Annotated in this window: 59 protein-coding genes (1 of these 59 only partly in view); 43 read left to right on the top strand and 16 right to left on the bottom strand. The window is 57.3% G+C overall.

Annotated features, from left to right (window positions below; genetic code table 11):
• Positions 1–28: 28 nt before the first annotated feature.
• Complete coding sequence (locus EL26_RS09060; RefSeq protein WP_038087174.1) at positions 29–244, bottom strand: hypothetical protein; 216 nt, start codon at positions 242–244, stop codon at positions 29–31.
• A 326-nt stretch (positions 245–570) separates the two neighbouring features.
• On the opposite strand from EL26_RS09060, the gene EL26_RS09065 reads away from it, so the two are divergent.
• The 3 genes from EL26_RS09065 to EL26_RS09075 all read left to right on the top strand — a co-directional run bounded on the left by EL26_RS09065 (position 571) and on the right by EL26_RS09075 (position 3,320).
• Positions 571–759 (top strand): hypothetical protein, encoded by a 189-nt coding sequence (locus tag EL26_RS09065; RefSeq protein ID WP_038087177.1) that lies wholly within the window; start codon positions 571–573, stop codon positions 757–759.
• Between the two features lie 73 nt (positions 760–832).
• The gene (locus tag EL26_RS09070; RefSeq protein ID WP_052036172.1) at positions 833–2,137 is read left to right on the top strand and encodes a stalk domain-containing protein; all 1,305 of its coding nucleotides are present in this window, start codon (positions 833–835) and stop codon (positions 2,135–2,137) included.
• A gap of 145 nt (positions 2,138–2,282) precedes the next feature.
• Entirely contained in the window at positions 2,283–3,320 is a 1,038-nt protein-coding gene (locus EL26_RS09075) for a stalk domain-containing protein (protein ID WP_152559220.1), read from the top strand.
• A 95-nt stretch (positions 3,321–3,415) separates the two neighbouring features.
• Here EL26_RS09075 and EL26_RS09080 read toward each other — a convergent pair whose 3' ends face one another.
• Entirely contained in the window at positions 3,416–5,071 is a 1,656-nt protein-coding gene (locus tag EL26_RS09080; protein ID WP_038087182.1) for a peptide ABC transporter substrate-binding protein, read from the bottom strand.
• 311 nt (positions 5,072–5,382) lie between these two features.
• Here EL26_RS09080 and EL26_RS09085 point away from each other — a divergent pair, with 311 nt between their 5' ends.
• Positions 5,383–7,611, top strand: a complete 2,229-nt coding sequence (locus EL26_RS09085; RefSeq protein WP_038087186.1) for an ATP-binding protein — start codon at positions 5,383–5,385, stop codon at positions 7,609–7,611.
• Between the two features lie 46 nt (positions 7,612–7,657).
• Here EL26_RS09085 and EL26_RS09090 read toward each other — a convergent pair whose 3' ends face one another.
• Entirely contained in the window at positions 7,658–8,158 is a 501-nt protein-coding gene (locus EL26_RS09090; protein WP_038087188.1) for an NUDIX hydrolase, read from the bottom strand.
• A 79-nt stretch (positions 8,159–8,237) separates the two neighbouring features.
• Between EL26_RS09090 and EL26_RS09095 the strand changes: the two genes are divergently transcribed.
• Positions 8,238–9,161 (top strand): ATP-dependent DNA ligase, encoded by a 924-nt coding sequence (locus EL26_RS09095; protein ID WP_238546084.1) that lies wholly within the window; start codon positions 8,238–8,240, stop codon positions 9,159–9,161.
• Between the two features lie 86 nt (positions 9,162–9,247).
• Here EL26_RS09095 and EL26_RS25425 read toward each other — a convergent pair whose 3' ends face one another.
• Positions 9,248–9,385, bottom strand: a complete 138-nt coding sequence (locus tag EL26_RS25425) for a hypothetical protein (protein WP_161780690.1) — start codon at positions 9,383–9,385, stop codon at positions 9,248–9,250.
• Between the two features lie 158 nt (positions 9,386–9,543).
• Between EL26_RS25425 and EL26_RS09100 the strand changes: the two genes are divergently transcribed.
• On the top strand, positions 9,544–9,882 hold the full coding sequence (locus tag EL26_RS09100; protein WP_052036173.1) for an Mpo1-like protein: 339 nt from the start codon (positions 9,544–9,546) through the stop codon (positions 9,880–9,882).
• Between the two features lie 76 nt (positions 9,883–9,958).
• Here EL26_RS09100 and EL26_RS09105 read toward each other — a convergent pair whose 3' ends face one another.
• Positions 9,959–10,741: a TatD family hydrolase gene (locus tag EL26_RS09105; protein ID WP_038087191.1), complete on the bottom strand. Its 783-nt coding sequence runs from the start codon at positions 10,739–10,741 to the stop codon at positions 9,959–9,961.
• Between the two features lie 235 nt (positions 10,742–10,976).
• Between EL26_RS09105 and EL26_RS25430 the strand changes: the two genes are divergently transcribed.
• The 18 genes from EL26_RS25430 (at position 10,977) to nagA (ending at position 31,502) form a co-directional block, all read left to right on the top strand.
• Entirely contained in the window at positions 10,977–11,123 is a 147-nt protein-coding gene (locus tag EL26_RS25430) for a hypothetical protein (protein WP_161780691.1), read from the top strand.
• A gap of 90 nt (positions 11,124–11,213) precedes the next feature.
• A complete protein-coding gene (hflX, locus tag EL26_RS09110; protein ID WP_202962851.1) occupies positions 11,214–12,593 on the top strand; it encodes a GTPase HflX in 1,380 nt (459 codons plus the stop codon).
• Positions 12,594–12,644: 51 nt separating this feature from the next.
• The gene (locus EL26_RS09115) at positions 12,645–13,493 is read left to right on the top strand and encodes a DUF817 domain-containing protein (protein WP_081857085.1); all 849 of its coding nucleotides are present in this window, start codon (positions 12,645–12,647) and stop codon (positions 13,491–13,493) included.
• Positions 13,494–13,557: 64 nt separating this feature from the next.
• Entirely contained in the window at positions 13,558–14,817 is a 1,260-nt protein-coding gene (locus tag EL26_RS09120; protein WP_052036194.1) for a methionine gamma-lyase family protein, read from the top strand.
• A 161-nt stretch (positions 14,818–14,978) separates the two neighbouring features.
• Positions 14,979–15,407 carry a MerR family transcriptional regulator gene (locus EL26_RS09125; protein WP_038087195.1) on the top strand — a complete coding sequence of 143 codons (429 nt, stop codon included), beginning with the start codon at positions 14,979–14,981 and terminating at the stop codon, positions 15,405–15,407.
• A 72-nt stretch (positions 15,408–15,479) separates the two neighbouring features.
• Entirely contained in the window at positions 15,480–16,820 is a 1,341-nt protein-coding gene (glnA, locus tag EL26_RS09130; protein WP_038087197.1) for a type I glutamate--ammonia ligase, read from the top strand.
• Positions 16,821–16,997: 177 nt separating this feature from the next.
• Positions 16,998–18,953, top strand: coding sequence for a SpoIID/LytB domain-containing protein (locus tag EL26_RS09135; RefSeq protein ID WP_052036174.1), 1,956 nt, complete (start codon positions 16,998–17,000; stop codon positions 18,951–18,953).
• A 143-nt stretch (positions 18,954–19,096) separates the two neighbouring features.
• Positions 19,097–20,623, top strand: coding sequence for a protein O-GlcNAcase (locus EL26_RS09140; RefSeq protein ID WP_052036175.1), 1,527 nt, complete (start codon positions 19,097–19,099; stop codon positions 20,621–20,623).
• Between the two features lie 74 nt (positions 20,624–20,697).
• Positions 20,698–21,429 (top strand): GntR family transcriptional regulator, encoded by a 732-nt coding sequence (locus EL26_RS09145; RefSeq protein WP_038087200.1) that lies wholly within the window; start codon positions 20,698–20,700, stop codon positions 21,427–21,429.
• Positions 21,430–21,441: 12 nt separating this feature from the next.
• Complete coding sequence (locus tag EL26_RS09150) at positions 21,442–22,356, top strand: N-acetylglucosamine kinase (protein WP_052036176.1); 915 nt, start codon at positions 21,442–21,444, stop codon at positions 22,354–22,356.
• Positions 22,357–22,378: 22 nt separating this feature from the next.
• Positions 22,379–23,293 (top strand): N-acetylmuramic acid 6-phosphate etherase, encoded by a 915-nt coding sequence (gene murQ, locus EL26_RS09155; RefSeq protein ID WP_038087202.1) that lies wholly within the window; start codon positions 22,379–22,381, stop codon positions 23,291–23,293.
• Positions 23,283–24,914 (top strand): beta-N-acetylhexosaminidase, encoded by a 1,632-nt coding sequence (nagZ, locus tag EL26_RS09160; protein WP_038087204.1) that lies wholly within the window; start codon positions 23,283–23,285, stop codon positions 24,912–24,914. Before murQ ends, nagZ begins: the two co-directional genes overlap by 11 nt.
• Positions 24,911–26,071: an anhydro-N-acetylmuramic acid kinase gene (locus EL26_RS09165; RefSeq protein WP_038087207.1), complete on the top strand. Its 1,161-nt coding sequence runs from the start codon at positions 24,911–24,913 to the stop codon at positions 26,069–26,071. The genes nagZ and EL26_RS09165 overlap by 4 nt, the downstream gene beginning before the upstream one ends.
• Before the next feature lie 32 nt (positions 26,072–26,103).
• Positions 26,104–27,432, top strand: a complete 1,329-nt coding sequence (locus EL26_RS09170) for a sugar ABC transporter substrate-binding protein (protein ID WP_038087210.1) — start codon at positions 26,104–26,106, stop codon at positions 27,430–27,432.
• A gap of 12 nt (positions 27,433–27,444) precedes the next feature.
• On the top strand, positions 27,445–28,404 hold the full coding sequence (locus EL26_RS09175; RefSeq protein ID WP_238546085.1) for a carbohydrate ABC transporter permease: 960 nt from the start codon (positions 27,445–27,447) through the stop codon (positions 28,402–28,404).
• Between the two features lie 13 nt (positions 28,405–28,417).
• Entirely contained in the window at positions 28,418–29,293 is an 876-nt protein-coding gene (locus EL26_RS09180; RefSeq protein ID WP_038087212.1) for a carbohydrate ABC transporter permease, read from the top strand.
• The gene (locus tag EL26_RS09185; protein WP_081857087.1) at positions 29,290–30,360 is read left to right on the top strand and encodes a serine hydrolase domain-containing protein; all 1,071 of its coding nucleotides are present in this window, start codon (positions 29,290–29,292) and stop codon (positions 30,358–30,360) included. Before EL26_RS09180 ends, EL26_RS09185 begins: the two co-directional genes overlap by 4 nt.
• Positions 30,360–31,502: an N-acetylglucosamine-6-phosphate deacetylase gene (nagA, locus tag EL26_RS09190; protein ID WP_038087215.1), complete on the top strand. Its 1,143-nt coding sequence runs from the start codon at positions 30,360–30,362 to the stop codon at positions 31,500–31,502. Before EL26_RS09185 ends, nagA begins: the two co-directional genes overlap by 1 nt.
• Positions 31,503–31,612: 110 nt before the next feature.
• On the opposite strand, the gene lexA is transcribed toward nagA, so the two are convergent.
• Positions 31,613–32,239 (bottom strand): transcriptional repressor LexA, encoded by a 627-nt coding sequence (gene lexA / locus EL26_RS09195; RefSeq protein WP_038087217.1) that lies wholly within the window; start codon positions 32,237–32,239, stop codon positions 31,613–31,615.
• Positions 32,240–32,541: 302 nt separating this feature from the next.
• Here lexA and EL26_RS24520 point away from each other — a divergent pair, with 302 nt between their 5' ends.
• Both EL26_RS24520 and EL26_RS09200 read left to right on the top strand, forming a co-directional pair.
• Positions 32,542–32,757, top strand: coding sequence for a hypothetical protein (locus tag EL26_RS24520; protein ID WP_161780692.1), 216 nt, complete (start codon positions 32,542–32,544; stop codon positions 32,755–32,757).
• Positions 32,758–32,792: 35 nt separating this feature from the next.
• A complete protein-coding gene (locus tag EL26_RS09200; protein WP_038087220.1) occupies positions 32,793–34,046 on the top strand; it encodes a LysM peptidoglycan-binding domain-containing protein in 1,254 nt (417 codons plus the stop codon).
• Between the two features lie 127 nt (positions 34,047–34,173).
• Here the strand turns inward: EL26_RS09200 and EL26_RS09205 are convergent, their stop codons facing one another.
• The 5 genes from EL26_RS09205 to EL26_RS09225 all read right to left on the bottom strand — a co-directional run bounded on the left by EL26_RS09205 (position 34,174) and on the right by EL26_RS09225 (position 39,351).
• Positions 34,174–35,058: a tyrosine-type recombinase/integrase gene (locus EL26_RS09205; RefSeq protein ID WP_038087223.1), complete on the bottom strand. Its 885-nt coding sequence runs from the start codon at positions 35,056–35,058 to the stop codon at positions 34,174–34,176.
• A gap of 493 nt (positions 35,059–35,551) precedes the next feature.
• Positions 35,552–36,922, bottom strand: coding sequence for a UDP-N-acetylmuramate--L-alanine ligase (gene murC, locus EL26_RS09210; protein WP_038087227.1), 1,371 nt, complete (start codon positions 36,920–36,922; stop codon positions 35,552–35,554).
• 62 nt (positions 36,923–36,984) lie between these two features.
• Entirely contained in the window at positions 36,985–37,242 is a 258-nt protein-coding gene (locus EL26_RS09215) for a hypothetical protein (RefSeq protein ID WP_038087230.1), read from the bottom strand.
• Positions 37,243–37,310: 68 nt separating this feature from the next.
• On the bottom strand, positions 37,311–37,814 hold the full coding sequence (locus EL26_RS09220) for a DUF456 domain-containing protein (protein WP_038087233.1): 504 nt from the start codon (positions 37,812–37,814) through the stop codon (positions 37,311–37,313).
• A 184-nt stretch (positions 37,815–37,998) separates the two neighbouring features.
• A complete protein-coding gene (locus EL26_RS09225) occupies positions 37,999–39,351 on the bottom strand; it encodes an Nramp family divalent metal transporter (RefSeq protein WP_052036178.1) in 1,353 nt (450 codons plus the stop codon).
• Positions 39,352–39,658: 307 nt separating this feature from the next.
• Here EL26_RS09225 and EL26_RS09230 point away from each other — a divergent pair, with 307 nt between their 5' ends.
• The 4 genes from EL26_RS09230 (at position 39,659) to EL26_RS09245 (ending at position 43,489) form a co-directional block, all read left to right on the top strand.
• The gene (locus EL26_RS09230; protein WP_052036179.1) at positions 39,659–40,192 is read left to right on the top strand and encodes a hypothetical protein; all 534 of its coding nucleotides are present in this window, start codon (positions 39,659–39,661) and stop codon (positions 40,190–40,192) included.
• A gap of 38 nt (positions 40,193–40,230) precedes the next feature.
• Positions 40,231–41,007, top strand: coding sequence for an SDR family NAD(P)-dependent oxidoreductase (locus EL26_RS09235; RefSeq protein WP_038087235.1), 777 nt, complete (start codon positions 40,231–40,233; stop codon positions 41,005–41,007).
• 158 nt (positions 41,008–41,165) lie between these two features.
• Positions 41,166–42,173, top strand: a complete 1,008-nt coding sequence (locus EL26_RS09240; protein ID WP_038087238.1) for a sugar phosphate nucleotidyltransferase — start codon at positions 41,166–41,168, stop codon at positions 42,171–42,173.
• Positions 42,170–43,489 (top strand): UDP-glucose dehydrogenase family protein, encoded by a 1,320-nt coding sequence (locus tag EL26_RS09245; protein ID WP_038087241.1) that lies wholly within the window; start codon positions 42,170–42,172, stop codon positions 43,487–43,489. The genes EL26_RS09240 and EL26_RS09245 overlap by 4 nt, the downstream gene beginning before the upstream one ends.
• Before the next feature lie 63 nt (positions 43,490–43,552).
• Here EL26_RS09245 and EL26_RS09250 read toward each other — a convergent pair whose 3' ends face one another.
• From EL26_RS09250 to EL26_RS09270, 5 genes are all read right to left on the bottom strand, one after another.
• On the bottom strand, positions 43,553–44,503 hold the full coding sequence (locus EL26_RS09250) for an NAD-dependent epimerase/dehydratase family protein (RefSeq protein ID WP_038087243.1): 951 nt from the start codon (positions 44,501–44,503) through the stop codon (positions 43,553–43,555).
• Positions 44,500–45,627, bottom strand: coding sequence for a glycosyltransferase family 4 protein (locus tag EL26_RS09255; protein ID WP_038087246.1), 1,128 nt, complete (start codon positions 45,625–45,627; stop codon positions 44,500–44,502). The genes EL26_RS09250 and EL26_RS09255 overlap by 4 nt, the downstream gene beginning before the upstream one ends.
• Position 45,628: 1 nt before the next feature.
• Entirely contained in the window at positions 45,629–47,335 is a 1,707-nt protein-coding gene (locus tag EL26_RS24525; RefSeq protein WP_081857091.1) for a CotS family spore coat protein, read from the bottom strand.
• Between the two features lie 166 nt (positions 47,336–47,501).
• Complete coding sequence (locus EL26_RS23630; RefSeq protein WP_152559221.1) at positions 47,502–48,269, bottom strand: YjgB family protein; 768 nt, start codon at positions 48,267–48,269, stop codon at positions 47,502–47,504.
• Positions 48,270–48,274: 5 nt separating this feature from the next.
• Positions 48,275–48,769, bottom strand: a complete 495-nt coding sequence (locus EL26_RS09270) for an RNA polymerase sigma factor (protein ID WP_052036181.1) — start codon at positions 48,767–48,769, stop codon at positions 48,275–48,277.
• 270 nt (positions 48,770–49,039) lie between these two features.
• Here EL26_RS09270 and EL26_RS25915 point away from each other — a divergent pair, with 270 nt between their 5' ends.
• The 13 genes from EL26_RS25915 to EL26_RS09285 all read left to right on the top strand — a co-directional run.
• Positions 49,040–49,150, top strand: coding sequence for an FDLD family class I lanthipeptide (locus tag EL26_RS25915; protein WP_193789828.1), 111 nt, complete (start codon positions 49,040–49,042; stop codon positions 49,148–49,150).
• A gap of 393 nt (positions 49,151–49,543) precedes the next feature.
• Entirely contained in the window at positions 49,544–49,687 is a 144-nt protein-coding gene (locus EL26_RS25435; RefSeq protein ID WP_161780693.1) for an FDLD family class I lanthipeptide, read from the top strand.
• 39 nt (positions 49,688–49,726) lie between these two features.
• Complete coding sequence (locus EL26_RS25920; protein WP_193789829.1) at positions 49,727–49,861, top strand: FDLD family class I lanthipeptide; 135 nt, start codon at positions 49,727–49,729, stop codon at positions 49,859–49,861.
• Between the two features lie 40 nt (positions 49,862–49,901).
• Entirely contained in the window at positions 49,902–50,045 is a 144-nt protein-coding gene (locus EL26_RS25440) for an FDLD family class I lanthipeptide (RefSeq protein WP_161780694.1), read from the top strand.
• Positions 50,046–50,264: 219 nt separating this feature from the next.
• A complete protein-coding gene (locus EL26_RS25445; protein ID WP_161780695.1) occupies positions 50,265–50,411 on the top strand; it encodes an FDLD family class I lanthipeptide in 147 nt (48 codons plus the stop codon).
• Positions 50,412–50,456: 45 nt separating this feature from the next.
• Positions 50,457–50,582 carry an FDLD family class I lanthipeptide gene (locus EL26_RS26680; RefSeq protein WP_420802060.1) on the top strand — a complete coding sequence of 42 codons (126 nt, stop codon included), beginning with the start codon at positions 50,457–50,459 and terminating at the stop codon, positions 50,580–50,582.
• 49 nt (positions 50,583–50,631) lie between these two features.
• A complete protein-coding gene (locus EL26_RS25450; RefSeq protein WP_161780696.1) occupies positions 50,632–50,778 on the top strand; it encodes an FDLD family class I lanthipeptide in 147 nt (48 codons plus the stop codon).
• Positions 50,779–50,958: 180 nt separating this feature from the next.
• A complete protein-coding gene (locus EL26_RS25930) occupies positions 50,959–51,093 on the top strand; it encodes an FDLD family class I lanthipeptide (RefSeq protein ID WP_193789831.1) in 135 nt (44 codons plus the stop codon).
• 52 nt (positions 51,094–51,145) lie between these two features.
• Positions 51,146–51,247, top strand: a complete 102-nt coding sequence (locus EL26_RS25935; RefSeq protein WP_193789832.1) for an FDLD family class I lanthipeptide — start codon at positions 51,146–51,148, stop codon at positions 51,245–51,247.
• A gap of 182 nt (positions 51,248–51,429) precedes the next feature.
• Positions 51,430–51,564 carry an FDLD family class I lanthipeptide gene (locus EL26_RS25940; protein ID WP_193789833.1) on the top strand — a complete coding sequence of 45 codons (135 nt, stop codon included), beginning with the start codon at positions 51,430–51,432 and terminating at the stop codon, positions 51,562–51,564.
• Between the two features lie 77 nt (positions 51,565–51,641).
• Positions 51,642–54,773, top strand: a complete 3,132-nt coding sequence (locus EL26_RS09275) for a lantibiotic dehydratase (protein ID WP_038087248.1) — start codon at positions 51,642–51,644, stop codon at positions 54,771–54,773.
• A 5-nt stretch (positions 54,774–54,778) separates the two neighbouring features.
• Positions 54,779–56,617: an ABC transporter ATP-binding protein gene (locus EL26_RS09280; protein WP_038087353.1), complete on the top strand. Its 1,839-nt coding sequence runs from the start codon at positions 54,779–54,781 to the stop codon at positions 56,615–56,617.
• Positions 56,614–56,826, top strand: partial view of a lanthionine synthetase C family protein gene (locus EL26_RS09285; RefSeq protein ID WP_038087251.1) — the beginning only. The gene runs 1,134 nt beyond the window's last position; the window shows 213 of its 1,347 coding nt (coding positions 1–213); the start codon lies at positions 56,614–56,616; its stop codon lies off the right edge, out of view. The genes EL26_RS09280 and EL26_RS09285 overlap by 4 nt, the downstream gene beginning before the upstream one ends.

Consider the following 56,826-nt stretch of genomic DNA (forward strand, 5'->3'; position numbering starts at 1 on the left):
CGCCATCCATCGGCGGTTCGGGCTTTTTTTATTGCCGGGCGTACTCTTGCGCGTGCGTTTCCGGTGCCGGTCGGGCAGTTTGCTTGCCGGTGAACACCCAGACCGTCTTGCGCAAGATGAAGCGGCCGCTGCGGAACGTGTAGCGCGCGATCTTCAAGACCGGGCGGAAGATCCGAAACGACGCGATCACCGTCACCCGTCTGGAAGCCGGGCGTTTGAGGTCTTCCATCAGAACGAGAGACATAGATGAGACCACCTCCTGAAGCCTTGGATGCTCTACTTTACGCACCGCCGGCTTGCCCGATACCCAAATTTCGACAGCTGCGACAGGAAATTGTGAAGCGTCGTCGAATAGGTTCAATTGGGTTTATTTTCCGGATTGTCGGGCGGCATTTGTTGTCTCGCACTGTCGAAAACCTAGTGAAAAAAGCGAAAGATTCCGGGCTTGGTTACCAACATACCCCCGAGTTTCTCCGCGTACTCTCTAAACGTCAACGTTCACCGTGCATATACAAAATTTTCAAGCTGTTGGGGCCAATTCCCGTTATAATACAAGAGGAGGGATTCAACATGAAACGTCAGTCGGCAGAGCTTCTGAATCTGGATAAGGCTTGGAAAGTCAGCATGCCGCTTCCGAAGTTGACCCAAGCGAAGCAATACAAACGCATCCTCTGTGCCCTCGGCCATGAAAGCGCGGAGCCGGAAGAAGTGCAAGACGGTTGGATCGTGCGCTGGCGTCCGCAGAAACGGCGTGCCTAGCGCGTCTACATAGCTTCGTGCGGAGATGGGATACTATCCCACAACCAAAACCGGAGAGGAGAGCGGGAAAGAAATGAAAAAAATCACGTTGGCGACGGTGCTGACGGGCGCGTTCTTGGCATTTGCGCCCGATCTGCAGCCTGCTCATGCCGAACTGCCTTTACAGGTCGTGCTCAACGGGCAGCATGTGCAATTCGACGCACAGCCGGAGATCGTCAATAACCGCACGATGGTGCCGATTCGCGCCATCGCCGAATCGATGGGCGCCAAGGTGTCGCTCTCGGGCTCGAACTTTTTTACCGTGGAAAAAGGGGACAAGCGCATCCGCCTCACGTTCGATTCCACGGAGGCGTACGTCAACGGCAGCCGCGTGACGCTGCCCGTGCCCGCGTATGTCAAAAACAACCGCACCTACGTACCCGTGCGCTTCATCGGCGAGACGTTCCAAGCGTCTGTCGGGTTCGTGCCGCCGACGAACACGGTGGAAATCCGCACGTCTGCAGACGACCGGACGCTGCGTTTTCCCGTGGTCAGCGACATACACGTGCAAGCCTCGGACCCCGTCTCGCAAAGCAAGTTTCGCGCCGCGCTCCAAGACCTCTACAACGTCGACCCGGCGGCTGACGTCATGGTGCTAAACGGGGACTTGGGCAACGGAAAGCCGGCCGACTACGACACGCTGCGGTCGCTGGTGGCGAACAACCCGCATCCGGTGACGATGCTCTACAACATCGGCAACCATGAATTCTACAACGCGTGGTTCAATGCGAAGGGCGTCTATGCGCCGAACACGTTCCCCAACGGCGAGAGCGAGTCGATGGCGATCAACCGCTATCTGAAGCTGTCAGGGGAATCGAAAGTCTACTACGACAAGTGGATCAAGGGCTATCATTTTATCTTCCTCGGCGCGGAGAAATCCCGTCAATCCGATCGGAGCATCGGCGACGATGCGTGGCTTTCCCAAGAGCAGCTGAACTGGTTGAAGGTCAAGCTTTCCGAAAACCACAAGGCCGGACAGCCGGTGTTTGTTTTTTTGCATCAGCCGTTGCCAAAGACTGTCACGGGCTCGTTCTGGCAAAGCGCAGACCGAGGCGTCGTGCAGAGCGAGCAACTCAAAGCGATCCTCTCGCAAAACCCGGACGTGCTGTATTTCAGCGGGCATACGCACGGGGCGCTGAACTCGCCGCGCACGATGGTGCAAGACGGGTTCACGATGTTCAACTCCTCGGCGGAGGTCGGACCCGACGACAGCGCTCCGAGCGCCTCAGAGGGACTGTACGTGGAAGTGCACCCGGACAAAGTCATCGTGCGCGGACGCGATTTTGCTCACGGGGTCTGGGTGCCGCAAGCGCAGTTCACCTTGCCTCTGAAGAAGTAGGAACCTCCTCTATTTGAACTATTCTAATCTCCCTGAAAATCAGGGAGATTTCTTTTTTGTGACAAGGCAGGAAAATTGTCAAAGAGAGGCGAATTTTGTCTACTGTGCTCATTATGAGAGAGAACTGGATGCGGAGGAGACAGCAGTGAAAAAACTCGCAACAGGTGTTTTCGCACTTTTCGCTCTACTAGGAGTGAGCGCAGATGCGTACGCGTCAGCACCGATTCAAGTCCTTATCGACGGACAAGTACAGCAGTATGACCGACCGCCTCTGATGTACATGAACCGCACGCTCGTGCCGATGCGCGGAATTTTTGAAACGTTGGGCGCCAAGGTCTTGTGGGACGGAGCCACCGATACGGTCACCGCCATTCGCGGCACATCCACCGTGTCTTTGAAACTCAACTCCACGACCGCTTACCGCAACGGACAACCTTACACGTTGGACGCGGAGCCCCGCTTGGTTGACGATCGGACGATGGTGCCGATCCGTTTTGTTGCGGAATCGCTCGGGGTGGATGTGGCATGGGACGAAGAGAAACAGCAAGTCCTCATCAACACCAAGCAGCAGGGAAGCGACCCCGATCCGACGACGCCAACGTCGCCGACAACCCCGACCCCGCAGCCTGCCACACCGCCGGGCACGTTGATTCCGTTCCCGTACCCGATCAACTCGTCGGTGATCACCAATCCGGCGAACCGTTCGTTTGTGAAGCGGCAAGAGACGCGCTACGTCGTCATCCACGAAACGGTCTCGCAGACCACGGCGCGCGGGCAATTAAACTACTTCAACACCCAGAACGCCTACGCGAACGCGCACGTCTTCATCGACTGGAACGAAGTGCTGCTGACCTTGCCGCCCGATGAAGTGGCGTGGAGCGTCGGCAAGCCCGGCAACTCGTTTACGTTCAACATCGAACTCTGCCATGTCAAAACGGCAGCCGACTTTGCCAAGGAGTGGGAGATTGCCACCAGCTACGCTGCGAAGTGGTGCCTCGATTCGAACCGCGACCCGATGACGACGATCGTCTCGCACCACGACATTTCCACCAGGATCGGCGGCACCGACCACACCGATCCGGACGAATACTTCAAGGAATACCACAAGACGATGGATGACTTCCGCCAAGATGTCGCTTCGAAAATCAACACGATGAAAGCCCAAGGCAAGCGCTGGCAATAGCGCTGTCCTTGGGTTTTTTATTAGGAAGAAACGCGACGACAAAAAAAGACCCGGTCCCGAGGGCCAGGTCTTTTTGGTAGATGGCGTTCGAAAGCTTACTTGTTCTTGCCTTCGATGTACACGCCCTTGAGGTCGTAGTCCGGAGCGGACACGTTGTTTTGCCAGCCTTTGATGTACTGACGGGAAACGCCGGAGGATGCGCGGAAGAAGATCGGGCCAACCGGCATGTCTTGCATGAGGATCTTCTCTGCGTCGTACAGGTAGGACATACGCTTCTTCGCGTCCGGCTCGGTTTGAGCGGATTTGATCAGCGCGTCGTATTTCGGGTTGGAGTAGCCGTTTTCGTTGAAGTCGCCGCCGGTGATCCACATGTCGAGGAAGGTCATCGGGTCGTTGTAGTCAGCGCCCCACAGGGAAACGACCATATCGTAGTCGCGAGCGGTGGTGCGTTGCAGGCGGAGCTTGAACGGAACGTTCTCGATCTCGACGTCTACGCCGAGGTTTTGACGCCATTGTTCTTTGATGAACTCAGATGCTTTCTTGGAGACGTCGCCGTCGTCGGAGAGCAGCTTGAGGTGCGGGAGTTCGGTCAGGCCGAGCTCTTTGAGACCTTGAGCGAGGAATTCCTTCGCTTTCGGTCCGTTTTCTTTGCGGTTGATCAGGTCGCCGTTGTCTTTGCGGAAGTCGCCGCCGTTGCCGTTGGAGGTGCCGGTCGGAACGAAGCCGGTAGCGCCGGAGGTACCGTTGTGGTACACGATGTCCGCGTATTGGTCGCCGTCAACTGCGTAGGTGAACGCTTTGCGGATGTTTGCGTTGGTGAAGACTTTGTTCTTCTCGTTGAACTGGAAGTAGCCGTTGGTCAGTTCCGGGATGACCACGTATTCCGGCTTGTCTTTGTAACGGTCTACTTGGTCGCGTACGAGGCCGATGCGGTCGAGTTGACCGGATTCGTAGAGGTTTTCGAGCGCGCCGGAGTCTTTAACCACTTGGTAGTTAACTTTCTCCAGTTTCACGTTCGCTTTGTCCCAGTAGTTGTCGCTCTTCACGAGGGTAGCGGATTGCTCATGCGTCCAGTCGGTGAGCTTGAACGGACCGTTGGAGATGACTTTGTCCGCATCGGCGCCGTTTTTGTCGCCTTGCTTTTCTACGAAGTCCTTCTTCTGCGGGAAGAAGAGCGGGAAGGCCATTTGTTCTGCAAAGAACGGAACCGGGTGGTCGAGGGTGACGACGAGGGTGTGGTCATCCTTCGCTTTTACGCCGACTTCGTCAGCAGTGCCTTTGCCTTGGTTGTATGCGTCGCCGCCTTTGACCCAAGCGACCATGAACGCGTATTGCGATGCGGTCTTCGGATCGAGGGTGCGCTTCCAGGAATATTCGAAGTCACCTGCGGTGACCGGGGTGCCGTCAGACCATTTCGCGTCGTCGCGGAGGTTGAAGGTGTAGGTCAGGCCGTCAGAGGAAACTTGCCAGTCTTTCGCAACGCCCGGCTGTGCTTTGCCGTTTTTGTCAACGCGGGTCAGACCTTCGTCGATTTGGCCGAGGACACGGAATGCGATGTTGTCGGTCGCTTTCGACACGTCGAGGGACGGGATTTCGTCACCGAGTGCGAGGTTGATGACTTGTTCGTCTTTGCTGCCGCCGGAGGAAGAGCTGTCGCCGGAGCTGGAGTCGTTGTTGCCGCAACCTACGAGTGCCACGCTGGAGAGCATGGTCACGGCAAGGCCGATGGAGAACCATTTTTTAGCTTGCATCTAAGTATACCCCCTAAGTAAATTGCTACATCAGTTTATCTTTCTGTTCTCAACGAGTTGTAGCATACCATAAGACACTCAAAATTGAGAAGGGTTACACTTTTCGGGATTCTTTTTTCTATTGCAAGTTGTCTCGCTTTTTCGAAGACAAACTCTTTTTTTCTACTCCATATGAATGCATTCTTTCTTCGAATTGAAATGATCCTAAATTTGGAGAATTGGGAACCTTTTCGAATCGGTTTTGAGAAAGAGGAGAGCGATTCCAGTTTGTCGAATGAAGTCGAAGTTGATTGTGGAAGGGAGGCATGGGATTGTCGATCAAACGCAAACTGGCGATTTTCTTCACCATTGTGGTCTCGTCGATACTGATCCTCAACAACGCGCTTTTTTATTACAACACGCGCGGCGTGTTGATCAATGAACAGCGCGAACAGATGGAGGGGATCGCCCGCGAGATTGGAATTGCGATGGAGCAGTCGGAGCAAGGCTCTCAATATGTAGAAGAACTTCTTGGTGAACGTCTGCGTTCAGCCGCCATCGCAGCCCAAGCCTCGCTCGATCCCGACATTGACAAGGTGACCAATGAACAGTTGGTGGAGCTCAGCCGCCAATTGGGAATCTCGCATATCACGCTTTTCAAGAAAACAGCAGACGACATCGTCGGTCTGAAGTCGTCCGATCCCAAAGAGATCAACTTGAGCACGAAGGAATGGGGCGTCTTCCGCGAGGCGATGGAGCAACTGTTGCGCGGTGAGGACGTTCACGTTTCCGAGGGGCAGGCGCTTCCGCATTATTGGGCCGGCCCGATCGACGTCGCGTCCGCCGACCCCACGCAAGTTGACAAGTGGGGCTATTACTACGACGGCACGACGAACTACATCATCGATCCGTACGTCAACGACACGTACATTCGGCAGTACGAGAAGTTGACCGGCGCGCAGGCGATCGTCGACCGGACGCTGACGAACAACACGGAGATGCTGGAGATCACCGGCTTCAACCCGAAATCGTTCGGCAAAGCGCCGATCGTCACCAACATCAACAACGCGCAGTACATTCAGTTGCAGAACCGGCCGATCTTCTTTGGGAACTACACCTACCAAGACCCGCAAGACGCCGCCAAAATCGCAGAAGCGTCCTCCAAGGGGCAGATCGTCACGTGGAAGACCACCGTTAACGGCAAGGCGGTGATCAAAAACTACATTCCCGTCCAAACCAGCAAGAATCCGTACGTCCTCGGCCTCGTCACCGATTATGCGGCAATCCAAACCGTTTTGAACCAACAACTGTTGCGCAACACGGTGATTTCCTTGATCATGCTGGCGGCGGTGTTCGTGTTGGGATATGTGATCGCGCGAATCGTCGTGCGTCCCGTGCAGCAGATCTTGCGCAAAGTCAACGACATGGCGCGGGGCAACTTCGAAGCCCGCATCGACTTGCGCACCAAGGACGAGTTGGGAGAGTTGGCCGACCGGGTCAATTCCATGTCGCGAAACTTGCAAGCGTATACGGAAGAACTGCGCTCGCTGTACGAACACAACCCGTCCGCGTTGATTTCGCTGAACCTCGCGGGCGAGATCCTTTCCATCAATCCGGAGGCGGAGCGCATCTTCGGCTATTCCTCCGTGGAAGTGAAGGGCCGCCCGTTCGCCGAACTCGTCATTCCCGATGAGCGGAAAAAAGTCAACTTCCACGTGGCGGCTTCGGTCGATGGACACTACCAAAGCTTCGAAATGAACGTCCTGCGCAAAGACGGCGAGCAGTTTGAGCTCGGCGTCCGCCATTTCCCGATCATGGTCGGCGGCGAGACGGTCGGGATCTACTCCATCGGCAAGGACATCACGGAAAGCCGCCGCACCGAAGAGTTGCTGCGCAAGTCGGACAAGCTCTCGGTCGTCGGCCAACTCGCCGCCGGGGTTGCGCATGAAATTCGCAACCCGTTGACCGCCATCAAGGGCTTTGTGCAATTGATCCGCGACACCAAGGGCGCCAAGGACGAATACTTCACGATCATGCTCTCCGAACTGGACCGCATCGAGCTGATCATCAACGAATTCCTCGTCCTCGCCAAGCCGCAAGCGGTGCATTTCCAAGAAAAAAACATCGTGACCCTCTTGCAGAGCATCATCGCGCTGGTCGAGACGCAAGCGATCTTGAACAACATCCAGATCGAACTCACCGCCGCGCAGGACATCCCGCTGATCCAATGCGAAGAGAATCAATTGAAGCAAGTGTTTATCAACATCCTCAAAAACTCCATCGAAGCGATGCCAAACGGCGGCGTGATTCGCCTCGGCGTCGAGTATCTGGCGTCGTCCGAACGGTTGCGCGTGCGCGTCGTCGACGAGGGGCAAGGGATCCCGGAAGAGCGCATCCCCAAACTCGGCGAGCCGTTTTACACCACGAAGGAAAAAGGCACCGGCCTCGGTTTGATGATCTCCTATAAGATTATCTCCGAACATCACGGCAAGATGGTCGTCCGGAGCACGTTGAACGTCGGAACGACGGTGGACGTCTACCTGCCGACCCAAACGCCATAAAAACAGACAAAACCGCACCCCGCCGCATGAACGTGGTGCGGTTTTTTTAATAAGCGTCCCACTCCTCAAAGCGTTCCATCTCCGATGAGAGGACATCTTCCTGAACAAAACGCAGCGCCAGGCGCACGAGGGGTGAGGTGTTGGCGTCTGTGAACTCGTCAAGCGCAACCCAAGTCAATCCGGCGGAATCGTTGGCTTCTGTGCCGTTTGGTTTGTTGAGCCATTGGGAGACAGGGGCGCTTGCCGCCTGTTCCTCCGGTGTCACTTCGTAGAATACCGCGATGTGATGCGTGTGTGTCGTCTCACGGAACGGAAAGCGCACGAGCACATCCGCCGTGCCGATTGTCTTCCGTACTTGGACATGTAGTCCGGTCTCTTCTCGAAACTCGCGTGTGATCGCTTCCAACAGCGACTCTTGCGGATCGAGACTGCCGCCGGGCAAGTCGTACCGGCCGCGATAGGGACCGGCCGCTTTGCGGATGACGAGCAAGCGCTCGCTCTGTTCGTCCAAGCAAATTCCGTACACCCCGAAATGACGATGCCACATAAAAATCACCTCCCTGATCATCATACAGGGAGGCGGTACACTTTGGAAGACAAAACGCAGAGGGGTCGTGACCGCGCACTTGGAAAATCACTGGTTACAGCCGATTTCGCCGATGTTGGCGAGTTTTGGAGAGCAACCGTTCGACGATGAGAACTATTGGTTTGACGTGAAGTGGGGGCGGCATCTGCTCCTGCATAAGCAAGGGGGCCGCGTGGAGGCGTATACGAGATTCGGACGCCGCGTGACGGAGCAGCTTCCGGAAACACGAGACGCGGCGGAAGAAGTGCGGGACGAGACGGTGGTGCTGGCGTGCGAGGGCATCGTGTTGCAAAACGGCCGTCCGGTGTTCGACGCCTACTTGCACCGTTTGCGCCTCACCAACTCGGTTTCGATCCAAAAAGCGCTCGTCAGCCATCCGGTCACGTTCGTCGCGCTGGACGTGCTGATAAGCAATGGGAGGGAGCAGTTTCAGACACGACTCCAAGAGCGTAAAGTACGCTTGCGGGAGATGTGCACCGGAACTTCCGGTGTCCTGATGGTGCCGCCGTATCTGCGCGGCGAGGGCAAGCGTCTCTACGCCGAAGCGAAAGCCCGCGGGTTGGAAGGCATCGTCGCCAAGCGCGTGGGTTCGCTCTACACCCCGAACTTGCGCTCCAAGGATTGGATCAAGATCAAAGTCCCGCACGAGATCGACTGCTTGATCTTGGGCTATCGTCCCGACCCGCCGTTTGCGCTGGTGCTGGGACTGCACTTTCCGACGGTTCCCGCCAAGCCGGTGGGCACCGTCGAGCAGGGGATCACCCCGGAAGAAGCGGCCGCTTTCACTGAAATTGCCGCCCGCATCCACATCCGCCGCAACGGGGCGGTGCAAGAGATCCAGCCCCGGCTCTGTTGCCGCGTTCAATACCGCGACATCACCGAAATGCACCAACTGCGCCAAACGGCCTTCCACGGGTTCCTCGTTGACAAAAATCCGGAGGACTGCTGCTGGCACGGAGGCTAGTCAACTTCGGCCTGACAAAAAAAGGACCCCAGCACCGGCTGCGGTCCCTGTTCTATTTTGGTAAGGTTTTGGTAAGATTGAAAAAACTACGCCATCATCACACCGCGGGCCTGCATTACTTGCATCGCTTGATCATACCACGTGTTGACCTCGGTTTCCGTTTCAGAGGCGATCAATTTGTCGACAAGATGCAAGAGTTTTTGAACATCATCATACGTAAGCATCTTCTAGTTCCTCCCGTCGTGGAATGTGGCGTTGCCTTTATCAGAATAATATAAAAATAATAGAGGAAAGGCAAGAGGGAATCGACCCTTTCCGACAAATATTTTATTTAGGTGCAAGGTTTGGTATTCTGGGAACAAAACGAAGAGGAGGCGTGCCGATGTATCGCTCTTATGAAGAGTTTTGGGTCTATTACGTCAGCGAACACATGAAACGCTCCACCCGAATTTGGCATGCTGTCGGCACGTTCGGCGTGGTGGTGCTTCTGGTTTGGATTCTCTGGCAACAGGCATGGTGGTGGTTGCTGTTGGTTCCGGTGCTCGGCTACGGCCCGGCTTGGTTCAGCCATTTCTTCCTTGAGAAAAACCGCCCCGCCACGTTCACGTACCCGCTATGGTCGTTGCGCGCCGACTTCCGCATGTTCAGACTCCTGCTCCTCGGGCAGATGGGCGTGGAAATCAAAAGAGCGGAAACCTGGTTGGCGAACCAGAAGTTGTGAACGTAGATACCCTGTAAGCCAAAACGTCAACCCAAAAAGAACCATCTCCGTCACCGAGGCGCGGGATGGTTCTTTTTTACAAACGGGGTTCAAAGCGGTAGCAGGCGGCGGTGTTCCCTCGCACGCGGCGCACCAACTCTTCGGGCATGAGGTGTTTCAATCGCGCCACCGGTCCAACCATCTCCTGGAGAAATAGCGGCGTCGTCCTGCGCCCGCCGAACACCGGCCCCTCATGCGGCCACGGCCCGTCCGTTTCCAGCAAGAGTTGGGGGAGCGGGACCAGGCTCGCCAAGCGTTGATCCCGCTCGCGGTGGCACACGTCCGGCGTCACCGACACGTAGTACCCGGCGTCCAGAATCTGCTGCAAGTCGTCCGGAGCGGCTTTCAGCCAATGAAAGTGCGCACGCGTTACGCCGTGGCGCTGAAGCGCTTGAAACGCGAGCGGGGCTTTGTTATGCACGGCGTGCAACACGAGCGGCAGGTCGTGCTCCCGAGCGGTTTCGGCAAACGTCCCCAAGAGCTCCGTCCACGCTTCCAACGCGCCGGCTCCAAGCTTCTCCACTTCATAATGAGGCAACCCGACTTCGCCGACGGCGACCAGTCGATGCCGTTCTTGCCGGATCAACGCGAGCAGTTCGGTCACGTCGCGCTCCGGCGGCACGGGGTATTCCGGGTGCATCCCGACCGCCGCCCGCACGAAGTCCGGGTACCGCACTTGCAACTCCAGCGTCCGATACGACGACCGCAACCCCGTGGACACCGCCACCACGCTCTCGATTCCGCCCTCGCGCCACGTCTCGATCAACGACTCCAACTCTTCATCCGGATACATCTCCACATGCAAGTGCGCATCGATCATCCCGCGCCGCCTCCTTCTCTCTACATAAGTATACAAAAAAAGAGCAGAGACAAGTTCCGTCTCTGCCAACATAAATAGGTGTAGGGTAAAAAAAGGTCGTACCTCTATACTAGCGAAACCCACCTCTGTGAGCACCTGCCCAAAAGTACAGTTTTATTCGGAAGCCGAATCAATTGCATGAAACGGAGGTTTCTGGAAAAACTACCTTCACAATCCGAAATGGAGGTGGCGGACAATGGGGATCATCATCGGTCTGCTGGTGGCTGTCGTGTTGTGGAAGTTGCTCAAACTTTCGGTGGTGGCATTGGTTTGGATCGCGATCATCGGAGCGATCGTCGGCGCGATTCCGACGTTCATGCGCCGTCGTCGTGCAGGGAGATAAACAGGTGAAAACGGGAAAGGGCGGCGCAGGAAGCCGTCCTTTTTTCATGATGAAAGAGATGTGGTAGAATGGGGAGGAAAGTTGAGGGTGATGCACATGCATGAACTGTATGACAATCAAGGGCGCACCGAGCGCGCCGTTTTGGTCGGGTTGAAACTCGCCCGCCATGACGACGAAATTTGGCAGATGGCGTTCACGGAACTCAAAGGGCTGGTGGAAACCGCCGGCGCCGAAGTCGTGACCGAACTGATTCAAAACCGCGACTTGCCGGACCCGGCCACCTACATCGGCAAGGGCAAACTGGCGGAATTGAACGCCGTGATCGGCGAATTGAACATCGACGTCGTCGTGTTCGACTCGGAACTGTCGCCCAAGCACGTTCGCAATTTGGAAAACGCTCTGTCGTGCCGCGTCCTCGACCGCACGCAGGTGATCTTGGATATCTTCGCCATGCGGGCGAAAACCCGCGAAGGCAAGCTGCAAGTGGAACTCGCGCAATTGCATTACCTCATGCCGCGCTTAACCGGTCAAGGGGCGGCGATGTCGCGTCTTGGCGGCGGCATCGGGACGCGGGGACCGGGGGAGACGAAACTGGAGACCGACCGCCGGCACATCCGCGGGCGCATCCTCGAACTCTCCCGCCAGCTCGACGAAGTGCGCAAACACCGTGACTTGCACAAAAAACGCCGCAAAAAGCAAGAGATTCCCGTCATCGCGTTTGTCGGCTACACCAACGCCGGCAAATCCACGCTGATGAAAGCGATCGTCGAGCGCTACGGCAACGGCAACCGGGAAGTAGCCGAAGGGCGCAACCGACTGTTCGACACGCTGGACACGACGACGCGGCAAGTGCAGTTGCCCGACGGCAAGACGGCGATTTTTTCCGATACGGTCGGGTTTATTCAGCAGTTGCCGCACTCGTTGATCCGCGCGTTTCGTTCGACGCTGGAAGAGACCGCCGAGGCGGATTTGATCGTGCATGTCGTCGACGCTTCCCATCCGGGTTTTGACGTGCAGATGGCGACTGTGTACGACGTGCTCCAAGAGCTGAAAGTCCTCGACCGTCCGATCCTCACCGTGTTCAACAAAATCGACCTCGTGCCCGGCGCGTGGATCGGCAACGACCCGAACTCCACGGAGACGGTGCGCGTGTCGGCGACGCTTGGCGACGGGCTGGACACCCTGATGGAAAAAGCGAACGACCTCGCGGGCGTTCGCCATCTGCTCGTGACGGTGGAAGTTCCTTATAAGGAAGCGGCGCTGACGGCGCAAGTGCACCGCGAGGGGCGGATTTTTGAAGAAGAGCACCGCGAGTCGGGCACTTATCTGAAAGCGGAAGTTCCGCAACGCCTGGCGGATGAGCTGAGCGTCTACTTCCTCCAAGAAGCGGAAGAAGTCGTGCCGCCCAAGGAAGTCAAGAAGTTGTACTTCGACTTCACGACGCCGGAGTCGGACGATGTGTTGCACTAGAAGCGGCGCTTCTGTCGACGTCGGCAACGGAAGGAATCGTAGGAGGGCATCATGAGCGCGTCGAAGGCATCCCATTCGCCGTCCTCCCCGTCTCGCTTGCGGAACGGGGTGCTGGACTTGGCGTTTTTTACGTATCACGAAGCGATGTCTTGTCTGTTTGCCGTCTGCATTTTCGGTTTGCTGGCGGTGTCGCACGTTGTGCACATTCCGGGGCTTGGGCGTTATGATTTCCTGCTGCTCGGCTGCCTGATCATGCAAGTCATCCTGTACAAGACCGGGCTTGAAACGAAGGACGAGGTCAAAGTCATCGGCGTGTTTCACTTGTTGGGACTGGCTCTTGAACTGTACAAAGTCCACATGGGCTCTTGGGCGTATCCGGAGCCCGCGCTGACGAAAATCGCGGGTGTGCCGCTGTACAGCGGCTTTATGTATGCGAGCGTCGCGAGCTACGTCTGCCAAGCGTGGCGGCGGCTCGACATGAACCTCGCGTATTACCCGAAGTGGTGGCTGGCGTTGCCGGTCGCGGCGGCGGGGTATCTGAACTTTTTCACGCATCCGTACATCGGAGACTACCGCTGGTGGATCCTGCTTGCGGTGCTGGCGGTGTTCTGGCGCACGCAGATTCTCTTCACCGTGCGCGGACGCGTGCGCAAGATGCCGCTGGTGCTCGGATTTTTCCTCGTGGGGCTGTTTGTCTATTTCGCGGAGAACATCGCGACGTTCTACGGCGCGTGGCAGTATCCCGACCAAGCCCGCGGTTGGCACTTCGTCCACCCGGAGAAGATTTCGTCGTGGTTTATGCTGATCATCGTCGAGGGCATCCTCGTCGCGCAGCTCAAGCGTGTCAAAGCGAATTTGACTCACGAAGAAGCGTCTCGGGGAAAGGGGATCTCCTCGTAACCGAGCGCGCAACTACTGATACAGACTAGACAACCGGGATAGGAGAGACTTTATTTTGTCGTTCATGAATCTGTTGAAAGACCCGGCTTGGATGCAGCTCGCGTCCAAGATTGAAGCGGGCATCGCCGACCAATTCCGCCATATCGAAGACGTGGCGCTCTACAACCAAGCCAAAGTTCTGCAAGCGTTCCAAGAGGAGAAAGTGGCGGATTTCCACTTTGCTTCGTCGACGGGGTACGGACACAACGACGCCGGCCGTGAAACGCTGGAAGTGGTGTATGCAAAAGCGTTCGGGGCCCAATCCGCGCTGTTGCGGCCGCACATCGTCTCCGGCACGCATGCGATCTCGCTTGCGCTCTATGGGGTACTGCGCCCCGGCGACGAACTGCTCTACATCACCGGCAAACCGTACGACACGCTGGAGGAAGTGATCGGCGTGCGCGGCGAAGAGGGCGAAGGCTCGCTGCGGGAATTCGGCGTGGGCTTTGACTTTGTGCCGCTGACCGAGGCGGGCAAAGTCAACTACGAGGAAGTCGCCCGCAAGATCAAGCCGAACACCAAGATGATCGGCATCCAGCGCTCGGCCGGCTATTCGTGGCGCTCGTCGTTCCCGGTTGCCGAAATCGGCGAGATGATCAAGTTCGTCAAAGAGATCAAGCCGGATGTCGTGGTGTTCGTCGACAACTGCTACGGCGAATTCACGGAAAAAACGGAACCGACCGAAGTCGGAGCCGATCTCGTCGTCGGCTCGCTGATCAAAAATCCCGGCGGCGGTCTCGCGCCGTCCGGCGGCTATGTCGTCGGGCGCGCCGATCTCGTGCACCGCGCGTCTTGCCGGTTGACGTCGCCCGGCATCGGAGCGGAGCAAGGGGCGATGCTCGGTACGAACCGTGCGCTGTTCCAAGGCTTTTTCTTGGCGCCGCACATCGTGGGAGAAGCGCTCAAAGGGGCGGTTTTTGCCGCGGCGCTTTTTGAAGAGCTGGGGATGGTGACGCATCCGTCCGCGCAGGCGCGCCGCACCGACATCATTCAAGCGGTGCGCCTCGGCACCCGCGAGCGCTTGATCGGATTCTGCCAATCGATCCAATCGGCCGCACCCGTCGATTCACACGTCAACTTGGAGCCGTGGGCGATGCCGGGCTATGCCGACGAAGTGATCATGGCGGCGGGGGCGTTTATCCAAGGCTCTTCGATTGAGCTTTCGGCGGACGGCCCGATTCGCGAACCGTTCATCGGCTTCATGCAGGGCGGTTTGACGTATCAGCATACCAAGATCGCCGTGTTGAGCGCCGTCGCCAACTTGAAGGCAGCGGGACACCTCTAGGCGCTTCTTGCATAGAGTGGAAGGACACAGGGAAAAAGACCAAGGGGGAGAGGCGCCTTGGTCTTTTTTACAAAAATCCATGTCAACTTATCTAACATGCGTTGACAGATATGCCTGACACGCATATAATGGGGGTATCTTAGAGAGAGGCGCTGGTGAACATGAACGATGAAATTCGCCGCAACCTCGCCCTGTTTCCTATAGGCATCGTCCAGAAGCTGACCGACCTTTCGGCCCGCCAGATTCGGTACTATGAGCAGCACATGCTCGTGTGCCCGGCCCGGACGGAAGGAAACCAACGATTGTTCTCTTTCAACGATGTGGAGCGGCTGCTGGAGATCAAGAAACTTATCGAGCAGGGTTTGAACATCGCGGGGATCAAGACGGTCCTGGGGACTGCGAAGACGACGTCCGAATTGCTGCCTGTCAGTGAGAAGGAGCAGGCTAAGATGGTCAAGGAGGTCAAGAAGGACCTTTCGGACCGCGAACTTCGCGATCTGTTGAAAAAGGAAATTCTGCACAGACCCGGCCGCAACGGTGTGCACAGCAACACGTTCAACGCCGGCGACCTGTCGCGGTTTTTCCACTAACAAACATAGAACCACCGTCCGTCTGGAGGTTTGACTCCCGGAGAGGACGGGGTCGAGGAGGAGCAGAAGACCATGAAGCGCAATTTCACCGCTGAAGACATCAAACGCTTGGCCAAGGAAGAAAACGTCCGTTATATCCGCCTGCAGTTCACCGACCTGCTCGGCGTTATCAAAAACGTTGAAATTCCGGTTTCCCAGCTTGACAAAGCTCTGGAAAACAAAATGATGTTCGACGGCTCCTCCATCGATGGTTTCGTTCGCATCGAGGAATCCGATATGTACCTCTACCCGGACCTCTCCACCTGGCTCGTGTTCCCGTGGGAAACCGAAAACGGCTGGAAAGTGGCCCGCCTGATCTGCGACATCTACATGCCGGACGGCTCTCCGTTCCCGGGCGACCCGCGCGGCATCTTGAAGAAAGCGATGAACGACGCTCGCGCAATGGGCTTCACCGATTTCAACGTAGGTCCGGAGCCGGAGTTCTTCCTGTTCAAGCTCGATGAGAAGGGCAACCCGACCACCGAAGTGAACGACCAAGGCGGCTACTTCGACTTGGCACCGGTTGACCTCGGCGAAAACTGCCGCCGTGAAATCGTGCTCACCCTCGAAGAAATGGGCTTTGAAATCGAAGCTTCTCACCACGAAGTTGCAGTCGGTCAACATGAGATCGACTTCAAATACGAAGACGCAGTCAGCTCTGCGGACAGCATCATGACTTTCAAACTGGTCGTCAAAACCATCGCTCGCAAGCACGGCCTGCACGCGACCTTCATGCCGAAACCGATCTTCGGCATCAACGGCTCCGGCATGCATTGCCACCAATCCCTGTTCAAAAACGGTGAGAACGCGTTCTACGACGAATCCGACGAACTCGGCCTGTCGCAAACCGCGAAACACTACTTGGCAGGCATCCTCTCGCACGCTCGCGGCTTTGCAGCGATCACCAACCCGACCGTCAACTCTTACAAGCGTCTGGTTCCGGGCTACGAAGCACCGTGCTACATCGCTTGGTCTGCGAAGAACCGTTCGCCGCTCGTCCGCATCCCGGCGTCCCGCGGCATGGGCACCCGCATCGAAGTCCGCAACCCGGACCCGGCTTGCAACCCGTACCTCGCACTGGCTGCGATGCTCCAAGCAGGTCTGGACGGCATCCGTCGTGAACTGCCGCTCCAAGACGCAGTCAACCGCAACATCTACGTCATGAACGAAGAAGAACGCCTTGAGAACGGCATCCTCTCGCTGCCGGCAAACCTCAAGGAAGCGATCGACGAGCTGATCGCAGACGAACTGCTCGTCGCAGCTCTCGGCGAACACGTCGTGACCCACTTCGTTGAAATGAAACAAATCGAATGGGATATGTTCCGCACCACCGTTCACGAGTGGGAGCGCAACCAATACCTGACCACTTACTAAGAATCGCTTTGCAAGCCCTATAACCGTAAGCAAAACTCTCGGAACCTCGTCCAACTGCGGACGGGGTTCTTTTTTAATTCCTTCAGCAGGAATTTTCAGAAAGATTGGAGAAGAGTGGAAGAGGTGGTATAGACCACCACCAAATCATCACCAAATGAAAAAAGGGAGGGGTAGTCCATGGCGAGAGGAACGGGGATCTTGGCTGTATCCGCGTTGACGTTTTCACTTGTGTTTCCGAGTGGCAGTTGGGCGGCTGACAACAATCCTGTGATGGACAGCGTCGAGCATGCACTGGTCGTTACGGTGGACCGCAACGGGTCCGACTACACGTACAACGTGATTGCAAACGGCAAGGCGGAACAATTCTACACGAACAACAAATCGTTCGTGGCCGAACCGGGGGAGTTCGTGTCTTTCAAAGCGAAAGGCTCTCGGATCGTAGACTTCCGCGGGAATGTGGAGGTCGCACCGTACTACCATGAGAAGATCATGGCGAAAAACACCTCGGCGCGCACGCTGGATTTGGAATTGCACGGCAATCTGCAACTTTCCAATTCGTACTCGGTATTTCGCGTAGAGAACGGGACGCTTGCGCCGCAATCGTTCCAAGACATTTCGGTCGGCGCAGAGAATGTAAGCGTATACTATGACGGCGCGGGACAAGGGAACATCGTGCTGCTGGAAGGCAAGACGCCGGTGAACACGATGCGCGTCGGGATCAACAACAACGGCTTTGCGTCGCTGGATCACACGCGTTTGGACTTCGCCTCGGCGGGCGGTCTGAAAGTCGTGGACAAAAAAGGCAACTGGAGCACCGACATCGCAGCCGGAATGAACGTGGCGCTGGTGCCGGGCGCGGACGGCACGCATGTCTCGGCAAACGGACAAGACCTGTATGCGACCAACAACCGACTCTATGTGTACCCGGCTTCGAGCAGCGTACCGGTGCAGATCCTGACATTTAAGCGCGCCTACGGGTATCCCGCCTACCGCGGGGATTTTGAAATCACTCCGTCCGCGACGGCGGGCAAACTGCAACTGATCAACGAAGTGCAATTGGAAGACTACCTGCGCCAAGTGGTGCCGTCTGAAATGCCGGCTTCGTTTGGCCTGGAAGCGCTGAAAGCGCAAAGCGTGGCGGCGCGCACCTACGCGCTCGGCGATTACGAAAGCAGCCGGTATGCGGCAAAGGGATTCCATGTCGACGACTCGACACTCAGCCAAGTGTACAACAACAGCGCGGAGAACGACCTGACTTCGCAAGCGGTGGAAGAAACCAAAGGCTTGATCATGAAGAGCGGAGACGCGCTGGTGGACGCCCGCTACTACTCGACGTCCGGCGGCTACGGCGCGGCGAAGCATGAAGTCTGGGCGGACGGCGACGGCGCGTTCCCGGGCACGCCGCTTCCGTACTTGAACGCGAAAAGCTACGTGTACGACCCGGCGCAACCGGGCCAACTGCTCAACCTCAACACGCAGGATGAAGCGGCGCTGGGCGCGTTCTACAAAGACTTGTCCTTGACGGGCTATGATTCCGAATCGTACTACTTCCGCTGGAAAGTCGGGTTCTCGGCAACGGAGTTGCAGAACACGATCGACAGCAACCTCTCGGATCGCTACAAAGCCGACCCGACGGCGATCTTGACGCTGGATGCGAACGGCAACTTCGTCTCCAAGCCGATTCCGGCGGGCGGGGTTGGCCAAGTGAGCAATTTGTACGTCTCGAAGCGTGGCAGCGGCGGCAACATGATGGAACTGGTGATCGTCGGCAGCACGGGCACGTACAAGATCGAGAAGGAATACAACATCCGCTTCACGATTCGCCCGAACAAAGCGTACACCGGCGGTGCAGACGTGTCGTTGCAACGCGCAAAGGGCGGCTCCACGGCGTATGACCCGGCGTATGTTTTGAAAAACTACACGATCCTCCCGTCGGCGTTTGCGACGTTTGACATCAACCGCGACGCGAACGGCAACTTGATCTCCGTCACGTTCTACGGCGGCGGCAACGGTCACGGCGTCGGCATGAGTCAGTACGGGGCTTCGAGCCTCGGCGCGCAAGGCTGGTCGTATGATCAGATTTTGAACGCGTACTACGCGGGGATGTCGTTGGTGAACGCGTACCAGATGTAACTCCCGCAGGTTGCGTGCAACGTCGAATGCGATTTTGAAAAGTCGGCTCCTCGCGAGTCGGCTTTTTCTCGTTTTTTGCGGAGAGGAATTTCAATGCTTCCGTTGAAAAAAGGAAATGGGCACCACAAGAGGAGGGGAATGGAATGAAATCGGCAAGGGGACTTGGGGCGGGAGTTCTTGCGTTGGCGGGGTTGGCGGGACTGGTTGTTTTGGCTGGAAGCACAGGTTGCTCCGACGGAGCGCAAACGCCGTTGGCAGTTGCTCCATCCACAACGCCGTCCGCAACCGAGGCGTCAAAAATTTCGCCCTCGTTCGCCGTGCGCGGCGTGATCGAGGGCTTTTACGGAAAGCCGTGGACGCAAGAACAGCGCCTGGACATGCTCTCGTTCCTCGGCAAGCACCGCTACAACACCTACGTCTACGCCCCCAAGGACGATCCTTACCAACGCCTGCGTTGGGGTGATCTCTATCCGGAGGCGGAAGCGTCTCGGATGCAAACGCTTGTGAGCCAAGCCAAGGCGGACGGAGTGACGTTCGTCTATTCCGTCTCGCCGGGGCTGCCGGCACCCTTGCCGGGGGAGCAGACCACGCCGGAGATGGTAAAAGCCGCGATCACCTGCTCGTCGCAAGCAGACCGTGACAAATTGGCGGCAAAAGTCGAGCAGTTGCGCGCGATGGGCGTGCATACGGTCTTGCTCTCGTTTGACGATGTGCAAGACCAACTGCAAGCGGCAGATCAGAGCGCATACGGCGGCGACTTGGCGAAGGCGCACGCGGAACTCGCCAATTGGTTGCTGCAGACGGAACAATCACGCGACCCCGAGTTCAAGCTGTGGTTTGCGCCGACGACGTACTGCGGTTTGAAAGACAACCCGTACTGGCAGACGCTGCGCACCGCCCTCCACGAGCAAGTGCAAGTGATCTGGACGGGGGAGAAAATTCTCTCGCCGCGCATCACCTCGTCGCAAGCCGACGAAGCCGCCCGCCTGTTGGGACGCAAACCGCTGGTCTGGGACAACTTTCCCGTGAACGATTTCACCTACTCGATTCAGAAAAAACCGCAACTCTTCCTCGGGCCGCTCGAAGGCCGCGACGCCGACCTCAACTCTCACACCGCAGGATGGCTCGCCAACCCGATGCTGCAGCCGGAAGCGTCCAAGATCGCCCTCGCCACCATTGGCGACTACCTCGATCACCCGGCGTCCTACAACCCGGAGGCCGCTTGGCAGCAGGCGATCCAAGCTCTGCCCGGCGTTTCCGATCCGCAACCGCTTCGGACGTTCGCCGCCTACGCCCGCAAGAGCCCGGTACACAGCGAGAGCAACCCCGACTTTGGAAAAAAAGTCGAGGCTTATCGAGCGAACGGCACCGATTCCGCCGCCGTTTCTGCTTTGCGTACAGAACTGGAAACCCTGCGCGATCTTCCGAAAAACGTGCACGCCACCGTCAACAACCCGGAGTTGCTGGCGGAGATCGACCCGTGGCTGAACAAGCTTTCCGCAGAAGGAGAGGCGGCACTGCTCGCGCTCGACCTCGCGCAAACCGCGCCGAACGATCCCAATCGGGCGGGACTGCGCCAACAAGTGTCCGCAAAACTGAGCGCACTGGAATCTGATCCGCTCACCATCGCGCCGGACGTGCAAGACTTCGCGAAAACTCTCGAAAAATAAACTTGCACAGGAGGATATAGAGTGGAAAGTCAGAATATATAGTGGTATAGACCTCTATAACTTAGGTGAAGCAGATGCTGAACAAAAACATCCCGATACCGCTCTACTACCAATTGAAGGAAAAATTATCAAACGCCATTCTGCAAGGCGAATTGCAACCGGGCGCTTTGTTGCCGTCTGAGCGTGAACTTTCCGACCACTATGCCATTTCCCGCATGACCGTGCGCCAAGCGCTGGGGGAGATGGTCAAGGAAGGGTTGCTCGTCCGCGAGCAGGGCAAGGGTACGTTTGTCGCGGAGCCGAAATTCAACCAAGGGCTGCTCAAGCTGACGTCGTTCAGCGAAGACATGCGCAACCGCGGCTTGAAGCCGGATTCTCGCATCCTCTCGGTCACGGTGCAGGAAGCGACTCCTGCCGTCGCGGCGGAGCTGCGAATCGGCGCGGAGATGAATCGGCAATTGATTGTTTTCGAGCGCGTTCGTCTCGCAGACAACAAACCGATGGCGTACGAAACTTCGCATCTGCCTTTGCATCGCTTCCCGGAGTTGGAGAATGAAACTTTGCACTCCACATCCCTCTACAAGCTGTTGGAAGAGAAGTACGGCCTCGTCATTCGGTATGCGCGGCAGGCGATTGAAGTCGGGCTGTCCCGACCGACGGAATCGGACATCCTCGGCATTCCGTCCGGATCGGCCGTATTGCTGATCGAGCGAACCACGTTCGACGCAGACGACGAGCCGATCGAATACGTCAAGTCGGTGTACCGAGGCGACCGTTACAAGCTCTACGCCGAGCTGTACCGCTAGGAGGTGGGCCGAATGCGCATCTTGATCGGCATTGACGGCGGCGGGACGAAGACCCGAACGCTCGCCGTCACCCAAGACGGCACGATTCTTGCCGACCTGACCACGGCCGGTTCGAACATCAACCATCACGGCTGGGCCGGGGTGGAGGAGTCGCTTTTTGCCCTGTTTGAGCAAGTGCGAACACATGTTCCGTCTTACGCGAATGTCGCATCGCTTTGTCTCGGATTCGCCGGGATCGACCGCGAACCGGATCGCGTGCGCATGGAGCAATGGACGGCGGCGCAATGGCCCGGCGCTCAGGTGTCGGTCGTCCATGACGCCCGTATCGCGCTGGAAGCCGGGTTGCCTCCGGATGCCCAGAATCGCGCCGGCATCGTGCTGATCGCCGGAACGGGCTCTGTCGCGTACGGCCGCAACGCAGCAGGACTTGAAGCCCGCGTTGGAGGTTGGGGGTATCTGTTGGGAGACGAAGGCAGCGGATACGATCTCGGACGCCGGGCGATCACCGCCGTTTTGCGGGCGTATGACGGGCGCGACCCGCAGACGCTGCTGTCTACACTCGTCCTGAGCGCGTACGGCGTGCAGGAGCCGACGGAGCTGTTGCCGATCGTCTACGGGGAATCGACCTCTCGCGGACAAGTGGCGAAATTGGCGCGCTTGGTGATCGAAGCGGCGGCTGCCGGAGATTCGGTGGCGCAAGGCTTGCTCGACTCCGGAGCCGGGGAACTTGCGGCGCTCGTCGTCGCACTTTTGAAAAAAATGAACTTTACCGCCCGGCACGTGCCCGTCGTGTTGGCAGGGGGACTTTTTTCAACGGGCAGTCCGTTGATCGAACTGCTTGCGTCCCGCTTGCCGGATTCGGTGGAACTGCGGCCGGGGCAGCCTCCCGTGTTCGGCGCTTTGCGCTTGGCGCGGGAGGGTCGATAGAAGGAAAGGAGTGTCTTGCAGCGTGGAATCGATCGCAAAATTAGCTACAGAACAAACCAACGCGCAGTCGGACACCTTGGATCAAATGAATGCGCTGGAAATTGTCATGTTGATGAACCGCGAAGACCGTACGGTTGCGGAGTCGGTCGAAGCTGCTCTCCCGCGCATCGCCGAGGCGGTCGATCGAATCGTGGAACGGCTTCGTCGCGGAGGGCGCTTGCTCTACATAGGGGCCGGCACCAGCGGGCGTCTCGGCGTGCTGGACGCTTCGGAGTGCCCGCCGACATTCGGCATTGAATCGGACGTGGTCGTCGGCTTGGTGGCGGGCGGCATGGACGCGGTGGTCGAAGCGCGCGAGGGCGCGGAGGACGACGCCGACGCCGGGGCGTATGACCTGCGAAAGCAGGGCTTGAGCGCGGACGACATCGTGGTCGGACTCAGTGCCAGCGGGCGTACCCCGTATGTGGCGGGAGCTCTGACTTGCGCGAAAGACGCAGGGGCGGGCACGATTGCGTTGTCGTGCAACTCCGACGCGGAGATCTCCAAGCTCGCCGACGTGGCGATTGAAGTGCCGACCGGCCCGGAAGTGTTGATGGGCTCCACCCGTCTGAAAGCGGGCACCGCGCAGAAGATGATCTTGAACATGCTGAGCACCGCCGTGATGGTGCGGCTGGGCAAAGCGTACGGCAACTTGATGATCGACGTGAAGCCGACGAACGTGAAGTTGGTCGACCGCGCCTGCCGGATGTTGATGAACGCAACCGGAGTGGATCATGAGACCGCCGAAACTGCTTTGCAAGCGGCGGGACGCCGCGCCAAGGTCGCGCTGGTGATGCTGAAGACGGAAAGCACTGTCGAGGAAGCGGAGCGCCGCTTGGAAGCGGCCAACGGATTCGCCCGCCTCGCCATCGAAGGGGGAGAGCCTCATGGCGCTTGAGCTTGCAACGCTTCGTCTGGAGCAACAGATCGGCCAGACGATGATGTTCGGCTTTCACGGAACCGAGCCGTCGCCGGAGATTGAGCGGCTGATTCGCGAACACCACATCGGCGGCGTGATCCTTTTCGCCCGCAACGTAGGCAACCCGCAAGATGTGCTGGAACTCAATACCCGGTTGCAAAAAATCGCGTACGACGCAGGGCACGCACATCCGCTCTTGATCTCCGTGGACCAAGAGAACGGCATCGTGCGCCGCCTCGGGGCGGGCACGACGCTGTTTCCCGGCAACATGGCGCTGGGAGCGGCGAGCCGTCCGGAGTGGGTGCGCGACGTGGCGGAAGCGACAGGACGGGAACTGCGGGCGCTCGGCTTCAACTTCAACCTCGCTCCCGTGCTCGACGTCAACAACAACCCGCGCAATCCGGTGATCGGGGTGCGCGCCTACGGGGAAGACCCGGAGCGCGTCGGCGAATACGGAGTGGAAGCGATTCGAGGGTTGCAAGCGGCCGGACTGGCAGCTTGCGGGAAACACTTCCCCGGCCACGGCGATACGTCGCTGGATTCGCACCTCACCCTGCCGCTGATCCCGCATGATCGGGCAAGGCTTGTAGCCGTCGAGTTGCCTCCGTTCGTGAAAGCGATTACAGCCGGCGTTGATGCGATCATGATCGCGCATGTGGTGTTTCCGGAAATCGAGCCGGACGGCACGCCGGCGACGCTGTCGCATCGCGTGATCACCGGACTGCTGCGCGAGGAGTTGGGCTTTGACGGCGTGATCACGACCGATTGCATGGAGATGCACGCCATCGCGCATACGATCGGCACGGTGGAAGGCACGTACCGCGCCTTTCTTGCAGGCGTCGACCTCTCGTTTATCTCGCACACGCACGATTGGCAAGAGGGGGCGGTCGCCCGGTTTCTGCGCGGCGTCGAAGAAGGCGAGTTGACGACGGAGCGTCTGGAAGCGTCTGTGCGCCGGGTGCTCGCGTTGAAGGAGAAGTACACCAACTGGGCGGACTGGTTGCCCCGTTTCGAGCTCTTGGAGCGGGGCGAGTTGACGGTCGATCCGGTTGTCGGCTCCGTTGAACACCGCCAACTGGCTCGCACCGTGTACGAGTCGGCGGTCACGCTGACCTCTCTTCGCCCCGGTGCTTTGCCGCTCGCGTTGAACGCGGAAGACCGCGTCGCCGTCGTGTACTTGCGCAACGTCTCGCTCTCGCCGGTCGAAGATGAGCGCTACCTCCTCAACCCGCTCGCCGCCGCCGTCGAGCGCCAGCACCCGAACGTGGTGCGCTTGGAGCTCTCCAACCCGCCGACGGCGGAAGAGATCGCCGAAGCGGTCAAAGCCGCGGCAGACTGTCAGGCAGTCGTGATTGGGACGCTGAACGCCCATCTCGCCGAAGGGCAGATGGAACTCTTGCGCCACATGCGGAGCTTGCCGATCCCGCGCTTGGTCGTCTCGATGCGCACGCCGTATGACATGACGGTTTGCGAGGGCTTTGACGCTCACGTGGCGGTGTATGAATTTACGCCGGAGGGCATCGACGTGGCGGCGGAGGCGCTTTTTGGCAAACGCAAACTGGTCGGTCGACTGCCGATCACGCTGGAGGTCGCGCGATGATCAGATGCATGGGGCTGATGTCCGGCACGTCTGTTGACGGCGTGGATGTGGCGATTACGACGATCTCCGGAGAACCGCCGCACGTGTCTGTGCGTCTCGACCATTTCGAGACGGTGCCGTTTTCCGACGAAGTGCGTACCCGCATCTTCCGCTTGTTTAAGCCCGACGTGACGGCAGCGGAAGTGTCGCAGATGAATTTCTTGCTGGGGCACGTGTTTGCCGATGCTGCGTTGCAAGCCGCGAAGTCGGCGGGAGTAGACATAACAAACATTATGTTCATCGCATCACACGGACAGACCGTTTATCACCATCCGGTTCCGGAGGAGATCGCGGGATATTCCGTGACCTCGACTCTCCAAATCGGTGAGGCCTCCGTGATCGCGGAAAAAACCGGCCGACCCGTCGCGGCGGATTTCCGCGTGCGCGACATGGCGGCTGGCGGGCAGGGAGCACCGCTCGTGCCGTTTGTCGACGCGCTGCTGTTCGCTCATCCCGATCGCGGGCGCATCCTCGCGAACATCGGCGGCATCGCCAACTTGACCGTCTTGCCGCGGGGAGCATCGTCCGAACAGTCTGTCGCTTTCGACACCGGGCCCGGCAACATGATCGTGGACGGGTTGGTCAGCCGCTTTACGGAAGGCCGCCTGCGCTATGACCGAGACGGCCGGATGGCGCGTCAGGGTCAAGTGCTGGAAAACTACTTGGCTTCGTGGCTTCAGATGCCGTACTTCAGCCTGCAGCCTCCGAAGTCGACTGGACGAGAACTGTTCGGCGAGCAGATGGTCGAACGCTGGTGGCAAGATGCCCTGGCTCTCGGGTCTCGCGCCGAAGACGTGATCGCCACGGCGACCGAGTTCACGGTGCGCACGTTTGCGGGTGCCATCCGCGATTTCATCTTGCCGCACCACGCGATCGACGAGCTGATCGTGGGCGGCGGCGGTTCCTACAACCCGGCGATGCTCGACGGCCTGCGCCGCGAGTTGCCGCAACTCACGATCTTGACGCAAATGGAAGCCACCGGCATCCCCAGCGACGCCAAGGAAGCGGTCGCGTTTGCCGTGCTTGGTTATGAGACGTACCATCGCAGACCCGGAAATCTGCCGTCTGCCACCGGAGCGAAACGCCCGGTCGTGCTCGGCAAGATCACGTGGGACTGAAACCATACCGACTCCAAGGAGGAAGTTCAAACATGATCTACAAAAAATACACGAAAGTATTCGCCGTGCTTGCAACCGCCGCTATGCTCTCCGTCACCCTCGCAGGTTGCTCCAAAGACTCCGCCAGCTCCAGCAAACAAGAGACGGCGAACTGGACCGGCAAGATCACGATCTGGGACGGCCCGCGCTGGGAAGAGAATGGCAACAAGTACGCATGGATCGAATCGCAGAAGAAAGCGTTCGAAAGCTCGCACCCGGGCGTAACCGTTGAAATCGTGCAAGTGCCGTGGGCGGACATGAACGACAAACTCGGCGTCTCCATCGCCGGCAAAGCATGGCCGGACGTCGCGCCGGTCGACATCTCCGGCAACGGCGTCAACGCTGCGTTTCTCAAGCAAAAAGTCCTGGAACCGCTCGACGATTACGTCACCGCCGATGACAAAAAAGACTTTCTGCCGAACGCCTTGGACGCCTACTCCCAAGACGGCAAACTTTACGGCCTGCCGGGCGGGATGACCGTACACGGCATGTTGTTGAACCTCGACCTCTTCCAAGAGCGCAACGTCGAGCCGCCGAAAGACGGCAAATGGACGTGGAATGAGTTCGTCGACGACATGAAAAAACTCACCTACGACAAAGACGGCGACGGCAAAATCGACGTCTACGGCCTGTCCACCTACATCAAGAACGGGTACTACGAGTCCTGGCCGTTCCTCTACATGGACGGCGGCCGCCCGCTTTCCGACGACCTGACGAAGTTCACCTTCGATTCGAAGGAAGCAGAGGGCGCGATGAAAAAGCTCGCCGATCTGAAAAACATCCCGGTCGCCCCGAAGGAGATGGGCTCCGGCGACGTCGGCGGCACCTGGAAGGCGTTCTCCGCGCAGAAGAACGTCGCGGTGGAACCGTGGGCAACGTGGGCGATCCAAGCGGCTCAAAAAGCCAACATGAAAAACTTCATGGTCGCAGCGTACCCGTCCGGCTCCGGCAAACCGGTCACGATCGGCGGCGTCGGCGGTTGGATGATGTTCCATCAAGACGATGCAGGCAAGAAAAAAGTCGTCGCCGACCTGATGAAGCAACTGACTTCGACCGAACAGCAAGTCGTCACGGCGAAAAACTACAGCGTCTTCCCGTCCCGCAAATCGGCGGTTGACCAAAACCCGTTTGCGGACAACCCGCAAATGCAACAAGCACAAAAGCTGACCGAAACTGCTGTGATGATCCCGAAACAAGTGAACTGGAAGAAGATTGACGAAGCGATTCAATCCCAGCTGCAACTCGTGCTCAACGGTGAGAAGTCGCCGGAAGACGCGATGGGGGAAGCGAAAAAGACCGTTGACGATCTGCTCACGAAATAGGGAGGTACAGCTGTGAGTTCTTCGCAAGCAACACAACTCCCTGAGCAATCCCAGCTCGACGCCAAAGCGCTTCCTCCGGCCCTGCGCCGGAGGCCGTCGCTATTGCGCGAGATGTGGAAACAACGAGCCGCGTATCTGTTCCTGTTGCCGAAGTTGATTCTGTTCACTGCCTTTGTTCTCATCCCGGTCATCTGGGCGTTTGTGCTTGCGTTCCAAGAGTATGGCGTGTTTGGCAGCGAGTGGGTCGGTTTCAAAAACTTCACCTCCGTCGCCGACAGCGAAGCGTTCCGCACGGCGCTGTGGAACACGTTGAAGTACACGGTGGTCACCGTGCCGTTGCAAGTGATCCTTGCCTTGGTGCTTGCGACGTTGATTCATCCGCTGGGCCGCCGGGCACAGAGCTTTTTCCGAGGCGCGTTCTACTTGCCGACCGTCACGTCGATGGTCATCATCGCGATGGTGTGGCGCTGGGTGTACAACTATCGCTACGGCTTGTTCAACTACATGCTCGGATTCCTCGGTATTCCGGCTCAAGACTGGCTGAACCAGTCGAACACGGCGCTTTGGGCGCTGATCATCATGAGCGTGCTGATCCCGCCGGGTGTTGGCATCATCATGTACTTGGCGGCGATGGACGCCATCCCGGATCAGTTGTACGAAGCGGCGAAGATCGACGGCGCCAGCGGCCTGCAGCGCTGGCGCAAAATCACCGTGCCATTGCTCAAACCGACGACGCTCTACCTGACCATGCTTTCGCTGATCGGCTCCTTCCAAGTGTTCACGCAGATCTTGCTCATGACGGGCGGCGGCCCCGGCCACGCCACGGAGACGCTGGTCACCTTGATCTACAAAACCGCGTTCCGCGATTTGGAGTTCGGGCTGGCTTCGGCGCAGGCGATCGTGCTGTTCGTGATCACGCTGATCTTCGGCATCGCCCAATACTGGCTGATGTACCGCAAAGCGGAAGAGTAGGAGGGGGAGCGACATGCAAAGCAAACATTCACCGACCAAATGGCTGACCTACTTCGTGCTCCTCGTCTGGGCGATCATCTCTTTGCTGCCGCTGTATTGGGTGTTCTCCACCGCGTTGCAGCTGCCCGACTATGTGGAATCCGACCCGCCGAAGATGATTCCGATGGGGATCGTGGAGTACTTCACGCATCCGGAAAACCGCAGCCAGATCGTGCACGACACGTTCTCCGGGTTCCAGCAGTTGTTCAACAGCACCAACATCTGGCGCTGGTTCTTCAACTCCGCGTACATCTCCATCGTGGTGACGGCGGGCATTCTCGTGCTCGACACGATGGCGGGTTATGCGCTGGCGAAGAAGCAGTTCCCCGGCCGCAAACTGTTCTTCTGGCTGATCATCGCGACGATGATGATTCCGGGGCAGATCACCTTGGTTCCGCTGTTCATCATGGTGCAAAACCTCGGGCTGATGAACACGCACTGGGCGCTGATCCTGCCTGACCTCAGCATGGTGTTCGGCGTGTTCCTCATGCGTCAATACATGCTCTCGCTGCCAAACGACCTGTTGGAATCGGCGAAAATCGACGGGGCTTCGGAATGGAAGACCTTCTGGAAAATCGTCGTGCCGCTTTCCAAACCGGCGCTCGCGACGCTTGGCATCTTCACCTTCATGAACGTCTGGAACTCGTTCCTCTGGCCGATCATCGTACTCAACGATGCGGACCTGTACACGCTGCCGGTCGGATTGAAGACGTTGCAAGACCAGAACTTGGCGATCTTCAAGCTGCTGATGAGCGGCGCGGCTGTGGCGGCCGTTCCGATGATCGTCGTGTTCATGTCGTTCCAACGCTACTTCATCAAGGGCTTGACATTGGGCGGCGTCAAAGAATGAGGACGCAGGTTCGTGAGTTGGTGGAGCAAGGCCTTGCAGACGGTCTGTTTGCCGGAGCAGCGGTGCGCGTCATCCGCTGGCAGGGCGGCGGCAGAGTCGAAACTTTGGCGGAAGCGACTTCCGGAAACGCCGAGATCACGCCGCAGCCGAGAGGTCTGACGGACGATGCGGTTTTTGATGTCGCGTCGTTGACCAAAGTGATGGCGACGCTTCCGGCTGTGCTGCGTTCCGTGCAAGCCGGGCGGTTGAAACTGGATCGCCAGGTATTGCCGGACAAGGGAATCACCGTCCAACATTTGCTCACTCACACCTCGGGGCTTCCAGCATGGAAGCCCTTCTATTTATGGGGGCAGGGGAGGGACTACTATCAAAAACGGATCGAGACGGAGCCCTTGGTGTACAAGCCGGGCACGAAAGCGATCTACTCCGACCTCGGGATGATCTTGCTCGGGTTCGTGCTGGAGGACATCTGGCAGATACCGCTGGAGGAGATTGCGCGGGAACAAGTGTTCGCGCCTCTGGGAATGACCCAAACCCACTACCTTTGTTCGGAAAAAAACGCCGTGGCAACCGAAGTTGGCAACCACATCGAGCGGAAGATGTGCCAAGACGTTGCGTCTGAAGACATCATCGAGCAGTTCCCATGGCGAACGGACACGATCTGCGGTGCTGTGAACGACGGCAACTGTCATTACGGCTTGAGCGGAGTCAGCGGACACGCCGGGCTGTTCTCCACGGCGGGAGACGTCCTGCGTTATCTGCAGATGTGGCTGGAGGGCGGACGAGACTTCCTCGCTTCGGAACTCGTGCGGCTGGCGACGAGAAATCACACGCCGGGGCTTGGCTTGTCGCGCGGTCTTGGGTGGGAGATGGGAGTCTGGGCGGGCGAGACGTTCCGATCCGATGTGTTCGGGCATACGGGATTCACGGGGACGGCGGTCTGGGTGCAACCGGCATCCGGCACAGCGGTCGTTTCGTTGACCAATCGCTTGCATCCGGTTCCTTCCGATCTCGCAACGTGGCGGAGGAAACTGCATGGAGTGGTTTTTGCAGAGGAGGCTAATTAATGAAGAAACGCATCTGGCAAGGACGGGCGCTGATCGAGGGGAAGTTTCGCGAAGATCAGGTGCTGGTCTGTGAAGACGGTCAATTCACGTATGTGGGACCTCGTCGGGCGGGAGACCAGCCGGACACCGTGTTTGAAACCGGCTGCCTCGTTCCGGGGTATCTCGATCTCCACGTGCACGGGTTGCACGGGGCGGACGTGATGGACGGCACGATGGAGGCGCTGGAAACCATCTCGCGGGGACTGGCGACTTACGGTGTCACCGGGTTTCTGGCGACGACGTTGACGGGAGATCTCGAACACCTCGTCGGCGTCCTACGGACGTGCGCTGAATTTGCCGGCCGCCAGCCGGTCGGTGCGCAATTGCTCGGCGTCCACTTAGAAGGGCCGTGGATCAACTTGCGCTACAAAGGCGCACAGAACGAAGCACATGTGATCCGCCCTCTGTTGCACGACGCCAAACGATTGGTGGAAGCAGGGCAAGGCTTGCTCAAACTGGTCACGCTGGCACCCGAGCATCCGGAAGCGGCAGAAGTGATCGCTTATCTGAGTCAGCAAGGCGTGCGGGTGTCGGTCGGACACTCCGATGCGACGTTTGACGAAGTGACAGGCGCGATGGCGCACGGACTCGATCATGTCACGCATTGTTGCAACGCCATGCGCGGCCTGCACCACCGAGAGCCCGGCGTCGTGGGCGCTGCTCTCTATCATGACGAGTTGACGGCGGAGTTGATCGCAGACGGGGTGCATGTACATCCGGCAGTGATGAACATCCTCTACAAAGTCAAAGGGCAGGAGCGCCTCGTGCTGGTCAGCGACGGCATGCGCGCTGTCGGAATGGCGGACGGAGAGTACGACCTCGGCGGTCAAAACGTGCACATGGTCGGCGGCGAGGCTCGATTGGCAGACGGAACGCTGGCGGGCAGTACGCTCACGCTCGACCGTGCGGTGCGCAACATGGTGGAGTTGGGGCATGCTCCGTTGGCGGAAGCTGTGACGATGGCGTCGGCAACGCCGGCAAGCGTACTGGGACTTCAAGGGCGGAAAGGGCAGTTGGCCGTCGGGCAGGACGCAGATTTCCTCTGGCTGGATGAAGACATGCAAGTCGGCAAGGTGTACATCGGAGGAGAATCTCTGTCATAAAAAAGGGAAGAGTGCGAGGTGTCAGAGGAGTTTGAAAACACCTCGGGAAAGAACGGCCCGGTCGGGAAACGACGGGCCGTTTTTCACGTATGGAGGAGGTGCCCGGGAGATTAGTCGATGTGACGGAAAATCCCGATGACTTTACCCAAGATGGTGACGTTGTTGTAGCGCATCGGTTCGAGCGTGGGGTTCTCCGGCTGGAGGCGGATGTGATCGGCTTCCTTATAGAAGCGCTTGACGGTCGCTTCGTCGTCCTCGGTCATCGCAACGACGATTTCGCCGTTGTGCGCCGTGGCTTGTTGGCGGACGATGACGAGGTCGCCGTCGAAGATCCCGGCGTCGATCATCGAATCTCCGGAGACGTTGAGCAAAAACACCGACGAATCGCCGACAAACGAAGTCGGCAACGGGAAGTAGTCCTCGACGTTCTCAATCGCCGTGATCGGCTGACCGGCCGTGACTTTCCCGATGATCGGCGCCATGACGGTGGAGTACTCAAAACGGCCGCTCTCCGTATCGGCTTCCAGATCAAGCACTTCGATCGCGCGCGGTTTGGTGGGGTCGCGGCGAATCAAGCCCTTCTGCTCCAAGCGGGCGAGATGCCCGTGGACGGTGGAACTCGAAGCGAGCCCGACCGCCTCGCCGATCTCCCGTACGGACGGCGGGTATCCCTTCGCGCGCACTTCGTTCTTAATGAAATCCATAATTTCCTGTTGACGCTTAGAAAGCTTCAGCATTGGCAAGAACAACTCCTCATACCCAGTCGTGATGTATATCAATGGGAAAATATGTTCGAAGTTAGTTTATAGCAGAAATTATACCACACCCTGGTACTAGATACAAACATGAGTTCTTGTTTTTCTTGACAAGATTCTTCAAGTTTCACTATGATGGTTTCAGAACATACGTTCCTGTCCTTGGACGGCTTTCACATCCGTCTCTGCCTGCATAGGATAGTGTCGACAGAACACCGAGAACGGGGGTACGGATGGATGGAGGGAACACGGGTCACTATGTCGTCATCAGGGCGGGAGAGACATTGGATGATCTTTCAGTCCGCTATGGGAGCACGTTGGAGGAGTTGCGCAGCTTGAACCCCGGCGTGCAGAGCGTCGAGGCGGGCGACGTGGTCAAAGTTTTGACGCGTCCGCCGGATTCCTGCGAACCCAAAGCGGGTCAGCAGTTTGTGCTCGGCTTCTACGCAGGGCCGATGGGCGCCAAGTTGTCACCTGTTCAGAAGGAAGCGAGTTCCTAAAGTCAGAGAGTTCGTGGAACGGAGATCAGGAGGAGGTGGGGGTCATTTCCACGACGCAGTTGCACTATGTAATCGTACGGGAGGGTGACACGCTGGCATCCATCGCCAAACGCTATCAGACGACGGCGACGACCATCGCCCGGTTGAACCAATTGGCTTTGGACACGGTGCTGACCCCCGGCCGAATCTTGCAAGTGCCGAAAGTCAAACCACCGGCGGCACCGCCGGTGAAATCGCTGCCGGCGCAACGGCCGCGCATCCCGCGCTATACGTTTGCCGCGTACACGTCTTCGGAGGGCGTTTATCCCGGCAGTGAGCGGGCGTTGGCCAAGACGGGTGCAGACGGTTTGAGCGGAATCTTCCCGCTTTGGTTTCAGGTGGCGCCGGAAGAACCGTGGCGGTTGCAATCCTATGCGGGAGAGGCGCAGATCGAGTCGGTCTTGCAGAGCGCACGGGAGCGAGGCGTGCAAGTGATCGCAAGCCTCACCAGCCTGTATTACCCCGCCGACGTGCAAACGCGGCAGGTGTTGCACCAAGCGATGACCGTCTACAGAAGATACTTGCTGGAGGCGATTGAATACACGTATGCGCGATACGGGTTGGACGGCATCTGGTTGGATTGGATGGAGGTGGACGAAACAGACCGGGAGTCGTTTGCAGAATGGGTGGAGGAGTTGGCGAAGCTGAGCCAACTGCGGGGTTGGACGTTCGTCGTCAACATCCCGATGATCCCGACCGTGCTGGGAATCCCTGCGACCCCTTCCTATGATTTGGCGCGCATCGGGCGGGCGGCCGATTTGGTGGCGTTGATGCTGAACACCGAGCACCGTTTTCATACGGGACCTGGCGCGCTCTGTTCGCTTTCCTGGGCGGAGACGGGCGTGCGCTACGCGTTGACAGCAGGCGTCCCAGCAGGAAAAGTCCTGCTCGGCATCGCCGGATACGCCTACGATTGGAAGGACGGCAGCACGATTCCGGAATACCTCTCCTTCGAAGGCGCGATGAACCGCGCCCGGCAATACCGTGTCAACGTGAAATTTGATCCCGTTTCTCAAACGCCGATGTTTGTATACGAAGACAGCACTGGAACAGAGCATCAGGTGTGGTTTGAGAACACGTCCTCCCTCTCGCAGAAGGTGACGATCCTCAACCGCTACGGGTTGGCGGGCTTGTCGCTGTGGCGGCTCGGCATGGAAGACGCCGGACTCTGGCCGCTTTTGCGTTATCGATGGGGCGAAATCAAAAAGCTCAGCGTGTGTAGTTTCCATAACAATTATTATGACAAGTAAAAAGCCATGTCGCGAAATCCGGCATGGCTTGATTTTGAAACAATTTCAGGACAAGTCTCTGTAAAGACTCTGCATCCGAGGACATTTGAAGAGATTAGGGGACATAACATTATTATAGACAACTGCGTTAGATGGAAACCTGATTGATGTAGCCGCCGGCGCTTTCGCTCAGTTCGCGGATGTCATGCAGGTAGCGTTCCGTCGTTCGCAAACTTTCATGACCCATCTGGCGTTGCACTTGGAGCAACGGCGCGTCCGCTTCCAGAGCGAACGTCGCGCACGTGTGGCGCAGCACGTGCGGCGAGATCATCCGGGACAGACCGGCCGAGCGGGAGAGGCGATACATCATGTCGCGAACTCCATTTTGACGATAACGGGTGAATCGTCGGGTGATCACCAGCGGCGTGCGGTCACCAGGATCGAGATTCGGGTTCTTGCCGCAAATTCGGCGGAAGTTTTGCAAGATCTCCCACACGTCGGGACGAATCAGAACCGGGCGGTCCTTATCGCCCTTGCCGCGCACCATCCACCCGATATTTCCCCGCATGTCTTCATAGAGATCGCACCAGTTCGCTTGGCAAAGTTCTTCCACCCGCACGCCGGTGGTCATCAGCAGGACGACGATCAAGTAGGCCCGTTCATTTCCCTTCGAAGCGTTGAGCAGTTTTTGCGCTTCGTTGACCATGAGCGATCGCTTATGCGTGGCACGGTTGGGCACGCGGGGAGCGGCGATCAAGATTGCCGGATTCCGCTGAATATAACCCAGTCGGTGGGCAAACAGGAAGAGCGACTTCATAAGAATAATCATACGCTGCTGAGTGGCCGGCGCGTAGTGTTCAAGCGATTGGAAATAAGATACGAGCTGTACATAGGTAACGTTGGCGAGGGGAGTCCCGTCGATAAAAGTCAAAAACGCTTGTAAGTCGCGGTGATACGCTTTACGAGTCATCTTCGACCACGCTTTCGGGCGCGGGCGGTTCAGAAAGAGGGTAATCAGGTGTTCGTCGTTCATGATCCCCATCTCATTGGCAAGAGAAGGAACACTTGTTCCCATAGGTATCGGAAGCTGATTGTTCGAATCCATCGTCATAACTGCCACGTCCTTTTCAAGAAACTATATATCTATTATTATAGCGATAACTGGTTATTATCGCCATAGTAGTGCGTAAAAAGATCATTCCCTTCCAAAAGTAACTAGGGAAGCCGCTTCCTTCCCTTCTGCCTTCCATATTATGTGAATTACTGTGGACACCACCAAAAAAACGGCCTCCTATACGCCTTTCTAAGGCCTTTATAAGAAACTCCCAATACCATAACACCCCTGACAACGAAATCCGCTCTACGCGCCTGCTGGAAGCCCTCATGCAAAAACGCATATCTCCTGACAAAATTCACACCCGTTTCGCCATATTAGCGCGAATTTCTCCGATTATTCTTATTTCTACGGAAATAATACAAGGGAAATCACTACGAGAAAAAAGCCGCCCCTTGGAGGGCGACCTGTGTTATTCCGATTTCGATTCCAATAAGAAGGTCAGAGAATCTTCGCCAATCCCTCGCACGTTTCCGGCGCCCATCGTCAGCACGATGCCTTGGTTGGAGGTCGCATAGTGCTTCAGGAAGCGCGTGCCTTCTTCCAAGTTCTCAACATAAGTGACCGACTTTCCGCGCTGGCGGATCGCTTCGGCGAGTTTTTCAGTCAGTGCGTCGCCGGGGTCTTGCTCGCGGGCCGACGAGAAGAGTTTCACCAGCAACACTTCATCAGACAGCGTCAGAGAGTCCACGAACTCCGCGAGGAACTTCTGTGTCCGCGAGTAGGTATGCGGCTGGAACACGGTGATCAACGGATCGTTCGGGAAGGATTCTTTCACCGCGCGCAACGTCGTACTGATCTCACTTGGATGGTGGGCGTAATCGTCGTACACCTCCATACCCCCGAGACGCCCCAGGTAATCAAATCGGCGGTACACGCCTTGGAATTGCCCGAGCGATACCTGCACATCTTGAAAATTGAGCCCCAAACAACGGGAGACCGAAATCGTCGCCAGCGCGTTCAAGACGTTGTGACGGCCGAGCGAACGGAACTGCACCGTCCCAAGCGGCGTGCTCCCCTCCCATACATCAAACCGCAGTACGCCGCGCGATTCGTTGATGTTCGTCGCGTAGATGTCGTTGCTCGAATCCAGACCGAAGTACACCACTTTGACGTCCGTATCGAGCTTGCGGCAGCGCGGATCGTCGCCGCAAGCCACCAACACGCCGTCTGCCGGCAGTTTGTCGACGAGCTGCTGAAAGCAGAGAAACACGTCCTCGATGTCTTGGAAATAATCAGGGTGGTCGAAGTCGATGTTGTTGACGACAAGCATCTGCGGCTGGTAGTTCAAAAAGTGTCGCTTGTACTCGCAAGCTTCGGCGACCAGCAGGCCTTCCCCGTACCGCGCGTTGCTGCCGATGTTGTAGTTTTTGCTGCCGATCACGACCATCGGATCCAACCCGACCGACGTGAGCAACGCCCCGAGCATCGACGTCGTCGTCGTTTTGCCGTGCGTGCCGGTGATCAGCAGGCTCGCGCGCTCTTGCGTCAATTTTCCGAGCATTTGCGGGTAGGTGTAGACGGGGATGCCGCGTTCCTTGGCCCGTTGGATCTCGACGTGCTGATCGTTGTAAGCCGGGGAGTGGCAGACGAGGTCCACGTCCTCGACGTTGTCCGGAGAGGGTGTAGAGATATATGTGATGCCCGCTTGCGAGAGCAATGCGTCGGTGAAGAACACTTCCTGACTATCCGAACCGGATACCTCGTACCCCATCCGAGCGTACAACTGCGCCAACGCGCTCGTTCCAGCCCCTTTGATTCCGACAAAATGAATTTTCTTCATGGCTCGCACCCTTTCAGATGGGATTGGTGTTAACAGTGTACGCAAAACGCCCAGTCGTGGTGTCAGTCCTCATCCGGTGCGGCCAGATGCTCGGGGGCGGGGTGGAAAACTTGCTCGATAAAAGATTGCCGTTCCTGCTCGGAACGCAGCAGTTTTTTCAGGTAGGAGGTGTCGGCCAACTGCACGCGCATGTGACCGTTGCGTTGCAAGGCGTTTTTGAACTGGTCGTTATGCATCAACGAATCCCACCACGGCGTACGATGGAGTTCCTCGGATAAGTTTCGATGGTCCAGGGCATCGCGATAGAAGTCCATATTCATAGAAAAACCCTCCTTTTCTTGGTACTATACCCAATACTCAGGAGGGGCAACCGTTGCCACCGTATTTTTTAAAAAATCGCAAGGTAGAACCAAATGATTTGCACGCCGACCAGCAAAATCTTGAAAACCGTGCCTGCCAAGAAGCTGAGCAGCGATCCCCAGCCGACTTTCATCACTTCGTTCGACTTGCGGCGCATCAGCATCTCACCGACCATCGCCCCGATCACGGCGCCCAGCAGCGGCCCGAAGATCACCGCCAACGGCCCCAGCGGGGAGATCACCAGCGGAAGCACGAACATCCCGACAGAACCGCCGATCATGCCGGCTTTGCTGCCGCCCATCTTCTTAATCCCGAAGATCTGCGCGACGTTGTCGGAGAGGAAGTTCACCACCATCAACACGATTTGGCCGATCCAGAACCAAATCGAGAAGTGATCCCAGCCCGCCATCAGCCCGTAGATCAAGAACGCCGGTATCGTAAACAGCGTCCCCGGCAAGATCGGCACCACCGTGAAAAACATCGCAGCCAACAAAAATGCCGTCGCAATGAGAGTCGCGCCTATCGCCAACATGTTAAAAACCACCACGAACACCCCTTTCCACTGTCTATACGAATCTCCCACGGTCTCGTTTCAGGAAATTTCCACACTGTTTTCGCTTCTACGCTTGGGAAGTCCTGCCTGCCAGTCATCGAAACCGCTTCCCTCACATAAGAAAAAGCGAGCGCTCTCGCACAGCGCTCGCTTTTCACTCCCGTTATCCGAACAGAGTTCCGTACAACAAATACAGATTGAGACCAGCGATGACGACGGCCACCGTCCAGGCGAGAATCTTCAACCAAAGCGGGTTGACGAACTCGCCCATTTTTTTCCGATCGCTTGTGAACCTCACGAGCGGAACGACCGCGAAGGAAAGTTGCAGCGAGAGGATGACTTGACTCAAGATCAAGAGATCGCCGGTTCCTTTCTCGCCGTAGAGCGCCGTGACGATGACGGCGGGCACGATGGCGACGGTTCTCGTGAGCAAGCGGCGCAACCACGCTTTCATCCGGATGTTCAAAAAACCCTCCATCACGATCTGCCCGGCGAGCGTGCCGGTCAACGTGGAGTTCTGTCCGGCCGCCAACAGTGCCACTCCGAACAGAATGCTCGCCATCGTCGTGCCGAGCAGCGGCGAGAGCATGTGGTACGCGTCTTGAATCTCCGCGATGTCCGTGTTGCCGCTGGTGTGGAACGTCGCAGCTGCCAAGATCAGAATCGCCGCGTTGATGAACAGGGCGAACAACAGCGCAATCGTGGAGTCCCACGTCGTAAACTTGATCGCTTCTTTCTTGCCAAGAGTCGTCTCTTCAAAGCGGCGGGTCTGCACGATCGACGAATGTAAGTAGAGGTTGTGCGGCATCACCGTCGCGCCGAGAATGCCGATGGCGATGTAGAGCATCTGCGGGTTGCTGACCAGCTCGGCGGTGGGAAGGAAACCCTTCGCCACACCGCCTATGTCGGGTTTGGAGAGAAACAGCTCCACGCCAAAACAGATGCCGACGGTGGCGATCAGCGCGATCACCATCGCTTCAATGTAGCGGAACCCTTTGTTTTGCAACAGCAGGACAAGCAGTACGTCAACCGATGTCAACACGATGCCCCAGAGCAACGGCAAGCCGAACAGCAAGTTCAAAGCGATCGCCGAGCCGATCAATTCCGCCAAGTCGCAAGCGGCAATCGCCAGTTCGCAGAGCAGCCAGAGCGAGATCGCGACCGGCTTGCTGTAGGCATCGCGGCACGCTTGCGCCAAATCGCGGCCCGTGACGATGCCGAGCTTCCCGGACAACGCCTGCAGCAAGATCGCCATGAGGTTTGAGATCATCACGACGGACAGCAGGGAATAACCAAATTGAGAACCGCCTGCCAGGTCGGTCGCCCAGTTGCCGGGGTCCATATATCCGACCGCGACCAAGTAGCCGGGTCCAAGAAACGCGAGAAATTTACGAAACCACGACCCTTTGGTCGGGACGGGCATCGAACGGTGCACTTCCGGCAACGAGTTGCCGGCTCTCTCGGTTCTCCATCCGGATTTCGTCGAGAGAGGGAGGGGAGTTCCTCTGTCTTTCATTCGGCAAACACCTCGTATTCCTGTCATAAGATAGCCTGAGCTAATTTTTTTGCCCAAGGGAAACTTTGTGGCCAAAAAGAAAACCGTCGGCTCGCTATCAAAGGTATGCCGCCCAGTTGGTTTTGGTGAAGAAAATTGCAGCACGCTCATAATCTTAGCTTCACACAAGTTTTTTGCCCGAAGGAAACTTTCTGAAAACAGTATATCTTTCCTTGGCTAAAATCGTCAAGTGATGTGGCACACTAAGAGGAAAGACATGCCAAGAAACAGAAGTAGTCAAGTGTTTTAGAGGAGAGGAGATGAGCAGATGGCGAAAGAAAAACGCATGGTCGAGTATGGGTACGATCCAAACCTGACCGCCGATCCGGCGAAGGGGACGATCATCGTGCCGGACGCGTTTGGCGACTGGGACGACGACCGAATGCAGAAGCTCGTGGAGTTTGCGGAAGTTCGCAGTTTCGCTCAGATCGTGCTGTTCCCGCACCATGAGAAGACGTTGAAGAGCATGGGCTGGCCGGAGGTGCCTGCCTTTCATAAGCGTGTGAAGGAACTTCAAAGCCTGGTCGACGATCTGCCGCCAACCGCCGTCAAGATCACCCTCGACGTCTGGGAGGAGAAGCGCAAGAAATACACGCCGCTGGAGTTGATCGTGCGCTATCTGGAGGAGAAATACCGTCCGCCGTTTTTTCTGTACGTGTCGGACGCGTACGCGAACGCGATGGCGGGCTTTGCGTCGTTTGACGAGCTGATTCGAAACCTCCGCTTGGTGATCGAAACCCGCTACGGCGTCGGACAGCACCCCAAGCTCGCCAAAGTCGAACACCGCTGGGAACAAATCTAAGAGCAACCCATCTAAGAAAAAACGAGGTGACCCGCAACATGGCAAATTCCCCGAACCCCGTACTCAAAACCGCCCTCGTCACCGGTGCCGGAAACGGCATCGGCCGCGGCGTGGCGCACGCGTATGCAGCGGCGGGCTACCGCGTGGTCGTCGTCGATCTCGACGGCACACGCGCTGAGAACACCCTCGCAGAGATCCGGCAAGCGCATCCGGAAATCGGCGCCGCTTCGCTTGCGGTGCAAGTGGACGTGCGGCGTCCGGAGGAGATCACCGCGCTTTTTTCCAACGTGCGGGAGACGTGCGGACGGCTGGACGTGTTGATCAACAACGCCGGGATCTCGCGCTGGAAATCGCCTTATGAGTTGACGGTCGACGAGTGGGACGACGTGCTGCACACGAACTTGCGCAGCGCGTTTCTCTGTGCCCGCGAAGCTGCCAAATTGATGAAAGAACAGGAGGGGGGCGGCAAGATCGTCAACATGGCGTCGACGCGCGCGCTGCAATCGGAGCCGAACACCGAAGCGTACGCCGCGTCCAAGGGCGGGTTGCTGGCCCTCACGCACGCGCTCGCCGTCTCGCTCGGGCCGGATTCCATCCACGTCAATTGCATCTCGCCGGGCTGGATTCAGACGGCCGACTACGACCAATTGCGCCTGGAAGACCACACGCAGCACCCGTCCGGCCGCGTGGGAACGCCGGATGACATCGCGCGGGCCTGCCTGTTTCTCACCGATGAGCGCAACGATTTCATCACCGGCGTCAACTTGGTCGTCGACGGCGGCATGACGCGCAAGATGATCTATCTGGAAGACTGATCCGACACTACATAACATATATTATGGAACCTGAGACCCTCGCGCGGGTCTCTTTTTTACATTTTGTGTTCGTTCCCCTTGGATTCGCCCTGCCGGAAACAGCGGCATCTGATTACTATATAGGAAACCATACTGTTTCTTTGGAGAGTGGGAGAAAGATGAAAGGTGTGATTCTCTGCGCGGGTTCCGGCTCGCGTATGCGGCCTTTTTCGCTCGCGCTTCCCAAACCGTTGTTGCCGGTGCTCAACCGACCCTTGTTGGAGCATGCGATGTCCGCTTTGCAGGCGATTGGCATCGAGGAGATCGCCGTCGTGATCAACCCTCTGCAACAAGCTGAGTTTGAGCACGTGAACGCGAAAATTCTCTATCAAAAAAAGCCCCTCGGCATCGCCAACGCCGTTGCGCAAACCGCTTCGTTTATCGGCACCGACTCGTTTGTTCTGCTGCTGGGCGACAATTTGCTCCTCGAACCGTTGAGTTCGCTGGTTCAAGCAGCAGAGGGGAAGTCCGGCGCCGTGCTGTTACAGGAAGTCGAGACGCCGCAAGATTACGGCATCGCAAGACTTGAGAACGGACGACTCGTCAAACTGACGGAAAAACCTCGCGAACCGGAAAGCAATCTCGCCGTCGTCGGCGCGTACTTGTTCACTCCGGCGATTTTTCAAGCGGTACAGGCCATCTCGCCGTCTGCTCGCGGCGAATTCGAGATCACCGACGCGATCCAATGGCTGTTGGAACAAGGGCATGAAATCGGATGCGGCATCGCCGCCAAACCCTGCTTCGACGTCGGTACGGTAGAGCGCTGGCTGTCAGCAACCCGCTATCTCCTGCAAGAACATGCGGGACAAGTACACATCGGAACTCACGTCATGCTCGACCGTTGCCGCTTGATTCCGCCCGTGCTGATCGCCGACCACTGCGTCCTCCAAGACGCCGTGATCGGCCCGAACGTCTCGATTCAAAGCGGCGCAAACCTCAGATCCTGCACGATTCGCGACAGCATCTTGCTGGAGAACGTCACGTTGCAAGACGCGCATCTCGCCGAGAGCATCGTCGGGCGCCACTCCGAAATCAGCGGGCCGCAGGGTAAAAACGCCACAGCCCGCGGCTTTTTGGGCGACTACAGCAAACTGGTATTGAAGCAGGAAGGGAGCGAGCAGTCATGATGATCACCGTTGTCGGCACCGGGTATGTCGGCACCACCACGACGGTCGCACTCGCGATGTTGGGTCACACCGTCTGCGGGGTGGACGTTGATCCGGTCAAAGTGCGAGCGTTGCAAAGCGGCTCCCTCCCGATTTTTGAAGAGGGGCTGGAAGACGCGCTGCGCCGGGAAACGGCGGCCGGGCGTCTCCGTTTTACCTGCGACCTGGGGCAAGCGCTCCCCGGTTGCGACGTGATCATGCTGGCGGTCGGCACACCTCCCGACGAGGACGGATCTGCCAACCTGAGAGCTCTGGAGGAGGTGTCAAGACAGCTGGGACGACTGTTGCAGCCGAAAGCGCACGGCCGGCCGCCGGTGATCGCAATCAAAAGCACCGTGCCCGTCGGAACCGGCGAACGCGTGCGGGGCTGGCTTTTGCAAGAAATGATCTTGCGCGGCCTCCACATCCCGTTTGAAATGGCTTCGAATCCGGAGTTTTTGCGCGAAGGCCGTGCCTTGCACGACGCGATGCATCCGGACCGTGTCGTGGTCGGCGCGGACACTCCGGGAGCGGCGAACGTGATGAAGCAGATGTACCTCCCGCTGCAAGCTCCCCTGTTGCTGACGAGTATTCGGGACGCAGAGATGATCAAGTACGCGAGCAATGCGTTTCTTGCGACCAAGATTTCATTTATGAACGAGTTGGCGCGCTTGTGCGAGCGCGTGGGAGCGAACATTCAGCAAGTGGCGCAGGGGATGGGGTTTGACGCGCGAATCAACCCGCACTTCCTGCAGGCGGGCATCGGGTACGGCGGTTCGTGTTTTCCCAAGGACGTGCAGGCGTTGCAAGCGTTGGCGGCCCAATCCGGGCTAACGCTTCAAATCCTGCAAGCCGTGGAAGCGGTCAACGCTTCGCAACCCGGTTGGTTCCTGCAAAAAGTGAAGCATGTCCTCGGCTCGCTGAACGGTCAACACATCACCGTGCTCGGCCTAACGTTCAAGCCGGGCACGGACGACATCCGCGAATCGCCCGCCATCCCGATCCTCAAGCATCTGGAAGAGCAAGGCGCGCAGATCACCGCGTTTGATCCCCAAGGAATGGCGGCGATGAAGCAGCGCTTCCCGAACGTGACCTACGCTTCTACGCTCCAGGAATCGTTGCGCGACGCCGACGCGGTGCTGCTGCTGACAGAATGGAAGGAAGTCGTCGAGCACGATTGGGGCGCTTCTTGGTCGGAGTTGCGCCAGCCGATCGTGTTTGACGGACGCAATGTACTGGACAGCGCCCAGATGCGGGCGTGGGGCTATCAATACTACGGAGTCGCTCGACCTTCCTGATCAGAAAAAACATCAGGCTATGAAAAACCTCAGGCTCATCGGAGCGCCTGAGGTTTTTGGCTGTTAGAGATTGTAGAGCTTCTTCACGTCGTCAATCTGCAAGCGCAACCCTTTTTCCACATCGAATTGCGGGTTGTACGAGAGCAGATTCCGCGCTTTGCCGATATCGGCATAGGTGTGTTTGGGGTCGCCGGGTACTTCCGGCAACCAAACCACGTTGGCGTGCTTGCCGGTCGCCTTCTCGATCATCCGCACGACTTCCAAAACGCTCAGATGCGAAACGCCGCCGATGTTGAACACTTCTCCGTGATGGGGGGACTGCATCGCCGCCATGTTGGCGTCCACGCAATCGCTGATAAACGTAAAGTCCCGCGTCTGACCGCCGTCTCCGTAAATCAAGAGCGGTTGTCCCTCCAGGATGCGCTTGATGAAGAGATGAAACGCCATGTCCGGTCGCTGCCGAGGTCCGAACACCGTGAAGTAGCGCATCGACGCGATCGGGATGTGGTGGTGATGGCCGTAGAGCAAACACAGTTGTTCTCCGGAAAGTTTGGTCACGCCGTAGGGAGAGAGCGGCTTGAGCAGACGCTCTTCGTCGGCGGGGCCGGTCATGCCGCCGTAGACGGAAGACGAGGAAGCGTAGACGACTTTTTGGACTTGCGTGTCGAGCAGGGCTTCCAGCAGGTTTTGTGTCGCCAAGATGTTGTGGTCGACATACTCTTGAAAGTGCGTGCCCCAAGACGTGCGCACGCCGGGTAGCGCGGCGAGGTGAAACACGTAGTCTACCCCGCGCAGCAGCGGCGCCCAGTTGACGTGCAGGATGTTTTTTTCGTGAAACGTGAAGCGGGGGTGGTGCCGCAGATGCTGGAGGTTGCGCTCCTTGATCCAGCGGCTGTAGTTGCTCGTGAAGCAGTCGATCCCGATCACCTCACATCCCTCGCCGAGCAGCCGTTCCGAGAGCGTGGAACCGATGAACCCTGCACAGCCGGTCACCAATACGCGCTGCGTATTCATCCCGACCAAACCTCCAAAATCTCGCGGATGACCCGTTCCCAACCATAGTTTCGCTCGGCGAGGACGCGGCCGTGCTTGCCGAAGTCACGGCGTTTGGTCGCGTTGTGCAACAGGTCGGAGATCGCCGCGGCAAACGATGCCGGGTCTTCCGGGTTGTCGATGACGATGCCGTTTTGCCCGTCGATCACTTCCGGGTTGCCGCCCCGGCGCGTGGTGACGATCGGCAGTTCGGCCGCCATCGCTTCGTAATGCACGCGGGCGAGCGGCTCTTGCCATTGCGAGGGGCAGACGAACACGTCGCCGGCCCAGAACCATTTGTGCACTTCCGCCGCGTCGACGAATCCGGTGGTGACGACCGGAATCGGGGACCGGGCGGCGAGTGCGCGCACATACGCGACATAGTCGGAGATGTTGTCGTCGCTGTACCAGCGGCTGCCGACCATGACGAGCGCGGCGTCCGGGTGTTTGTCTGCCAGTTGAGGGAGGGAGCGCAAGAGGATGTCTGCTCCCTTTTTCGGAGAGAGGCGCCCGACGAAGAGGATGACTTTCTTTCCGTTGAGGCCGTGGAGGTCGCGCAACTCTTGGCGTACGCGTTGGGCTTCCGTCGACAGCAGGTAACGGTTCAGGTCGACGCCGGAGTAGATGGTTTTCAGCTTTGGAGCGGCTTCCGGGTAGAGATTGGAGATCGTGCGTCCGACATAGTCGCTGACGGTGACGATCCGCTCGGCGTCGGCAATCGCGAGCTTTGCTTCTTCCGCCGTGATTTTGTTCGGCAGGAACATGTCGTTGTGCATGCTGAGGATCAAGCGGGCGTTGGGAGCTGCTTGGCGGACGGCGGACACCATCAGCGGGCGGTTGAAGATGTGAATGAGATCGAACTGTTTGCCGTCGAGATAAGACACCACGCCTTGGCGGTAGAGCTCGAAGTGGCCGCCGGGCACGCGGTCGAACGTGATGCCGTCCGCCACTTCGTGGTCGGGCAGCAGCGGGTCGGTGCGCCCGAGGATCGTCAAGTCGTGATGGCGTGCCAGTTGCGGGGCAATCCCGGCGATATACGTCTGAATCGCGCCGCCGCGCACGGGCGGCACGGGGAGTTTTTCGGTGACGATGAGCAGAACCTTCATGCTATTTCTTCCCCTTTCCCTGAAGCGTCTGCATCAACAAGGAAAAACTGATCATCGTCGAAGCCAGCGAGTTTTGTTTGGAAATCGCGCGCTCGGCGACCTCCGGGGAGATGCCCATCTCGACGAGCAGTTGTTTGGTGTCTTCCTTGGAGAGGAGTTTCTCCGGAGACGCGATTCCTTGGATGAGTTGATTCGCGGTCAGGTCGGCCAGTTTCTGAGAGACAGGTTGGACAGGTTGGACAGGTTGGACAGGTGCGGCAGTCGCTTTGGTTGCCGCTTTTGAAACTGGTTTGGCGGGTGATTTGGCAACCGGCTTCGTCGCCGGTTTGAGGGGCTGTTTCGAGGTTTGTTTTTTGACTTTGGGTTGGATGGTTTGCATCTCTTGTAAGTTCTCTTGCAGAGCGACTTTTGGGGTTTCTTTTAGAGGTGCTGTATGGACTGCCTCAGCGGGAACCGGTTTGGGTTCGTATACGGTCGCGGGAGAGGAGGGGAGCGGCGCTGCTTGCGGCTCCGGCGGCAGGTACCAGTTCGCTTGGAGTTTTGCCGCGTCTTCCGCTTGCAGGGGTGTCGTCGGACGGCGCAACTCGACAAACAGCGGGTTCGGGCGGTAGTCGGCCGGCGGGTTTTGCAAGCGGATGCCAAACTCTTGCAGCGCCGCCCACTTCGAGTCTTCCGTCTGGTCGATCTTCTGCAGGAGGGCGTCGAACTGTTCGTCCATGAAGATGTGCGGCTCGAAAACCACTTCTTTTACGTTTTTGTAAAACTCGTTGGGCACCGCAAAGTCGAGCAGCATCATCTGAAACAGCTCCGGCTCAATCGGGTTCGCCGCCTGGTACGCGTCGATCATGCCCTTCATCCACGTGACATCCCAAAAGCCCATGTCGTCCATCGTGCCGGAGATCAACTTGCGCAAGTCGCGGATCGGCAAGTCGTACGCGACGCCGTCGAGGTCGATGATCCACAGCCCGCCGGGCCCTTCTTGGCCGTTCGACCAGCCGTAGTCTTGGTGCACCAAGCCCCACGTCTCTTCACCGCGCGCAATCAAGGACAGATACGGCGAGTGGTATTCCAAATTGTACAGCGCCGTCAACGCTTGCTGTTCATAGCGGTCGATCATCGCGAGCAGCCGCGCGCTGGCGGGCATGTCGTGATAGGCTTGAGCGATGTGACGGAACCAAGACATCTTGTTCCAGATCTTGTAGTACTGCTTCGGGTAGCCGTACAGCCGCGATGCGACGATCGCGCCTTGAGGCGGCACGTAGCCTTGCGTATGGCGGTGGAATTCGCCGAGACCGTAGCACAATGTCTGTGCACCGGTGAGATCCGCTTTCGACGCCGGCGTGAGCGAGATCCAGTCGGTGACGATCCAAAGCTTGCCGCCCGCCTCCGTGTACAGGAGCCCGTCCTGATTGGGAATGAGCGCGGGGACGCGCGCGCCTTTGCTGACGACATACTCTTGTGCCCCGACGCTGAACAAACTGCGCGGGGGAGTGCGATGCAGGCATTTCAGAGAACGCGGGCCTTTGTCGGTCGCGATGTACCAGATGGCGCCTCCCTTGTCCGGTTTGGTTGTGATCAGCTGAATTTCGTTGACCTGCATGTCGTATCGCTGCATGACATGGCGGGCAATCTCGTCCAGATAAGTCGGTACTTCCGGCACTGGACCCTCTACATCGCCCCAAGGCTGTATGAGAGGCATTTCCTCCATGAATGAACACTTCCTTTTTCGCGATCTTTCTTGCAATACGCGATCTTTCTTGCAATATATGAATTTTTCGGCGGGGCAGATACGGACATATCCCCCGAATGCCGACAAGAGCGCAGAAAAAAAAGAACCCTGCGCGGCAGAGTTCATTTTTTTCGACGGGTTTGAGTTAGGGAGCTCCTGTCGGAGCGTACACGGAAATGTGGTCGAGATAGGGGTTCGGCTGGGAAGCCGTGACTTTCGGGAAGACGAGTTGCAGTTCAAACTGATCGCCCGCTTTGTAGATGTAGATGTCCTGTTCCGGCGTGGTCGCGTCGCTGTAGGTGTTGATGTGATCCGGTTGTCCGAGGACCGCCGTGACCGCTTGGAGCTCGACTTTGCGAACGTTCGGCGCGTAGGTGCGGACATCAAAGATCTGGTTGTCGGCAAACCCGAAGGCAAAATTGCGTGCTTGATACGTCGCGTACTGCGCACGGCCGACGGTGTCTTGGCGATCCGGCCGGCCCCACGCGGCTCGTACCGTGCTCATCGTGTCTTGGTTTGCCGTGTACGGACAATCCGGCACACGGCCAAGGCTCGCGAGGCTCATCACGTCGCGCACGAGCTTTTGCTGGTCGGCGCCGGTCAGCGGCTGCATGTCGACGGGAGCACGGGTGTACGGTTGCATGGCGTTCGGTGCGGGCTCTGCAGGGGAGTGGAAGACAGGCAGGCGGTCGTAGGCGACGACCAAACCCGCGATGGCTGCTGCGACCGTGGCTGCGCTCCAGTAGAGGCGGACGCGCGAACGGCGGTTTCGTTGAGAAGATTCGTTCTGCATGCGGTGTTCGAGCCCCTGCCAGATTTCGCGGCGGTCTTCCGTCGTCAACTGGATGCTCTGCAAACGGGAAAGCTCTGGAATCGACAGGTTTTCTTCATGAGATTGGTTGTGGTCGGTCATGTGTTTCACCCTCTTTCCTCCATCAATTCGCGCAGACGCTTCAGCGCGCGGTGCAAGGTTGTGCGGACCTTGCCCTCCGTCCAGCCCAAGATGTCGGCCACTTCATTCACGGGCAAGTCTTCCAGATGGCGCAAGAGGATAACTTGACGGTACGAGTCTTTGAGCTGGGCGAGGCTCTCGCGCAAAACGATCATGTCCTCGGCGAAGTCGTTCGGGGTGCTGACCGACGGAGCCGGGACGTGGTCGAGGTATTTCTCGCGGGTTTTGCGGCGGCGCATGAGGTCGTACATATAATTGCGGGCGATGCTCAGCAACCAGGTTTTGTAACTGGATTCGCCACGAAAGTTCTCCCATTGCTTAAACGCCCGGAAGAACACTTCTTGCACCACGTCTTTCGCCTCTGCTTCGTCATGCAGGGTGAAGAGGGCGTAGCGATAGATATCGTTCGAAAACTCGTCGAAGAGAAGACGGATTCCCTCTTGAGACGTTGACTCTTGCATGATGGATCATCATCCTCCGGGCAGTAGGTAGGAATAAGACGCAGAGCGGCGGCTTTTTGTTACACTTTTTTGCGGCGGAATTGCAAAGCGGATTGGTTCGTCGAAGTTGCATGAATAGTAAGAATATAATGTTTTTTAGTTGATTTCGAAGACAAGATAGGTTATTGTTTATATGTGGAGTCACCGTTTGCGAACATTTAACACCCTGGTCCGATCCAGACGCAAACGCCGACTCTCTTGATTCTACCAAAACTTGAGGAGGTTGATGTTATGGAACAAATGTTCGATCTCGATGTTCAAGTTTCGCTCAGTCAGGCGGCAGGTGCCCGCGAAATGGTAGAACCCGTTTCGTGCAACCCGTGCCCCGTGTTGCCTTACTAGAGAAGTAGGAATTGAGATCTTTTTTGGCTTGACCGATTCTTCTCAAGAGGAGGTTGAAAGTCATGGAACAACTGTTTGATCTCGATGTTCAAGTTTCGCACATCCAGGATTCTGATGAATTGCTGGATTACATTTCATGCTATTGCGTTCCGGACCTACGGGTATAAGTGTGCGTGCAACGGCCATCACCAGTCTGAAGAGATTGGCGATGGTTTTTTATTTCCTTTAGCGTAATCAATATTAATTATAACAATATTGCTGTTGAATTTTACGAAGAAGCGGGTTATTATTTATCCATGAATCATAGTTTGCGCAGATTTAACACCTTGTACCCATGCACCTCGCAAACCACGACTCTTAGGAGTCTACTACAAATTGAAGAGGAGGATCCTCATGGAACAAATGTTCGATCTCGACGTTCAAGTTCAGAAAAACCAACCGACCACTTCGGTAATGCCGGACAGCAGCACTTCCTTCGGTTCCGGATCGTGCTTCTGCACCATCGCTGGTTGCGATTACCGCAACACTGCAATGTAATCCTATTCATGTAAACCATCTTTCGGGGAGGTCGATTTTATGGAACAACTGTTTGATCTCGACGTTCAAGTGAAAACCCAAGCTTCCACGTCCGTAATGCCCGACAGCAGCACTTCCTTCGGTTCCGGATCGTGCTTCTGCACCATCTCCGGCTGCGCTTGGGACGCGATGTAAGCTCATTCAAGTAAACCAACTTAAGGGGAGGTCAGTTTCAATGGAGCAATTGTTCGATCTCGACGTTCAAGTCACGCAAAACCAAGTTTCCACTTCCTTGATGCCGGCTCCCGGCGAAGGCAGCGGCGGCACGTGCTCTTGTCTCTGCACAATTTCCGGTTGCGATTGGAGAACGACATACTAAGTGCAGTGACTTGGCAGAAAACAAAAAGAGACCCCGCTACAACAGGGGTCTCTTTTTAAACCACACTAATTCATGTAAACATTTATGTTGAATTCCGAATTTTCGCATGATACAATCTACTTGTGAATGATAGTTGAGAAGTTCCTAACAATCGTCACTCACAATACTTCAAAGGTCCCACACCCTGAACAAGTACTTGTGAAAGGAGGTTGATTTTCAATGGAACAACTGTTTGATCTCGACGTTCAAGTCACTCGGCACTCTTCCGAGCGTGCTGTTGCGGCCAACACGATGGGTTGTCTTACCACTTCAAATTTATGCTCGTTGCTTATTACCGACTGCATCACCAATCAAACCGCGATGTAACCCGTCCTACAAATCTCTTGAAAGGAAGTGAATGAAATGGAACAAATGTTCGACCTCGACGTTCAAGTCAATCGCCAATCCTCCGAGCGTGCGGTGCTTGATCAATACTCGTCGGATTGTCTTGCCACTACGGGTCTTTGCTCGATTCTGATTTACGACTGCCTTCGATAAACCGAGATGTAACCCGTCAGCACAAGTCTCTTGAATGGGGGTGAACAAGATGGAACAACTGTTTGATCTCGACGTTCAAGTAAATCAAACAAGCTCCCGCCAGCCGACTCTCGGTTATGTCACCCAAACGTGTTTTTGCTCGTTGATCATCAACGACTGCATTGGCAAAAGCGACACCCAGACCGCTGTTTGCTAGTAAGTACTATTGAGAGGAGTTGAACAAGATGGAACAACTGTTTGATCTCGACGTTCAAGTCAAACCGGCTTGCAACCAAACCGAAAAGCTTCTCATGGACACCGGATCCTGTTTCTGCTCGTACATGTGCCCCTAAGCTTGACCAACCCGTACAAGCTTCGTAAAAGGAGGTAGAAAACAATGGAACGCTTTTTTGATCTCGACATTCAAGTTAAAGTCGTAGGCGAAGTCAACTACATGTCTGATTCGGATACGACGGATGCGACCATTTTCACCACCTCTTGTTTTTGCTCAATCGCCTCTTGCAAACCCTAAGCGGACAAGCCGACTGGTGGAGTACCGATCCCAGGGAAGGAGGTTGAACACGGTGGAACAATTGTTTGATCTCGATGTTCAAATCAAGGAAAATGCTTCTGTTGGCGTCGTAGAGATCACGTCGGAGCAATGCACAATCAATCGCACCCTGTAGCAGACGAGCTACCCCATACAGGAGGTTGAACACGGTGGAGCAACTATTTGATCTCGATGTTCAAATCAAGGAATGTTCCGTTATCGACAACGTGGAGTGCCCGGATACCATCATCTCCTGCGGTGAATGCGGCACGATCCATTGCGGATAACCGGCTGATCCAGAGAAGGAGCGGGAAACCAATGGAACAACTGTTCGATCTCGATGTTCAAGTCAAGGAATACCCCTGTCTCGCAAGCGACCCCATCATTCCAACAATCGCCACCTGCGGCAACTGCGGCACCATTAATTGCGAAGTTATTCCCGTGCCGAATTAATCGATAGAACGTGCCATCACCTGTTCTGTCCCGAACAGGTGATGGCTTTTATTTACAGATATTGGAGGGTGAGCCCCGTGTTGCCTGAACAAGAACTTTGGTTCAAAGCTCTCGACGTCTATATGATGAGAACCCCTGTGTTGCCCCTGCAGGTCTACCAAGATCTGCGCTGCGAGGACGGAGGAGCCCGACTGGCTGTTCTTGCACAAGATCCGATGGTCCGCGAAGCGATTGCCGTGGCCAGCACGTCGCTTCTTGACTCTCTTCGCCAACTGGAATCTTCCTCGTCCGCGCGCAAACGAGAAGGAGCAGCCAACGGCCTCCTCCGTTATTTGATCCGCATGACGACGCGGTCGACTCCGTTTGGTCTGTTCTCAGGTGTTACGCACGGACGTTTCGCTGACACATCGGCTCTGCAACTTTCAGACCTGACCAAGCACCGCAAACGCTCCCGTCCCGACATGCAATGGTTGCTCAAAATCCTCGAACGTCTCGAATCGGACCCGGCAGTGATCGAACAACTCCACGTTTCCGCTAACACGTTGGCCTACCGACTCGGATCGCGCTGGAAACTGCCGTACGTCACCCGCTACGGGCAACGAATCGGCGGCAATGATTCCGTTTCCATTAAAAACTCACCGGTTGTCGAATTCAGTTTGCAAGCCCGTCCTCAACCGATTCCGTTCCGGCAACTGCTTCAAGACATCCTCACGGCATTTCCGGGTGCCACAGAAGAAATGGCGCGCAAATTCCTCCTGCAACTGTTCGAGCAAGAGTTCCTCGTCTCCACTTTGCGCCCTCCGACGACGACAACAGACCCCTTTGGCTACGTCCTCCACGAATTGGCAAAGATTCGAGGCGTTGACGACACGTACACGCGCTTGCTGCATATCCGAGAGCGGATGACCGCCTACGACGCGTTGCCGATCGGAGAGGGAGAGTCGCTCTACCTCGAACTGATCGCTGAAATGAAGGAACTGGCCGAATCGTCCACTCCGCTGCAGGTTGACCTGGGGGTGCACAGCGAGGTGGTGCAGTTGCCCGAATCGGTGCGCCAAGAAGTCGAGCAGGTGGCCGATGCGCTGTGGCGTCTGTCCGGTTCGCAAAAAAGCTTGCCTCATATGGACAAATACCGCGAGGAATTCATTGAAAAATACGGTTTCCAACGCGAAGTTCCCTTACTGGAACTGCTGGACGAAGACATGGGAATGGGGGCACCGTCCGGCTACCAAAATCCCATGAGCAGACGACAACCGGGTCAAGCCCATGTCGAGAAACAGCAGGAACGGCAACAGTTGCTGACCGAGTGGTTGACGGAGACGTTGCATCTGGGCTTGGAGGAACTGGTGCTCACACCGAAGCACATGCAAGCGCTGCAGGGGACAGACCCCGTCCGTTGGCACCAAGCGCCCCCGTCGATGGAATTGTACTTTCATGTGTTCGCCGATTCGCAAGACGACTTGGACCGCGGAGCATTCGAATTGTATGTCGGCGGCAATCCCGGATCGAGTGGCGCGTACAAGACATTCGGCCGTTTCGTCGACATGTTTGAGGACGGGTTTGCGGGGCCGTTGCAAGAAGCCGTTTCCCGCGAAGAAGCGATGGAACCCGATGCCGTTTGGGCCGAGCTGACCTATCTGCCGAGCCACGGCCGTTCCACCAATGTGGTGTTGACCCGCCATGCGCGGTCTTACGAGATTCCCGTAGGCACGAATGCGACGACAGAGCCGGAGCAGACGATTGCATTTGAAGATCTGGTGGTCGGTGCCACAGAAAACTATCTGTATCTCAAATCCCGCCGCTTGAACCGGGAAGTCATCCCCACCGCGACGCACATGCTCAACTTTATGAGGACACCGAATGTGTACCGTTTCCTGCGGGAGTTGGGGAACGCTCGTCATACCCATTGGTCGCCCTTCCGATGGGAAGGACTTGAGACGGCGAACTATCTCCCGCGCGTCCGATTCGGCCGCACGGTGTTGCATCCGGCGCAGTGGAAGATGCGCACACGCGATGCGTGGTATGCGGACTCGATGTCGGAGGATGATTTTTTCCAAGCCGTGCAAAGCTGGCGCGAGTCGTGGAAAGTGCCGCCGTGCGTCTACATGGCGCAGTTTGACAACCGCATGCTCCTCGATTTGACCAAGCAGCACCATGTGGCGGAGCTTCGCAAAGAACTAAAGCATTCCGGCACCGTGACGTTGGTCGAGACGGGAGGGGCGCAGGAGCGCGGCATCGTCCAAGGACCGCGCGGCGTCTTTGCCAGCGAGTTTGTGTTCTCGTTGGTCAAACGAGAGCCGCAGGGAGCGCGTCCGCCCATGCTGACACGGAAGGCATCACGCACCGGGTACGAAGGACCGCGCCTCTATCTACCGGGCAGTGAGTGGATGTTCATGAAACTGTACGGAGAATCGAGACAAGAGGAACTGATCGCGACCAAATTGATCGAACTCCTGTCCGCCGTCGAGCCGCAAGGAGTCGACTTGTCGTACTTCATGCGCTACGCAGACCCGAATCCGCACCTGCGCCTGCGTTTGCACGGACAACCGGACGTGCTGTCCAGCCGAATCTTGCCGCTGGTGCATCAGTGGGGAAGCGAATTGTTGCAAGAAGGGATGATCAGCAAATTCGTCCTCGACGGCTATGAACCCGAAATCGAGCGGTACGGGGGACCCGAGCTGATGAAACTTGTGGAAAGGGTCTTCCATGCGGATTCCCGGGTGACGGCAAGTTGGGTAAAAGCCAACCGGTTCGGGGCGTTGCAACTTCCGTTCGATCTGGTCGGCGTACTGTCTGTGCTCGACTATCTGAATCTTTTCGGCTATTCCTTCCGCGAGCAGGTGGCGTTGATGGATCAAGGGTTCGAGACCAAGGAGCACCTCCCCCTGTTCCGCGAGTACCGCAAAACGTTTTTGGACATCGCCAATCCGCGTGACGGCGAGGCCGGACTGCTCGCGCACCCGGACGGAGCTCTGTTGCACGGTATGATGAACTTCCGCGCTCCGTTCGTTCGCCAATACGCGCAAGAAGCGCGGGCCGCCGAGCAACGCGGAGAACTGTACGGCACCTATCAGGATCTGGTGTTCAGCGTCATTCACCTGCATATGAATCGCTTGTACGGCATCGACCGCAACCAAGAGCGCAAGGTCATGATCTTGAGCCGTCATGCTCTGCAGGCCATGAAGCACTTCCGGAGGGATGAACTGTGATCGGGATGGGGGGAACCGAACAAGAGATTCGCATGAAAGATGTGCTCCGATCGTTTCGGAATTGGGGTCAATTGTTTCGCTTGATCTGGAATGCGAACCCCGGCTATCTGATTCAAATCACGGTGCTCTATCTCTTGTTGGGGACAGCTCCTTTTTTGACGCTGGCGGCGACGCAACACCTGATCAACGCCGTCGTGTCAGCCGTGTCCGATGGAACCCGGGACGTATACAGCGCCTTTGCGTGGTTTGTCGGGGTCACGGCGTTCCAGCAAGGTTTAACCCTCGCCAAAACGTACTACGAAGGACTCTTCCAGCAGTTGATTTCCAATACCGTGCAGGAAAAACTGATGGAAAAAGCTCTGACGCTCGGGCTCGCCGATATGGAGAACACCGCGGTGCAAGAACAACTGAAACGGGCGCAACAGGACATGCTGTTCCGCCCGTACCAGATGTTTACGCAAATGCTCGGGGTCTTGAACAACCTCGTCACCTTGATCAGCACGATGCTGTTCTTGATCGCGTGGAAATGGTGGGTCGTGTTGGTGCTGGGCGCGACGACGGGCGTTTCTTTTTTCACGATTCTGCGCGTCAACCGCGAGCAGTTTTTGATCGCCTTTCAGCGGGCACCCAAATACCGGGAAGCGTGGTACTACAGCTTCCTCCTCACGCTTGACAAGGCGTTCAAGGAGATCCGCCTGTACCAACTGGGCACTTTTTTCCTCGACAAATTCAAAACGATCTATCGAGATTTCTACGTCGTGGACCGCCGGATCGCCAAAAAGCGTCTGGTGTGGTCCAGCGGGAATCAAGCGTTGAACCTGTTGAGTCTCGCCGGCATGATCTTCCTCGCCGTTCGGGAAGCGTTCCAAAAAATGATCGGGGTCGGAAACCTGTACGGTTATGTGCAGGCGATCACGCTGACTCAAACCAGCGCGCAGACGGTGTTTGACAACGTCCTGTCGATCTGCCAGCACAACTTGTATATTGAACAACTGTTCGTGTTTCTGTCTTTGCCGTCCTCCGAGCCGACGCTGCAGCGAAAAACGACGGTCAACGGGGAGGCGAAGCGGCCCTTGGAGACCATCGAAAGCATGGAGTTCCGCCGGGTTTCGTTCACCTATCCGGGCACGAAACGGGAAGTCCTGCGCGATGTGAGTTTCACGCTCCGCCGGGGCGAGTGCATCGCGATCGTCGGGCGCAACGGTTCGGGCAAAACCACTCTCACCAAACTCATGACCCAGCTCTACGAGGGGTACGAGGGCGAAATCCTGGTCAACGGAGAACCGGCGGACACGTGGGACATGGAGCGGTTGCAGAAGCGCATCGGCGTGGTGTTCCAAGACTTCATGCAATATGAGATGTCGGTGCGTCTTAACATCGGGCTTGGCAATCTGGACGTGCTGGATGACGATGAAAAACTGTTGCACGCCAGCGACTCCACGGGGATCGGCGATTTCGTTCGCAACCTGCCGAAACAATTGAACACCGATCTCGGCCGCTGGGTGGTCAAAGGCGAGCAGTTGTCGGGAGGCCAATGGCAACGAATCGCCATCGCGCGTGCGTTCGCCCGCGACGCCGACCTGTACGTATTGGACGAGCCGAACTCCGCGCTGGACCCCATTGCGGAAAACGAAGTGTTTGAGAAGATCCGTAACTTGCTGCAGGATCGGTTGGGTGTTTTCATCGCCCACCGCTTGGCAAGTGCCCGGTTTGCCGACATGATCTTGGTTATGGACAACGGTCAAGTGATCGAGCAGGGAACACACGAGGAATTGATGGAACAAAACGGCACCTACGCCGAGATGTACCGTGTGCAAAACAATCTCTATGAGGTGAAAGCATGAGCGATGTACAAATGCCTAAACGCGCCTGGAAGCCGCTGGCTGACGAGCAGTTGCGACAAAAAATCGAAGAGACCGTCAAAAACTACGTGGAACTCTTGCGCGACCCTTCCAAACTTCCAAGCCCCACTTCGGGACGATTCTACCCGCTCTCGCTGGGAAGCGGATTCCCGGGGCTGTGTCTGCTGTTTGGCGAACTGGACCGTCTGGAG

The organism is Tumebacillus flagellatus (genome assembly GCF_000714935.1).
Lineage (GTDB): Bacteria > Bacillota > Bacilli > Tumebacillales > Tumebacillaceae > Tumebacillus > Tumebacillus flagellatus.

Bases quoted from the DNA above. Each gene is read 5' to 3' on its own strand.
- EL26_RS09060 (WP_038087174.1), bottom strand. From the start codon at position 244: ATGTCTCTCGTTCTGATGGAAGACCTCAAACGCCCGGCTTCCAGACGG.
- EL26_RS09065 (WP_038087177.1), top strand. From the start codon at position 571: ATGAAACGTCAGTCGGCAGAGCTTCTGAATCTGGATAAGGCTTGGAAA.
- EL26_RS09070 (WP_052036172.1), top strand. From the start codon at position 833: ATGAAAAAAATCACGTTGGCGACGGTGCTGACGGGCGCGTTCTTGGCA.
- EL26_RS09080 (WP_038087182.1), bottom strand. From the start codon at position 5,071: ATGCAAGCTAAAAAATGGTTCTCCATCGGCCTTGCCGTGACCATGCTC.
- EL26_RS09090 (WP_038087188.1), bottom strand. From the start codon at position 8,158: ATGTGGCATCGTCATTTCGGGGTGTACGGAATTTGCTTGGACGAACAG.
- EL26_RS25425 (WP_161780690.1), bottom strand. From the start codon at position 9,385: ATGCTTACGTATGATGATGTTCAAAAACTCTTGCATCTTGTCGACAAA.
- EL26_RS09100 (WP_052036173.1), top strand. From the start codon at position 9,544: ATGTATCGCTCTTATGAAGAGTTTTGGGTCTATTACGTCAGCGAACAC.
- EL26_RS09105 (WP_038087191.1), bottom strand. From the start codon at position 10,741: ATGATCGATGCGCACTTGCATGTGGAGATGTATCCGGATGAAGAGTTG.
- EL26_RS25430 (WP_161780691.1), top strand. From the start codon at position 10,977: ATGGGGATCATCATCGGTCTGCTGGTGGCTGTCGTGTTGTGGAAGTTG.
- hflX (WP_202962851.1), top strand. From the start codon at position 11,214: ATGCACATGCATGAACTGTATGACAATCAAGGGCGCACCGAGCGCGCC.
- EL26_RS09115 (WP_081857085.1), top strand. From the start codon at position 12,645: ATGAGCGCGTCGAAGGCATCCCATTCGCCGTCCTCCCCGTCTCGCTTG.
- EL26_RS09120 (WP_052036194.1), top strand. From the start codon at position 13,558: ATGAATCTGTTGAAAGACCCGGCTTGGATGCAGCTCGCGTCCAAGATT.
- EL26_RS09125 (WP_038087195.1), top strand. From the start codon at position 14,979: ATGAACGATGAAATTCGCCGCAACCTCGCCCTGTTTCCTATAGGCATC.
- glnA (WP_038087197.1), top strand. From the start codon at position 15,480: ATGAAGCGCAATTTCACCGCTGAAGACATCAAACGCTTGGCCAAGGAA.
- EL26_RS09135 (WP_052036174.1), top strand. From the start codon at position 16,998: ATGGCGAGAGGAACGGGGATCTTGGCTGTATCCGCGTTGACGTTTTCA.
- EL26_RS09140 (WP_052036175.1), top strand. From the start codon at position 19,097: ATGAAATCGGCAAGGGGACTTGGGGCGGGAGTTCTTGCGTTGGCGGGG.
- EL26_RS09145 (WP_038087200.1), top strand. From the start codon at position 20,698: ATGCTGAACAAAAACATCCCGATACCGCTCTACTACCAATTGAAGGAA.
- EL26_RS09150 (WP_052036176.1), top strand. From the start codon at position 21,442: ATGCGCATCTTGATCGGCATTGACGGCGGCGGGACGAAGACCCGAACG.
- nagZ (WP_038087204.1), top strand. From the start codon at position 23,283: ATGGCGCTTGAGCTTGCAACGCTTCGTCTGGAGCAACAGATCGGCCAG.
- EL26_RS09165 (WP_038087207.1), top strand. From the start codon at position 24,911: ATGATCAGATGCATGGGGCTGATGTCCGGCACGTCTGTTGACGGCGTG.
- EL26_RS09170 (WP_038087210.1), top strand. From the start codon at position 26,104: ATGATCTACAAAAAATACACGAAAGTATTCGCCGTGCTTGCAACCGCC.
- EL26_RS09180 (WP_038087212.1), top strand. From the start codon at position 28,418: ATGCAAAGCAAACATTCACCGACCAAATGGCTGACCTACTTCGTGCTC.
- EL26_RS09185 (WP_081857087.1), top strand. From the start codon at position 29,290: ATGAGGACGCAGGTTCGTGAGTTGGTGGAGCAAGGCCTTGCAGACGGT.
- nagA (WP_038087215.1), top strand. From the start codon at position 30,360: ATGAAGAAACGCATCTGGCAAGGACGGGCGCTGATCGAGGGGAAGTTT.
- lexA (WP_038087217.1), bottom strand. From the start codon at position 32,239: ATGCTGAAGCTTTCTAAGCGTCAACAGGAAATTATGGATTTCATTAAG.
- EL26_RS09205 (WP_038087223.1), bottom strand. From the start codon at position 35,058: ATGAACGACGAACACCTGATTACCCTCTTTCTGAACCGCCCGCGCCCG.
- murC (WP_038087227.1), bottom strand. From the start codon at position 36,922: ATGAAGAAAATTCATTTTGTCGGAATCAAAGGGGCTGGAACGAGCGCG.
- EL26_RS09215 (WP_038087230.1), bottom strand. From the start codon at position 37,242: ATGAATATGGACTTCTATCGCGATGCCCTGGACCATCGAAACTTATCC.
- EL26_RS09220 (WP_038087233.1), bottom strand. From the start codon at position 37,814: ATGTTGGCGATAGGCGCGACTCTCATTGCGACGGCATTTTTGTTGGCT.
- EL26_RS09225 (WP_052036178.1), bottom strand. From the start codon at position 39,351: ATGAAAGACAGAGGAACTCCCCTCCCTCTCTCGACGAAATCCGGATGG.
- EL26_RS09230 (WP_052036179.1), top strand. From the start codon at position 39,659: ATGGCGAAAGAAAAACGCATGGTCGAGTATGGGTACGATCCAAACCTG.
- EL26_RS09235 (WP_038087235.1), top strand. From the start codon at position 40,231: ATGGCAAATTCCCCGAACCCCGTACTCAAAACCGCCCTCGTCACCGGT.
- EL26_RS09240 (WP_038087238.1), top strand. From the start codon at position 41,166: ATGAAAGGTGTGATTCTCTGCGCGGGTTCCGGCTCGCGTATGCGGCCT.
- EL26_RS09245 (WP_038087241.1), top strand. From the start codon at position 42,170: ATGATGATCACCGTTGTCGGCACCGGGTATGTCGGCACCACCACGACG.
- EL26_RS09250 (WP_038087243.1), bottom strand. From the start codon at position 44,503: ATGAATACGCAGCGCGTATTGGTGACCGGCTGTGCAGGGTTCATCGGT.
- EL26_RS09255 (WP_038087246.1), bottom strand. From the start codon at position 45,627: ATGAAGGTTCTGCTCATCGTCACCGAAAAACTCCCCGTGCCGCCCGTG.
- EL26_RS24525 (WP_081857091.1), bottom strand. From the start codon at position 47,335: ATGGAGGAAATGCCTCTCATACAGCCTTGGGGCGATGTAGAGGGTCCA.
- EL26_RS23630 (WP_152559221.1), bottom strand. From the start codon at position 48,269: ATGACCGACCACAACCAATCTCATGAAGAAAACCTGTCGATTCCAGAG.
- EL26_RS09270 (WP_052036181.1), bottom strand. From the start codon at position 48,769: ATGCAAGAGTCAACGTCTCAAGAGGGAATCCGTCTTCTCTTCGACGAG.
- EL26_RS25915 (WP_193789828.1), top strand. From the start codon at position 49,040: ATGGAACAAATGTTCGATCTCGATGTTCAAGTTTCGCTCAGTCAGGCG.
- EL26_RS25435 (WP_161780693.1), top strand. From the start codon at position 49,544: ATGGAACAAATGTTCGATCTCGACGTTCAAGTTCAGAAAAACCAACCG.
- EL26_RS25920 (WP_193789829.1), top strand. From the start codon at position 49,727: ATGGAACAACTGTTTGATCTCGACGTTCAAGTGAAAACCCAAGCTTCC.
- EL26_RS25440 (WP_161780694.1), top strand. From the start codon at position 49,902: ATGGAGCAATTGTTCGATCTCGACGTTCAAGTCACGCAAAACCAAGTT.
- EL26_RS25445 (WP_161780695.1), top strand. From the start codon at position 50,265: ATGGAACAACTGTTTGATCTCGACGTTCAAGTCACTCGGCACTCTTCC.
- EL26_RS26680 (WP_420802060.1), top strand. From the start codon at position 50,457: ATGTTCGACCTCGACGTTCAAGTCAATCGCCAATCCTCCGAGCGTGCG.
- EL26_RS25450 (WP_161780696.1), top strand. From the start codon at position 50,632: ATGGAACAACTGTTTGATCTCGACGTTCAAGTAAATCAAACAAGCTCC.
- EL26_RS25930 (WP_193789831.1), top strand. From the start codon at position 50,959: ATGGAACGCTTTTTTGATCTCGACATTCAAGTTAAAGTCGTAGGCGAA.
- EL26_RS25940 (WP_193789833.1), top strand. From the start codon at position 51,430: ATGGAACAACTGTTCGATCTCGATGTTCAAGTCAAGGAATACCCCTGT.
- EL26_RS09280 (WP_038087353.1), top strand. From the start codon at position 54,779: ATGGGGGGAACCGAACAAGAGATTCGCATGAAAGATGTGCTCCGATCG.